The 57,671-nt window shown below is 59.6% G+C and carries 52 protein-coding genes and 1 tRNA gene (1 of these 53 running past the window's edge); 35 read left to right on the forward strand and 18 right to left on the reverse strand.

What is annotated here, in order from left to right; genetic code table 11:
- A partial coding sequence (locus HBO10_RS31105; protein ID WP_222937088.1) for a hypothetical protein occupies nt 1–337 on the forward strand: 337 nt, incomplete at its 5' end.
- A gap of 30 nt (nt 338–367) precedes the next feature.
- Here the strand turns inward: HBO10_RS31105 and tyrS are convergent.
- Complete coding sequence (tyrS, locus tag HBO10_RS05755) at nt 368–1,573, reverse strand: tyrosine--tRNA ligase (protein WP_054896812.1); 1,206 nt, start codon at nt 1,571–1,573, stop codon at nt 368–370.
- 209 nt (nt 1,574–1,782) lie between these two features.
- On the opposite strand from tyrS, the gene HBO10_RS05760 reads away from it, so the two are divergent.
- Nucleotides 1,783–3,195 carry a peptidoglycan DD-metalloendopeptidase family protein gene (locus HBO10_RS05760; protein WP_034128803.1) on the forward strand — a complete coding sequence of 471 codons (1,413 nt, stop codon included), beginning with the start codon at nt 1,783–1,785 and terminating at the stop codon, nt 3,193–3,195.
- A gap of 3 nt (nt 3,196–3,198) precedes the next feature.
- Nucleotides 3,199–4,290: an anhydro-N-acetylmuramic acid kinase gene (locus HBO10_RS05765; RefSeq protein WP_034128804.1), complete on the forward strand. Its 1,092-nt coding sequence runs from the start codon at nt 3,199–3,201 to the stop codon at nt 4,288–4,290.
- Nucleotides 4,291–4,354: 64 nt separating this feature from the next.
- Here HBO10_RS05765 and erpA read toward each other — a convergent pair whose 3' ends face one another.
- Together erpA and argC are read right to left on the reverse strand one after the other, a co-directional pair.
- The gene (gene erpA, locus HBO10_RS05770; RefSeq protein ID WP_003176443.1) at nt 4,355–4,705 is read right to left on the reverse strand and encodes an iron-sulfur cluster insertion protein ErpA; all 351 of its coding nucleotides are present in this window, start codon (nt 4,703–4,705) and stop codon (nt 4,355–4,357) included.
- A 165-nt stretch (nt 4,706–4,870) separates the two neighbouring features.
- Nucleotides 4,871–5,905 (reverse strand): N-acetyl-gamma-glutamyl-phosphate reductase, encoded by a 1,035-nt coding sequence (gene argC / locus HBO10_RS05775; RefSeq protein WP_034128805.1) that lies wholly within the window; start codon nt 5,903–5,905, stop codon nt 4,871–4,873.
- 134 nt (nt 5,906–6,039) lie between these two features.
- Between argC and hemJ the strand changes: the two genes are divergently transcribed.
- The 6 genes from hemJ (at nt 6,040) to coq7 (ending at nt 10,447) form a co-directional block, all read left to right on the forward strand.
- Nucleotides 6,040–6,468 carry a protoporphyrinogen oxidase HemJ gene (hemJ, locus tag HBO10_RS05780; RefSeq protein WP_003194674.1) on the forward strand — a complete coding sequence of 143 codons (429 nt, stop codon included), beginning with the start codon at nt 6,040–6,042 and terminating at the stop codon, nt 6,466–6,468.
- A 24-nt stretch (nt 6,469–6,492) separates the two neighbouring features.
- Entirely contained in the window at nt 6,493–7,455 is a 963-nt protein-coding gene (locus tag HBO10_RS05785) for a nitronate monooxygenase family protein (RefSeq protein ID WP_169921953.1), read from the forward strand.
- Nucleotides 7,456–7,523: 68 nt separating this feature from the next.
- A complete protein-coding gene (locus HBO10_RS05790; RefSeq protein ID WP_034128807.1) occupies nt 7,524–8,480 on the forward strand; it encodes a DUF805 domain-containing protein in 957 nt (318 codons plus the stop codon).
- A 61-nt stretch (nt 8,481–8,541) separates the two neighbouring features.
- A complete protein-coding gene (locus tag HBO10_RS05795; protein WP_003194680.1) occupies nt 8,542–9,330 on the forward strand; it encodes an SDR family oxidoreductase in 789 nt (262 codons plus the stop codon).
- A 45-nt stretch (nt 9,331–9,375) separates the two neighbouring features.
- The gene (locus tag HBO10_RS05800; protein WP_003194682.1) at nt 9,376–9,714 is read left to right on the forward strand and encodes a histidine triad nucleotide-binding protein; all 339 of its coding nucleotides are present in this window, start codon (nt 9,376–9,378) and stop codon (nt 9,712–9,714) included.
- 85 nt (nt 9,715–9,799) lie between these two features.
- Nucleotides 9,800–10,447, forward strand: coding sequence for a 2-polyprenyl-3-methyl-6-methoxy-1,4-benzoquinone monooxygenase (gene coq7, locus HBO10_RS05805; protein WP_034128808.1), 648 nt, complete (start codon nt 9,800–9,802; stop codon nt 10,445–10,447).
- A 46-nt stretch (nt 10,448–10,493) separates the two neighbouring features.
- On the opposite strand, the gene HBO10_RS05810 is transcribed toward coq7, so the two are convergent.
- Nucleotides 10,494–10,916: an OsmC family protein gene (locus tag HBO10_RS05810; RefSeq protein ID WP_003194686.1), complete on the reverse strand. Its 423-nt coding sequence runs from the start codon at nt 10,914–10,916 to the stop codon at nt 10,494–10,496.
- A 247-nt stretch (nt 10,917–11,163) separates the two neighbouring features.
- Here HBO10_RS05810 and crp point away from each other — a divergent pair, with 247 nt between their 5' ends.
- A complete protein-coding gene (gene crp, locus HBO10_RS05815; RefSeq protein WP_034128809.1) occupies nt 11,164–11,808 on the forward strand; it encodes a cAMP-activated global transcriptional regulator CRP in 645 nt (214 codons plus the stop codon).
- Here the strand turns inward: crp and HBO10_RS05820 are convergent.
- The 4 genes from HBO10_RS05820 to HBO10_RS05835 form a co-directional block, all read right to left on the reverse strand.
- Nucleotides 11,805–12,500, reverse strand: coding sequence for a lipoate--protein ligase family protein (locus HBO10_RS05820; RefSeq protein WP_034128810.1), 696 nt, complete (start codon nt 12,498–12,500; stop codon nt 11,805–11,807). The two genes, crp and HBO10_RS05820, sit on opposite strands and share 4 nt — an antisense overlap.
- A 142-nt stretch (nt 12,501–12,642) precedes the next feature.
- On the reverse strand, nt 12,643–13,479 hold the full coding sequence (gene trpC / locus HBO10_RS05825) for an indole-3-glycerol phosphate synthase TrpC (RefSeq protein WP_034128811.1): 837 nt from the start codon (nt 13,477–13,479) through the stop codon (nt 12,643–12,645).
- Complete coding sequence (trpD, locus tag HBO10_RS05830; protein WP_003194694.1) at nt 13,476–14,525, reverse strand: anthranilate phosphoribosyltransferase; 1,050 nt, start codon at nt 14,523–14,525, stop codon at nt 13,476–13,478. Before trpD ends, trpC begins: the two co-directional genes overlap by 4 nt.
- 9 nt (nt 14,526–14,534) lie before the next feature.
- Complete coding sequence (locus tag HBO10_RS05835; RefSeq protein WP_034128812.1) at nt 14,535–15,128, reverse strand: aminodeoxychorismate/anthranilate synthase component II; 594 nt, start codon at nt 15,126–15,128, stop codon at nt 14,535–14,537.
- Nucleotides 15,129–15,539: 411 nt separating this feature from the next.
- On the opposite strand from HBO10_RS05835, the gene estP reads away from it, so the two are divergent.
- A complete protein-coding gene (gene estP, locus HBO10_RS05840; protein WP_034128813.1) occupies nt 15,540–17,462 on the forward strand; it encodes an esterase EstP in 1,923 nt (640 codons plus the stop codon).
- A 122-nt stretch (nt 17,463–17,584) separates the two neighbouring features.
- Here the strand turns inward: estP and trpE are convergent, their stop codons facing one another.
- From trpE to HBO10_RS05860, 4 genes are all read right to left on the reverse strand, one after another.
- Nucleotides 17,585–19,066 carry an anthranilate synthase component I gene (gene trpE / locus HBO10_RS05845; protein ID WP_034128814.1) on the reverse strand — a complete coding sequence of 494 codons (1,482 nt, stop codon included), beginning with the start codon at nt 19,064–19,066 and terminating at the stop codon, nt 17,585–17,587.
- A 69-nt stretch (nt 19,067–19,135) separates the two neighbouring features.
- Nucleotides 19,136–19,954: a phosphoglycolate phosphatase gene (locus HBO10_RS05850; protein ID WP_034128815.1), complete on the reverse strand. Its 819-nt coding sequence runs from the start codon at nt 19,952–19,954 to the stop codon at nt 19,136–19,138.
- Nucleotides 19,951–20,625, reverse strand: a complete 675-nt coding sequence (gene rpe / locus HBO10_RS05855) for a ribulose-phosphate 3-epimerase (protein WP_003194703.1) — start codon at nt 20,623–20,625, stop codon at nt 19,951–19,953. The genes HBO10_RS05850 and rpe overlap by 4 nt, the downstream gene beginning before the upstream one ends.
- Nucleotides 20,626–20,709: 84 nt before the next feature.
- Nucleotides 20,710–21,858 (reverse strand): iron-containing alcohol dehydrogenase, encoded by a 1,149-nt coding sequence (locus tag HBO10_RS05860; protein WP_003194705.1) that lies wholly within the window; start codon nt 21,856–21,858, stop codon nt 20,710–20,712.
- Nucleotides 21,859–22,071: 213 nt separating this feature from the next.
- Between HBO10_RS05860 and HBO10_RS05865 the strand changes: the two genes are divergently transcribed.
- Nucleotides 22,072–23,046, forward strand: coding sequence for an alpha/beta hydrolase family protein (locus HBO10_RS05865; protein ID WP_034128816.1), 975 nt, complete (start codon nt 22,072–22,074; stop codon nt 23,044–23,046).
- 75 nt (nt 23,047–23,121) lie between these two features.
- Here the strand turns inward: HBO10_RS05865 and HBO10_RS05870 are convergent, their stop codons facing one another.
- The 3 genes from HBO10_RS05870 to HBO10_RS05880 are packed head-to-tail and all read right to left on the reverse strand — an operon-like array spanning nt 23,122 to nt 25,587.
- The gene (locus HBO10_RS05870) at nt 23,122–23,889 is read right to left on the reverse strand and encodes a TerB family tellurite resistance protein (protein WP_034128817.1); all 768 of its coding nucleotides are present in this window, start codon (nt 23,887–23,889) and stop codon (nt 23,122–23,124) included.
- 1 nt (nt 23,890) lies between these two features.
- A complete protein-coding gene (gene murU / locus HBO10_RS05875; RefSeq protein ID WP_034128818.1) occupies nt 23,891–24,565 on the reverse strand; it encodes an N-acetylmuramate alpha-1-phosphate uridylyltransferase MurU in 675 nt (224 codons plus the stop codon).
- The gene (locus HBO10_RS05880; protein ID WP_034128819.1) at nt 24,562–25,587 is read right to left on the reverse strand and encodes a phosphotransferase; all 1,026 of its coding nucleotides are present in this window, start codon (nt 25,585–25,587) and stop codon (nt 24,562–24,564) included. The genes murU and HBO10_RS05880 overlap by 4 nt, the downstream gene beginning before the upstream one ends.
- Before the next feature lie 130 nt (nt 25,588–25,717).
- Between HBO10_RS05880 and HBO10_RS05885 the strand changes: the two genes are divergently transcribed.
- The 11 genes from HBO10_RS05885 (at nt 25,718) to HBO10_RS05935 (ending at nt 39,853) form a co-directional block, all read left to right on the forward strand.
- Nucleotides 25,718–28,492, forward strand: coding sequence for an LPS-assembly protein LptD (locus tag HBO10_RS05885; RefSeq protein ID WP_034128820.1), 2,775 nt, complete (start codon nt 25,718–25,720; stop codon nt 28,490–28,492).
- Nucleotides 28,473–29,807 carry a peptidylprolyl isomerase gene (locus HBO10_RS05890; protein ID WP_136624693.1) on the forward strand — a complete coding sequence of 445 codons (1,335 nt, stop codon included), beginning with the start codon at nt 28,473–28,475 and terminating at the stop codon, nt 29,805–29,807. Before HBO10_RS05885 ends, HBO10_RS05890 begins: the two co-directional genes overlap by 20 nt.
- Complete coding sequence (gene pdxA / locus HBO10_RS05895) at nt 29,804–30,793, forward strand: 4-hydroxythreonine-4-phosphate dehydrogenase PdxA (protein WP_034128822.1); 990 nt, start codon at nt 29,804–29,806, stop codon at nt 30,791–30,793. The genes HBO10_RS05890 and pdxA overlap by 4 nt, the downstream gene beginning before the upstream one ends.
- Nucleotides 30,790–31,602: a 16S rRNA (adenine(1518)-N(6)/adenine(1519)-N(6))-dimethyltransferase RsmA gene (rsmA, locus tag HBO10_RS05900; protein ID WP_034128823.1), complete on the forward strand. Its 813-nt coding sequence runs from the start codon at nt 30,790–30,792 to the stop codon at nt 31,600–31,602. The genes pdxA and rsmA overlap by 4 nt, the downstream gene beginning before the upstream one ends.
- Before the next feature lie 232 nt (nt 31,603–31,834).
- On the forward strand, nt 31,835–32,215 hold the full coding sequence (gene apaG, locus HBO10_RS05905) for a Co2+/Mg2+ efflux protein ApaG (RefSeq protein WP_003194726.1): 381 nt from the start codon (nt 31,835–31,837) through the stop codon (nt 32,213–32,215).
- Entirely contained in the window at nt 32,215–33,066 is an 852-nt protein-coding gene (locus HBO10_RS05910; protein WP_034128824.1) for a symmetrical bis(5'-nucleosyl)-tetraphosphatase, read from the forward strand. The genes apaG and HBO10_RS05910 overlap by 1 nt, the downstream gene beginning before the upstream one ends.
- 9 nt (nt 33,067–33,075) lie before the next feature.
- Complete coding sequence (glpE, locus tag HBO10_RS05915; protein ID WP_034128825.1) at nt 33,076–33,405, forward strand: thiosulfate sulfurtransferase GlpE; 330 nt, start codon at nt 33,076–33,078, stop codon at nt 33,403–33,405.
- Between the two features lie 285 nt (nt 33,406–33,690).
- Nucleotides 33,691–35,613, forward strand: coding sequence for a PrkA family serine protein kinase (locus HBO10_RS05920; protein WP_003194732.1), 1,923 nt, complete (start codon nt 33,691–33,693; stop codon nt 35,611–35,613).
- A gap of 113 nt (nt 35,614–35,726) precedes the next feature.
- Nucleotides 35,727–36,998 carry a YeaH/YhbH family protein gene (locus HBO10_RS05925; RefSeq protein WP_034116083.1) on the forward strand — a complete coding sequence of 424 codons (1,272 nt, stop codon included), beginning with the start codon at nt 35,727–35,729 and terminating at the stop codon, nt 36,996–36,998.
- Nucleotides 36,995–38,560, forward strand: a complete 1,566-nt coding sequence (locus HBO10_RS05930) for a SpoVR family protein (RefSeq protein ID WP_034128827.1) — start codon at nt 36,995–36,997, stop codon at nt 38,558–38,560. The genes HBO10_RS05925 and HBO10_RS05930 overlap by 4 nt, the downstream gene beginning before the upstream one ends.
- A gap of 63 nt (nt 38,561–38,623) precedes the next feature.
- Nucleotides 38,624–39,853, forward strand: coding sequence for a multifunctional CCA addition/repair protein (locus HBO10_RS05935; protein WP_034128828.1), 1,230 nt, complete (start codon nt 38,624–38,626; stop codon nt 39,851–39,853).
- Nucleotides 39,854–39,982: 129 nt separating this feature from the next.
- Here the strand turns inward: HBO10_RS05935 and folK are convergent, their stop codons facing one another.
- Nucleotides 39,983–40,501 (reverse strand): 2-amino-4-hydroxy-6-hydroxymethyldihydropteridine diphosphokinase, encoded by a 519-nt coding sequence (folK, locus tag HBO10_RS05940; RefSeq protein ID WP_034128829.1) that lies wholly within the window; start codon nt 40,499–40,501, stop codon nt 39,983–39,985.
- Nucleotides 40,492–40,845, reverse strand: a complete 354-nt coding sequence (folB, locus tag HBO10_RS05945) for a dihydroneopterin aldolase (protein ID WP_032895029.1) — start codon at nt 40,843–40,845, stop codon at nt 40,492–40,494. The genes folK and folB overlap by 10 nt, the downstream gene beginning before the upstream one ends.
- 74 nt (nt 40,846–40,919) lie before the next feature.
- Between folB and plsY the strand changes: the two genes are divergently transcribed.
- Complete coding sequence (plsY, locus tag HBO10_RS05950) at nt 40,920–41,489, forward strand: glycerol-3-phosphate 1-O-acyltransferase PlsY (protein WP_034128830.1); 570 nt, start codon at nt 40,920–40,922, stop codon at nt 41,487–41,489.
- Between the two features lie 31 nt (nt 41,490–41,520).
- On the opposite strand, the gene tsaD is transcribed toward plsY, so the two are convergent.
- Nucleotides 41,521–42,546, reverse strand: a complete 1,026-nt coding sequence (tsaD, locus tag HBO10_RS05955; protein ID WP_034128831.1) for a tRNA (adenosine(37)-N6)-threonylcarbamoyltransferase complex transferase subunit TsaD — start codon at nt 42,544–42,546, stop codon at nt 41,521–41,523.
- Nucleotides 42,547–42,749: 203 nt separating this feature from the next.
- Between tsaD and rpsU the strand changes: the two genes are divergently transcribed.
- The 11 genes from rpsU to pqqB form a co-directional block, all read left to right on the forward strand.
- Nucleotides 42,750–42,965 carry a 30S ribosomal protein S21 gene (gene rpsU / locus HBO10_RS05960; RefSeq protein ID WP_002551877.1) on the forward strand — a complete coding sequence of 72 codons (216 nt, stop codon included), beginning with the start codon at nt 42,750–42,752 and terminating at the stop codon, nt 42,963–42,965.
- A gap of 442 nt (nt 42,966–43,407) precedes the next feature.
- Entirely contained in the window at nt 43,408–45,378 is a 1,971-nt protein-coding gene (gene dnaG / locus HBO10_RS05965; protein WP_034128832.1) for a DNA primase, read from the forward strand.
- Between the two features lie 67 nt (nt 45,379–45,445).
- Complete coding sequence (rpoD, locus tag HBO10_RS05970; protein ID WP_034128833.1) at nt 45,446–47,293, forward strand: RNA polymerase sigma factor RpoD; 1,848 nt, start codon at nt 45,446–45,448, stop codon at nt 47,291–47,293.
- Between the two features lie 134 nt (nt 47,294–47,427).
- Complete coding sequence (locus HBO10_RS05975) at nt 47,428–51,171, forward strand: EAL domain-containing protein (protein WP_169921954.1); 3,744 nt, start codon at nt 47,428–47,430, stop codon at nt 51,169–51,171.
- A 15-nt stretch (nt 51,172–51,186) separates the two neighbouring features.
- Nucleotides 51,187–51,263, forward strand: a tRNA-Ile gene (locus HBO10_RS05980).
- Nucleotides 51,264–51,371: 108 nt separating this feature from the next.
- A complete protein-coding gene (locus tag HBO10_RS05985; protein WP_003194755.1) occupies nt 51,372–51,818 on the forward strand; it encodes an Lrp/AsnC family transcriptional regulator in 447 nt (148 codons plus the stop codon).
- Between the two features lie 147 nt (nt 51,819–51,965).
- Nucleotides 51,966–53,669 (forward strand): NAD(P)/FAD-dependent oxidoreductase, encoded by a 1,704-nt coding sequence (locus tag HBO10_RS05990; RefSeq protein WP_034128835.1) that lies wholly within the window; start codon nt 51,966–51,968, stop codon nt 53,667–53,669.
- Nucleotides 53,670–53,679: 10 nt separating this feature from the next.
- Nucleotides 53,680–54,474: a carbon-nitrogen hydrolase family protein gene (locus HBO10_RS05995; protein WP_034128836.1), complete on the forward strand. Its 795-nt coding sequence runs from the start codon at nt 53,680–53,682 to the stop codon at nt 54,472–54,474.
- A gap of 48 nt (nt 54,475–54,522) precedes the next feature.
- Nucleotides 54,523–56,898, forward strand: a complete 2,376-nt coding sequence (gene pqqF, locus HBO10_RS06000; protein ID WP_080757750.1) for a pyrroloquinoline quinone biosynthesis protein PqqF — start codon at nt 54,523–54,525, stop codon at nt 56,896–56,898.
- Between the two features lie 158 nt (nt 56,899–57,056).
- On the forward strand, nt 57,057–57,131 hold the full coding sequence (gene pqqA / locus HBO10_RS06005) for a pyrroloquinoline quinone precursor peptide PqqA (protein ID WP_003194766.1): 75 nt from the start codon (nt 57,057–57,059) through the stop codon (nt 57,129–57,131).
- A 71-nt stretch (nt 57,132–57,202) separates the two neighbouring features.
- Nucleotides 57,203–57,671: the 5' portion of a pyrroloquinoline quinone biosynthesis protein PqqB gene (gene pqqB / locus HBO10_RS06010; protein WP_034128837.1), read on the forward strand. The gene runs 443 nt beyond the window's last position; the window shows 469 of its 912 coding nt (coding positions 1–469); the start codon lies at nt 57,203–57,205; its stop codon lies beyond the right edge, outside the window.

A 57,671-nucleotide genomic window follows, 5' to 3' on the forward strand; every position in this document is an offset into this window, starting at 1 on the left:
GCACCCACACGAATTGCTTGATTCAGTTGTTAAAGAGCGATTGGTTAAGATCTTTCGTCTCAACCGAGGCGCGCATTCTACAGCAGCCTCATTTGCTGTCAAGTGGTTATTTTCAGAAGTTTTCGAAGATTTCTTCAACAACTTCAACCACTTGCGCTTGCGATCTCTCGTAAGCGGGAGGCGAATTCTACAGCGTTACACGCTGCTGTCAACACCTCTTTTTCACTTTCCTTCTGGCTTCGATGAACTGAAGCAACTTGCTGTCGAAAACTGCGTAACTCATTGTTTACCAAGGAGTTTTCCGTTTCGACTGCGCCGGAAGTGGGGCGAATTATAGACAGATATAATTCGCCGTCAACACCTATTTTCAGACTTGTTCGGATTTGAGCGTAATACGCGCAAATGCCTTCTTCCCCGCCTGGCAAACGTGAGTCGCGCCCAGCTCGTATATAAAGGTGCGATCAACCACCTCACCATCTATACGTACACCGCCCGAACCCAAGAGATCACGCGCGACCGCCGAATTCTTCACCAAGCCAGCCTTATTAAGCACAGCCGCAATCGGCATCGCCTCAGCAGCAGTCAATTCAATCTCCGGCAGATCGTCAGGCAGCTCGCCGTCTTTCATGCGATTACCTGCCGCGCGGTGAGCGCTGGCCGCAGCCTCCTCACCATGGAAACGCGCAACGATTTCTTCAGCCAGCTTAATCTTCACATCGCGAGGATTAGCGCCCGCCTCGACATCCGCACGCAGCGCATTGATCTCGTCCATCGAGCGGAAGCTCAACAGCTCGAAGTAGCGCCACATCAGCGCATCCGGAATAGACACCAACTTGCCGTACATCACACCTGGTGCTTCCTGGATACCGACATAGTTCCCCAGAGACTTGGACATCTTCTTGACGCCATCCAAGCCTTCCAACAGCGGCATGGTCAGAATGCACTGAGCCTCCTGACCATAGGCGCGTTGCAATTCACGCCCCATCAGCAGGTTGAACTTCTGATCGGTGCCACCCAACTCAACGTCCGCGCGCAGCGCCACCGAGTCGTACCCTTGAACCAGCGGGTAAAGGAACTCATGGATGGCGATTGGCTGATTGGTCGAGTAGCGCTTGTCGAAGTCATCGCGCTCGAGCATGCGTGCCACGGTGTACTGGGACGTCAGACGAATGAAATCTGCCGGCCCCATTTTGTCCATCCAAGTGGAGTTGAACGCCACCTCAGTCTTGGCTGGATCAAGGATCTTGAATACCTGGGTCTTGTAGGTCTCGGCATTATCGAGCACCTGCTCACGAGTCAGCGGCGGGCGCGTAGCGCTCTTGCCGCTGGGATCACCGATCATCCCAGTGAAGTCACCTATAAGGAAGATGACCTGATGGCCCAACTCCTGAAACTGACGCAGCTTATTAATAAGCACGGTATGACCCAGGTGCAGATCCGGCGCAGTCGGATCAAAGCCAGCCTTGATACGCAGGGGTTGGCCACGCTTGAGCTTTTCGATCAGCTCGGCCTCGACCAACAGTTCTTCCGCACCACGTTTTATCAGCGCTAGCTGCTCTTCAACCGACTTCATAACAGACCCGCAAGGCTCAGATTCAAAAGGGAACCAACCATACAAGATCAGGGACTAATTACAAGTTTTGCCCTGCGCACGGACACCGTTCAGCAAGCCCAGCGTTCGCGAGCTTGCGCCACAGATGATTTGGTTATATTTTATACAGTTATTTCATCTTCATCATGTCATTCATCTTTTCCATTTCATCTTCAAAGTCAAAATTACTTATGACCACTGAACCGTCTAAAGCGCCGCCGCTTTACCCGAAGACCCACCTGCTCGCCGCAAGTGGTATCGCCGCCCTTCTCAGCCTGGCACTGCTGGTATTCCCTTCCAGTGACGTTGAAGCCAAACGAACATCCCTGAGCCTCGATCTGGAAAGCCCAGTTGAACAACTGACACAAGATCAAGACGCTTCCGACGCTCAACAAGCCACAAATGCTCCGGCCGAATCACCTTTCGCACAGATCGAAAGCGCTCCAGAAGACACTCAACAAGCCACCCAGGAAGCACCTGCGGCAGTCGCAGCCAAGAATCCCCAGCACCGCGAAGTCATCGTGGGCAAAGGCGACACACTATCTACCCTGTTCGAAAAGGTTGGATTGCCTGCCGCCGCTGTAAATGAAGTGCTCGCCAGCGATAAGCAAGCCAAGCAATTCACTCAGCTCAAACGTGGCCAAAAGCTCGAGTTTGAGCTGACGCCAGACGGCCAGCTGAACAACCTGCACACCAGTATCAGCGACCTGGAAAGCATCAGCCTGAGCAAAGGCGCCAAAGGCTTCGCATTCAACCGAATCACCACCAAACCCGTCATGCGTTCCGCCTACGTACATGGCGTGATCAACAGCTCCCTGTCGCAATCGGCCGCGCGTGCGGGCCTGTCGCACAGCATGACCATGGACATGGCCAGCGTTTTTGGCTACGACATCGACTTCGCCCAGGACATCCGTCAAGGCGATGAGTTCGACGTGATCTACGAGCAGAAAGTAGCCAACGGAAAAGTCGTGGGCACTGGTAACATCCTGTCTGCACGCTTCACCAACCGTGGCAAAACCTACACCGCCGTGCGCTACACCAACAAACAAGGCAACAGCAGCTACTACACAGCTGATGGCAACAGCATGCGCAAGGCCTTCATCCGTACCCCCGTTGACTTTGCTCGTATTAGCTCGCGTTTCTCCATGGGCCGCAAGCATCCAATTCTGAACAAAATTCGCGCACACAAGGGCGTCGACTATGCCGCGCCGCGTGGCACGCCAATCAAAGCGGCGGGCGACGGCAAGGTCTTGTTGGCAGGGCGCCGGGGTGGTTACGGCAATACGGTGATCATCCAGCACGGCAACACTTACCGCACGCTGTACGGCCACATGCAAGGCTTCGCCAAGGGCGTCAAGACTGGCGGCAACGTGAAACAGGGGCAAGTGATCGGCTACATCGGCACTACCGGCCTCTCCACCGGCCCGCACTTGCACTACGAGTTCCAGGTCAACGGCGTACACGTCGACCCATTGGGCCAGAAGCTGCCGATGGCTGACCCGATTGCCAAGGCCGAACGCGCGCGCTTCATGCAGCAGAGCCAGCCGCTGATGGCACGCATGGATCAAGAGCGCTCCACCATGCTGGCTTCGGCGAAGCGTTAAGGTATGCCGCTCTATATCGGTGTGATGTCCGGGACCAGCCTCGACGGCCTGGATATCGCCCTTATCGAACAAGGCGCGGCGGTCAATCTGATCGCCACCCATTACATCCCGATGCCTGACGCCTTGCGCACAGAACTGCTGAGCCTATGCGCCAGTGGCCCGGACGAAATCGCCCGCTCGGCAATTGCACAGCAACAATGGGTAACGCTCGCTGCGCAAGGCATCCACGCCTTGCTGGATCAACAGAACCTCAAGCCTCAGGACATTCGGGCGATTGGTAGCCATGGCCAGACGATTCGCCATGAACCCGCCCGAGGCTTTACCGTTCAGATCGGCAACCCTGCCCTTCTCACCGAGCTGACAGACATCACCGTCGTCAGCGACTTCCGCAGCCGCGATGTCGCCGCCGGCGGCCAAGGCGCTCCTTTGGTTCCAGCCTTTCATGAAGCATTGTTCGGCGAACAGACGGGCAATCGCGCGGTATTGAATGTCGGCGGGTTCAGCAACCTCAGCCTGATCGAGACGGGCGAGCCTGTCGCCGGTTTCGACTGCGGCCCGGGGAACGTCCTCCTCGATGCCTGGATTAACCTGCAGCGCGGCGAACACTTTGATCGGAACGGGCAATGGGCGGCCAGCGGCAAGGTCCAACCCCAACTGCTCAATACGTTGCTCAGCGATCCGTTCTTCATGACCAAAGGCCCGAAAAGCACGGGCCGCGAAGTGTTCAACCTGGCCTGGCTGCAGCAGCACCTTGGCCGTTTGCCCGCCTTTGAACCCCAAGACGTACAGGCCACCCTGCTGGAGCTGACGGCCCTGACCATCGTCGAGTCCCTGCAAAGCGCCCAGACTGACACAACAACCTTGCTGATCTGCGGGGGCGGCGCCCATAACGGGGCACTGATGAGCCGGCTGACAACGTTGCTGCCTTCCACTCATGTCAGCACTACAGCGGCCTACGGCGTAGATCCTGACTGGGTAGAAGCAATGGCCTTCGCCTGGCTGGCACATTGCTGCCTGGAAGGCATCGCCGCCAATCGCCCCAGCGTCACTGGCGCACGTGGGCTTCGAGTGCTTGGCGCCATCTACCCCGCCTGACCCCAGACAGCAAAACGCCGCTTGGCCCGTAAAAGCCAAGCGGCGTTTTTGTATCTGCTACCGATCAGATCGAGAACGAAGACCCGCAACCACATGTCGTGGTGGCATTAGGGTTCTTGATCACGAAACGCGAGCCTTCCAGACCTTCCTGATAATCCACCTCGGCACCTGCCAGGTATTGGAAGCTCATCGGATCCACGACCAGGCTCACACCCTCGCGCTCAACGATAGTGTCGTCATCGGCCACATCTTCATCGAAGGTAAAACCGTACTGAAACCCTGAACAACCGCCGCCCGTAACGAATACGCGCAGCTTCAAGCGATCATTACCCTCTTCATCGACCAGGCTCTTCACCTTGTGCGCAGCACCGTGGGTGAATTGCAAAGCCGTGGGGGTGAAGGATTCAACGCTCATGCTGATAATCTCCCGGCGTAGCGCCGCCATATGCGTAATGGCCGGTATTATCCGCTTCTCCTAGAAAAGCGGTCAACTATTGTTACGGTATATCAATCCGCCCAGCGACCATTAAAAATGCAAAAGGCCCGATCAACGGGCCTTTTGCGCAACGGTGAGCCCGCGTTAAGGCAACATCCCCGCGTGGGACAGGCCCAACTTCTCGTCCAGGCCGAACAGGATGTTCATGTTCTGCACCGCCTGGCCCGAAGCGCCCTTGACCAGGTTGTCGATCACCGACAACACCACCACCAGGTCGCCATCCTGCGGACGATGCACCGCAATACGGCACACATTGGCACCACGCACGCTGCGCGTTTCCGGATGGCTACCGGCCGGCATCACATCGACGAACGGCTCATTGGCATAACGCTTTTCAAACAGCGACTGCAGGTCTACCGAGCGATCGGTGACGGTCGCATACAGCGTGGAGTGAATCCCGCGGATCATCGGTGTCAGGTGCGGCACGAAGGTCAGCCCCACATCCTGGCCGGCAGCGCGACGCAAACCCTGGCGGATTTCCGGCAAGTGCCTATGACCTTTTACCGCATAGGCTTTCATGCTTTCCGACGTTTCGGAGTAAAGCGAACCTACCGCCGCACCACGGCCCGCACCACTGACGCCCGACTTGCAGTCCGCGATCAGGCGCGACGCATCCGCCAAGCCAGCCTCTAGCAATGGCAGAAAGCCCAATTGCGTCGCCGTCGGATAGCAACCCGGCACTGCAATCAGGCGCGCTTGCTTGATCTGCTCACGATTGACTTCCGGCAGGCCGTAAACCGCCTCTTCCAACAGCTGCGGCGCACCATGGGGCTGGCCGTACCATTTGGCCCACTCATCGGCGTCTTGCAGGCGGAAGTCTGCCGACAAGTCGATAACCTTGGTACCGGCCGCCAGCAGCTCACCGGCCAGAGCATGGGCGACACCGTGAGGCGTGGCGAAGAACACCACGTCGCAGGCACCCAGGGTCTTGGTGTCCGGCACACTGAACGCCAGACCGTCATAGTGGCCTCGCAGGTTCGGGTACATATCGGCCACGGCCAGCCCGGCTTCGGATCGGGAAGTGATGACCACCACCTCAGCTTGCGGATGCTGAGCCAACAGACGCAGCAATTCGACACCGGTGTAACCCGTGCCGCCGACGATACCGACCTTGACCATAAACCTGCCCTCAACGAACCCACTGGAAAGCCGTCGATAATAGGGGCCGTATCGTCCTGCGACAACCGTCAACGTGACGTACGGGCGCATGAGCCACTACTATCTTCGCTACCGTGAACCTGGGAATAACTAAAATGCTCTATCTATGGGTCAAAGCCTTCCATATCGTCAGCATCGTTTGCTGGTTTGCCGGGCTGTTCTACCTGCCGCGCCTGTTCGTCTACCACGCCCAAAGCGAAGACACCGTCAGCAAGGAACGCTTCAGCATCATGGAGCGCAAGTTGTACCGGGGCATCATGGGCCCGGCGATGGTTGCCACACTGGTCTTCGGCATCTGGATGCTGGCCCTCAACCCCGGCATTTTCCAGTCGGGCGCCTGGATCCACGCCAAGCTGACCCTGGTCGTCCTGCTGATTGGCTACCATCACATGTGCGGCGCACAGGTAAAGCGCTTCGCCCGTGGCGAAAACACCCGCAGCCATGTCTTTTATCGCTGGTTCAATGAAGTCCCGGTTCTGATATTGCTGGCTATCGTAATTTTGGTCGTGGTCAAACCGTTCTAACGTCAATTACTCGGGGAACCTCCAATGTCGCTGCCCGCTCTGCTGGAACAACGTCTGCGCCTGCCCGTGGTGGCCGCGCCGATGTTTCTGATCTCTAATCCGCAACTGGTCCTGGCCTGCTGTCGCAACGGGGTAGTTGGGAGTTTCCCGGCGCTCAACCAACGCGAAAGCAGTGGCTTCAAGGCCTGGCTGGAAGAAATCGAAGCGGGTCTGGCTCAGTTGGACAACCCTGCGCCCTATGCCGTGAACCTGATCGTGCACAACAGCAACCCGCGCCTGGAGGCAGACCTGGCGATCTGCGTCGAGCACAAGGTGCCCATCGTCATCACCAGTCTCGGTGCGGTAAAGGAGTTGGTGGACGCGGTTCATAGCTACGGCGGCCTGGTATTTCATGACGTCACTACCCGAGGCCATGCCGAGAAAGCCGCCGAGGCGGGTGTTGATGGCCTCATTGCCGTCGCCGCTGGTGCGGGTGGCCACGCAGGTACCTGGAGCCCCTTTTCGCTGATTGCCGAAATTCGCCAGTTCTTCGACAAAACCCTGCTGCTGGCGGGCTGCCTTAACCATGGGCACGAAATTCTTGCCGCCCAGATGCTGGGGGCAGACCTGGCATATTTCGGTACGCGCTTTATCGGCACCACCGAAAGTCAGGCACCGGATGCCTATAAGGAGATGCTGCTCACATCCCGCGCTGCCGACATCGTGCACACTCCTGCAGTCTCCGGCGTACCTGCAAGCTTTATGCGCCAGAGCCTGGAAAATGCCGGTTTTGACCTTGCTGCGCTTCAAGGCAAGGGTGAAGTCAATTTCGGTTCCAAGCTCAAGCCATTGAGCGATGAGGCCAAAGCGTGGAAAACTGTATGGTCTGCTGGCCAAGGCGTCGGTGAGATCAATGATGTACCCACTGTGAATGAGCTCATAGCGCGCCTGGATGCCGAATACCGCAAAGCACGCGAGCACGCCGCGCAACTGCGCTGGCCACGCTGACCCACTGCCGGGCCTGCCAACTGGACAGGCCTGCATACTCTCCCTGATTAAGTGACAAGGATGCCCGCATGAGCGACAGCCGTTTCAAGATTGTGTTTGACGGAGCCTTGCGCCCAGGTGTCGAAAGCACCACCGCCAAGCTGAACCTCGCCGAGTTATTCAAAAGCGATGTTGAAGCAATCGAAAAACTCTTCACCGGCCGCCCCGTCGCGCTCAAGCGCGACCTGTCCCAGCCCGACGCGCAAACTTACCTGACGGCACTGCACAATGCCGGGATCGACGCTCGCATCGAGGCCGAACAACCCGTGGCGTTCAACCTTGCAGAAACCCACGAGACGGACTCGTCAACCTCTGACCGCGCCGCTGCGTCACCTTATGCACCGCCACGCGCCGCAGTTGGCGACGACCTGCCGGAGTTCGCCACCCTAAAGGTATTCACCATCCACGGGCGCATCGGGCGCCTGCGCTACCTGGCTTGGACGCTGGCACTGACCGTCGCGATGCTGGTGGCAGCGGGCATCATCAGTACGGTGGGCTTCGCGGTGGCGACAGCCTCGCCAACCATCGCCGTCATTATTGGCTCGCTGCTGGGTTTCGCGCTGTTTGTGGCATTGGTAGTGGTGAGCGTGCAAATCGGCGTGCAGCGCCTGCATGACCTGGGCTGGTCTGGCTGGCTGTACCTGCTCAACCTGGTTCCGCTGGTAAACAGCGTATTCCCACTGCTATTGCTGGTATTGCCAGGCAATACGGGCGCCAACCAGTACGGCGCGCCACCACCACGCAACTCCACTGCGGTGAAAATCCTGGCCTCGCTGTGGCTGGCGTTCATTCCCTTGATGCTCATCATCGTCGTCACCCTGGGCATGAATGGCTACCTGGACCAGCTTGAAGCCAACATGGACAGCAGCTACGAAAGCAGCTCCATTACCTCCGATGCAGACGCCGATCAAAGCGCTATCGTTGACGAAGCCGAAGCGCAAAGTGCTGACGATGCAGCCGAACCTGTAGACTCTCCAGAACAGTGAAGAAACGCCCGCCGCCTGTGACGCACTGTCATAGGCCGGTGGCGTTGCGATGGAGAAAGGCATGACCCGTTACGCTCTGATCACCGGCGCCTCCAGTGGCATCGGCCTGGCATTGGCCGAAGCCTTGGCACGGCGCGGCCGTAGCTTGATTCTGGTGGCCCGCCAGCGTGATCAGTTGGAAAGCATTGCATTGGAGTTGACTCAACGCTTCGGCGTCGAGGTGCTGTTTCGTGCCTGTGATTTGGGCGAGCCGCTGCGCTTGTCCGGCTTTTTGCTGGAGCTCGAAGAGGGTGAGCGACAGATCGACCTGCTGGTCAACTGCGCCGGCATCGGCACCAGCGGGCCGTTCCTGGCCCAGGACTGGATGACCGAGCAGGACCTCATCGAAGTCAACATCCTGGCCTTGACCCGCATGTGCCACGCACTGGGCAATGCCATGGCCCTGCATGGCGGCGGGCAAATCCTCAATGTGGCTTCGGTCGCTGCCTTCCAGCCTGGGCCGTGGATGAGCAGCTACTACGCCAGCAAAGCCTACGTATTGCACTTCTCCGAAGGGTTGCGCGAAGAATTGAAGACCTGCGGCATCAAGGTTTCAGTGCTGTGCCCCGGCCCCACGCGCACCGCATTCTTCGGCACCGCGCAGATGGATACGGCGAAACTCGACCGCAGCCAGCAGCTGATGAGCCCGGAAGAAGTCGCGCTGTACACCGTGCGGGCGCTGGAAAAGAACAAGGCCATCATCATTCCCGGGCGCCGCAATCGTTGGCTGACGTTCAGCCCACGCCTGAGCCCCCGCTGGCTCACCCGCAAAATTGCCGGCGCCATCAACAAAGCCTATTGCCCACGCTGATGGCCTACGTACACTCACCTCACTTTTCACGATGGAGATACAGCTGTGGATACTCTGTTCACCAAGATCATCAACAGGGAAATACCGGCGAAGATCATCTATGAAGATGACCAAGTCCTGGCTTTCCACGATATCGCCCCGCAGGCGCCAGTGCATTTCCTGGTTATCCCGAAAAAGCCCATTCGTACCCTCAACGACCTGACCGAGGACGACAAGGCGCTGGCCGGCCATATCCTGTTCACCGCCCAACGCCTGGCCGTGGAACAAGGCTGCGAAAAAGGCTTTCGTGTGGTGATGAATTGCAATGAAGACGGCGGGCAAACCGTTTACCACATCCATATGCACGTGCTGGGTCAGCGCCAGATGAACTGGCCACCGGGCTGAGTGCACAAGGGCAAATTGACTCAGCACAAACGCTGGACGCTCTCTTGCGGTAAACTGGCCGCCGAGATTCTTCCCGGAGGTCAGCATGACTACCCAACGTCACTACTCGCCGATTGACCGTCTGTTGCTGCAAGCCGACATGGCCATGCGCACCCTGCTGCCGTTCAGCGGCCAGCCCTACCGTCCCTCGCCCGCCATCGTGCAGCCGGATGTACAGCTGAGCGACACCGATACCCGTCACGTCGCTGGCCTGATGCGCATTAACCATACCGGTGAAGTCTGTGCCCAGGCGTTGTACCAGGGCCAGGCGCTGACCGCCAAGTTGCCACAGGTACGCACGGCGATGGAGCATGCGGCCGAGGAAGAAATCGACCATCTGGCCTGGTGCGAACAACGCATCCGCCAGCTGGGCAGCCATCCCAGCGTGCTCAACCCACTTTTTTATGGCTTGTCGTTTGGTATCGGCGCGGCTGCCGGGCTGATCAGCGACAAAGTCAGCCTGGGGTTTGTGGCCGCGACAGAACATCAGGTGTGCAAGCACCTGGACGAACACCTGGAGCAACTGCCGGCCGAAGACGAAAAGTCACGGGCCATTCTTGAGCAGATGCGCATCGATGAAGAACATCACGCAGAGAGCGCGCTGGACGCGGGCGGCTTCCGCTTTCCAGCCCCGGTACGGTTCGGCATGAGCCTGCTGGCCAAGGTCATGACCAAAAGCACCTATCGAATCTGAACCGAAAAAAGGGCGCTCGAAGCGCCCTTTCTTTTGCCTGCTGTAATCAACCCAGCTCGATGATTTCGTAGTCGTGGGTAATGACCACGCCCGCGGCCCCCAGCATGATCGATGCTGAGCAGTACTTCTCGGCCGACAGCTCGATGGCACGCTTGACCTGGGCTTCTTTCAGCGCCCGGCCCTTGACCACGAAATGCATATGAATCTTGGTGAAAACCTTGGGGTCTTCAGTGGCGCGCTCGGCCTCCAGGAAGGCTTCGCAGCTTTCCACGGCTTGCCGGGACTTCTTCAAGATGCTGACCACGTCGAAATTGCTGCAACCGCCCACACCCAGCAGCAACATTTCCATGGGGCGTACACCCAGATTCCGACCGCCGGCTTCCGGCGGGCCATCCATGACCACCACATGGCCGCTGCCCGACTCACCGAGGAACATGGCTTCGCCCGCCCATTGGATGCGTGCCTTCATCGCCCAGACTCCACTGCTAAAAAAGGGTCGCCAGCTTAGCACAGGGCCTTGAAACAGCAGCGCCCTGCATAAAATCGATAAATGACAGCGTTTGCCCGCTAAATTGGCTAATCGCGACAGAAGGTGTCTGGTAAGCTGGCGCCAAATGAATGGCGCATTGCCATGTCTTGTACGGCGTGCATCAATGAGATGCCGCTGGATAAAAACAACGCCAACGACACCGCGCAGTCTTTTTCGGGATACAACCATGGTTGCTCTTACTCCCACATCCAAGATCAAGAACCTCGACAAGCTGCTGCAGCACTGCCAGCGCCGGCGTCATCCGGCCAAGCACAACATCATCTGCGCCGGCGAGCGTTCAGAAACCCTGTTCTTCATCATCAAAGGCTCGGTCACCATCCTGATCGAGGATGAGGATGGCCGTGAGATGATCATTGCCTACCTCAACGCCGGAGACTTCTTCGGTGAGTTGGGTTTGTTTGAACAAGCAGGCAAAGAGCAGGAACGTAGTGCTTGGGTACGGGCCAAAGTTGAGTGCGAAGTGGCCGAAATCAGCTATGCGAAATTTCGCGAATTGGCCCAGCATGATCCGGACATCTTGTACGCCCTGAGCGGTCAGATCGCCCAGCGCCTGCGCGACACCACGCGTAAGGTCGGCGACCTGGCGTTCTTTGATGTCACTGGCCGCGTCGCTCGCTGCCTGCTGGAATTATGCAAACAACCCGATGCCATGACCCATCCCGACGGCATGCAGATCAAAGTCACGCGCCAGGAGATCGGACGTATTGTCGGGTGTTCGCGGGAAATGGTCGGCCGAGTGCTCAAGGATTTGGAAGAACGCAACCTGGTGCACGTCAAAGGCAAGACGATGGTGGTGTTCGGTACTCGCTAGAGCGGCAGGAAGCCAGCCAGCATCTGCCGGTACAACGTGTCGAGCCGACGGATCGCGTCCGGCGCGGGAAACGCTTCGTGCAGTGCGATATGGCTATCGGCGCGAACCCGCTGCTCCAAGCCGCAGGCTTGATTGAAGCGGTTGACCGCCGCAATCAATTCCTCACGATCATTCTCCAGCAACATCGCCCCATGCACCAACCCGACCGGGCGGCCACCGCTTTGCCGCCAACGCTGGGCAGTGCCCACCATTTTGCGGCCATTGAGGTTGACGTTGTAACGACCGTCGCAAAACGCACCGTCAATTTCGCCGACGGACGCATCGCCACCCAACTCGATCAACAGATCACAGATCGGTTGGCACAAGCGCTGATAGCCGGTTTCGATGCGCCCCTGGTCGCCTTCGCTACGGGGCGGGGCATAGACCAGGGCGATGTTGACCGTGGCGCCGGACTGCGGCACCGGCTCACCGCCGGTTTCACGCAGCAATACCGGCCAACCCGCATCGGCCGAAACCTGGCTCGCCGCCGCGAATGCCGGCAGCCGGCTCAAACGGCGCGGCATGACCAGCGCTTGGTCACTGGGCTGCCAGAACAGCAATCCGAATACCTGCTCACCCGCGCAAACCGCTGCCAATAGGTCTTGCTCGGCGGCAAGGCCAGCTTCGACAGTCATGATCACGGGCTGGAGCATCGAACACCTACCTACCTGAATAAACACAAAACCAATGTGGGTGCTGGCTTGCCTGCGATAGCGGTGTGTCAGCTACACAGAGGTTGGCTGACCCGCCGCTATCCAGGCAAGCCAGCGCCTACAGTTCCGAGCGTATTTCAAATCAGTCTAGTGTCGAACCGCTGATCGTCGTACCGCGCTCCGGGAAGAACAAACGCTGCAGTTCCGCCCCCGGGTTCTCGGCGCGCATAAAGGTCTCGCCCACCAGGAACGAGTACACACCACTGATTTCCATCAATTCCACATCGGCGCGATTGACGATGCCACTCTCGGTAATCACCAAGCGATCGCGCGGAATACGCGGCAGCAGGTCGAGGGTAGTTTCCAGGCTGACGTCGAAGGTATGCAGGTTACGGTTGTTGACGCCTACCAGCGGAGTATCGAGGGTCTTCAATGCGCGCTCCAGCTCGTCGCCGTCATGCACTTCGACCAGCACGTCCAGGCCGACGCTTTTGGCCACGGCCGCCAGCTCGGCCATCTTCACGTCATCCAATGCCGAGACAATCAGCAACACGCAGTCGGCACCCAAGGCACGAGCTTCGACGATTTGGTACGGGTCGACCATGAAATCCTTGCGGATCACCGGCAGCTTGCACGCAGCGCGCGCCTGTTGCAGGAACGGGTCGGAACCCTGGAAGTAGTCAATATCCGTCAGCACAGACAAGCAGGTTGCCCCACCCTTCTCGTAACTGACGGCGATCTCAGCGGGTACGAAGTGTTCGCGAATCACGCCTTTGCTCGGCGAGGCTTTCTTGACCTCGGCGATCACGGCCGGCTGCTTCAGCTTGGCCTGAGCGATCAAGGCATTGGCAAAGCCGCGTGGTGCCTCGGCGCTCTTCGCCTGCGCTTCCAACTCGGCCAGGCTCACGCGGGCGCGGCGCTCGGCCACTTCTTCAGCCTTGCGGGCCAGGATCTTTTCCAGAACAGTTGGCACACTCATCCTTCATTCTCCATCTTGAATACGGCGGTGAATGCTCCAAGCTCTTCGAGCTTCTCACGAGCCAGGCCGGTGTGCAGCGCATCGTGGGCCAAGGCGACACCTTCCTTGAGACTATAGGCATGGTCGGCGGCGTAAAGGGCTGCGCCAGCATTGAGCACAATCATTTCCGCAGCTTTCTGACCGTTTTCGGTCTTGCGACGCCCCAAGGCGTCACGAATCAGCTCCAGTGAAGCTGCCGGACTTTCCACCGCCAGACCGTGCAAGCTCTGGCTTTTCATACCCAGGTCTTCGGGCTCGACCCAATACTCGGTGACCTCGTCGTTCTTGAGCTCCGCCACAAAGGTCGGCGCCGCCAGGCTGAATTCGTCGAGGCCATCCTTGGAATGCACCACCAGCACATGCTTGCTGCCCAGGCGTTGCAAGACTTCGGCCAGCGGCCGGCACAGCGCCTGGCTGAACACGCCTACCACCTGGTGCTTCACACCGGCCGGATTCGTAAGCGGGCCGAGCATGTTGAACAGGGTACGCAAGCCAAGGTCCTTACGCGGGCCGGCAGCGTGTTTCATTGCGCCATGATGGGACTGGGCAAACATGAAGCCGATACCAACGCTGTCAATGCAGCGCGCTACTTGCACCGGCGTGAGGTTCAGGTAAATACCGGCCGCTTCCAGCAAGTCGGCACTGCCGCTCTTGCCAGACACTGCACGGTTACCGTGCTTGGCGACGGTGCAACCAGCGGCGGCCACCACAAAAGATGAGGCGGTCGACACGTTGAAAATATTCGCACCGTCACCGCCGGTGCCCACCACATCGACGACGCCGTCGAGAGTCTTGAGCTCGACCTTGTCCGCCAGCTCACGCATCACCGACACCGCACCGACTATTTCGTCGATGCTTTCGCTCTTCATGCGCATCGCCATCATAAAGGCGCCGATCTGGGCATCGGTGCATTGGCCGGTCATGATCTCGCGCATCACATCGCTCATTTCCGCGGTGCTAAGGTCCAGATGGCCGACGATACGGCTCAGGGCAGTCTTGATATCCATGAAAAGTCCTTAGCGCGTGCCGCCGCTCTGCTTGAGAAAGTTGGCGAACAGCTCGTAGCCCTGCTCGGTCAGGATTGATTCAGGGTGAAATTGCACCCCTTCGATGTTCAGCGTCTTGTGACGCAAGCCCATGATCTCGTCGACCGAGCCGTCTTCCAATTGGGTCCAGGCGGTCAGTTCCAGGCATTCGGGCAAGGTTTCACGCTTGACCACAAGTGAGTGGTAACGGGTCACGGTCACCGGCAGGTTCAGGCCCTGGAACACACCCAGGTCACGATGGAACACCGGGCTGGTCTTGCCGTGCATGACCTCCCGCGCGCGCACCACATCACCACCAAACGCCTGGCCGATGGACTGGTGGCCCAGGCAGACGCCCAGGATCGGCAGCTTGCCGGCGAAATACTGGATAGCTTCCAGAGAGATGCCCGCTTCGGTCGGCGTGCACGGGCCAGGTGAGACGACGATGCGCTCGGGGTTCAACGCGGCGATTTCGGCAACAGTGAGTTCATCGTTGCGCACCACGTTGACCTCGGCACCCAGCTCGCCCAGGTACTGCACAACGTTGTAGGTAAAGGAGTCGTAGTTATCAATCATCAGCAACATGTGGGTTCAAACCTCTTGAATTCACTGATTTCAAATGACCGCCTTCCAAGCGTGTGACCCGCTGCCAGACGCACGTTCCGGTTGCCAGGGTGAGTTGGCAAGGGGCGTCAGGCAACGGGTGAAGAAGGCAAATCGGTACAGGTCCGGCCAGGCCGGCAGAGAAAAATGTCAGGCGCGCCAACGCCAACGGGCGTGTGCCTTGACTACTCGCATCAAGAGTTTGCTGATGATCAACACGGGGAGGGTCTCATTCATACGTTCAGGCACAGTAACGTAGGCTCGCCAGCGGTGCAATATGGAGCCGCAAATACGGGGGCCAACGTAGGCAGATTCCACATATCCCTACAGAAAATGCTAGAAATTTTGCTAGTGTTTCACTTCCTACATAAAAACAACCGAATGGAATCTTGCATGCTCAGACCAGCGTTTTTCGCTCCCCTTGCCGGCTGCCTCCTGTCATTGGCCTGCGCCCAGGCGTTCGCAGCCCCGTCACCTTATTCAACCATGGTGGTTTTCGGCGATAGCCTGGCTGATGCAGGCCAGTTTCCCGACGGTTCGGCCGGTGCCACGTTGCGCTTTACCAACCGAACCGGGGCGAACTTTCAGGGTGAATACGGCCTGGTCTCTTCAACCCTATTGGGTGCCAAATTGGGGGTAGCCCCCAACGACCTGAATGCCTCCACCTCACCCGTTCGCGCAGCCCAAGGTTTGCCAGACGGGAACAACTGGGCAGTGGGTGGTTACCGTACCGACAATATCCTCGACTCTATTACCTCAGTCTCCGATGCTGCGATTCCCCCCGGCAATGCCGGCGGTGGCACCGTGTTGCGCAGCCGGCAGGGCTATTTGCCGGCCAATGGTGGGAGAGCTGACCCGAACGCGCTCTACTTCCTTTCCGGTGGCGGCAACGACTTCCTCCAAGGCCGGGTACTCAGCCCCGCTCAAGCGGTCGCCGCAGGTGGGCGTCTGGCGGACAGCGCCCAGGCTCTGCAACAGGCCGGCGCACGCTACATCATGGTCTGGATGCTACCCGACCTGGGGCTGACGCCGGCCATCAACGGCACCCCACAGCAAGCAGCGACCTCGGCCCTGAGCAATATTTTCAACCAGTCCCTGGTACAGCGCCTGTCACAAGTGGATGCGCAGGTTATCCCGCTGAACATCCCGCTGTTGTTGAACGAGGCTTTCGCCGATCCGGCCCGCTTCGGCCTCGCCACCGGCCAGAACCTGACCGGCACCTGCTTCAGCGGCAACAGTTGCACCGCCAACCCAACCTACGGCATCGGCGGTACCAATCCGGACCCGACCAAGCTGATCTACAACGACTCGGTCCACCCTACTGTGGCCGGGCAACGCTTGATTGCCGACTACGCCTATTCGCTACTCGCCGCGCCGTGGGAACTGACCTTGCTGCCGGAAATGGCCCAAGGCACATTGCGCGCCCACCAGGACGAGCTGCGTAACCAATGGCAAGCAGACAACGGCAGTTGGCAAGCCGTCGGCCAATGGCGCGCCATAGTGGCCGGCGGCGGCCAACGCCTGGATTTCGATGATCAGAGCAGCTCGGCCAGTGGCGACGGCAGCGGCTACAACCTGAATATCGGTGGCAGCTACCGGCTCGATGAAAACTGGCGCGTGGGCGTTGCCGCTGGCCTGTATCGGCAGACCCTCGAAGCCGGTGCCAATGATTCGGACTACAAGCTCAACAGCTATATGGGCACGGCTTTCGCTCAGTATCAGCAAAATCACTGGTGGGCCGATGCCGCATTGACCGGCGGCAAGCTGGACTTCGACAGCCTCAAGCGCAAGTTCGCCCTGGGTGTCAGTGAAGGCTCGGAGAAAGGTGATACCGATGGCTGGCTCTGGGCACTGAGCGGCCGCGTGGGGTATGACATCGCCACACCGGGCAGCGACTGGCACCTGTCGCCGTTCATCAGCGCCGATTACGCGCGGGTTGAAGTCAATGGTTACTCGGAGAAAAACAGCCGCTCCACCGCCCTGACCTTTGATGATCAACAACGCGACTCCAAGCGCCTGGGCGTCGGCCTGCAAGGCAGCTACCGCATCGCGCCGCAAACCCAGGTTTTTGGCGAAGTTGCACACGAGCATGAGTTTGAAAATGACACCCAGAAGGTGAACATTTCGCTCAACAGCGTCCAGGGAATCGACTTCAAGCTGGACGGCTATACGCCTCGCAGTAACTCTGACCGCTTGAGCCTGGGTGTCAGCCACAAGCTGACTCAGGACCTGGCACTGCGCGCGGCGTATAACCTGAGGAAGGATGACAATTTGACCCAGCAAGGCATCAATGTCGGGGTCAGTCTGGATTTCTAAATACTGCGCAAAACAAATGTGGGAGCTGGCTTGCCTGCGATGGCGGTGGATCAGTCACTGAATATCTCAAGTGACACACCGCCATCGCGGGCAAGCCCGCTCCCACATTTTTTATTCCAGCTTCAGTCTTGTGGAGTTTGCTCTGCCAATGCCACGGCACGGAACATCGCACGACGCTTGTTCAGGGTTTCTTCCCATTCAAGGGCCGGCACCGAGTCCGCCACAATCCCGCCGCCAGCCTGCACATGCAGTTCGCCATCCTTGATCACGGCCGTGCGGATCGCAATGGCGGTGTCCATATTGCCGTTCCAGGCAAAATACCCGACGGCGCCGCCGTAGACACCACGCTTGACCGGCTCCAGTTCGTCGATGATTTCCATCGCACGGATCTTCGGCGCCCCCGACAATGTGCCCGCCGGCAAAATCGCCCGCAGTGCGTCCATCGCCGTCAGCCCGGCCTTCAGCTCGCCGGTGACGTTGGACACGATATGCATCACATTGGAATACCGCTCAATGACCATCTTCTCGGTCAGTTTCACCGAGCCGATTTCCGAGACACGCCCGGTGTCGTTGCGCCCCAGGTCGATCAGCATCAGGTGTTCGGCGATTTCCTTGTCGTCGCTGAGCAGGTCTTCTTCCAGCGCCACGTCGGCTTCTTCGGTCGCGCCACGGGGGCGCGTGCCGGCAATCGGGCGCACGGTGATCAGGTTGTCTTCAACCCGCACCAGCACTTCCGGCGAACTGCCCACGACGTGGAAGTCGCCAAAATTGAAGAAGTACATATACGGCGTCGGGTTGAAGCAACGCAGTGCGCGGTACAGGTCAATCGGCGCCGCCTTGAAGTCGATGGACATGCGTTGCGATGGCACCACTTGCATGCAGTCACCGGCGAGGATGTATTCCTTGATGGTATCGACGGCACGCTCGTAGTCATCCTGGGTAAAGCTTGAGCGGAACACCGGGTCGGCCGCGGGTGGGCGGCTGAGGTCCAGGCCGCGACGCGGGGTGATCGGCTGGCGGAGTTTCTCAAGCAGCGCTTCCAGGTTGGCCTGGCCTTGCTCGAAGGCATCAGCCTGGGCAGGGTCGGCAAGGACAATCGCATGCATCTTGCCGGCGAGGTTGTCGAACACCACCACCGCGTCGGACACCATCAGCAAAATGTCCGGCACGCCCAGCGGGTCCGGGTTCGGGCATTTGCCCAAGCGCTTCTCCACATAGCGCACGCAGTCATAGCCGAAGTACCCCACCAGGCCGCCATTGAAGCGCGGCAGGCCAGCGATGGTCGGCACGTTGTAGCGCGCCTTGAAGGTTTCGACAAAAGCCAGCGGATCTTCTACGTCATGGCTTTCGATCTCCACGCCATCATGGGTGATGCTCACATGATGGTCGTGTACCCGCAGCACCGTGCGGCATGGCAAGCCAATGATCGAGTAACGCCCCCACTTCTCACCGCCCTGTACCGACTCGAGCAGGTAGGAGTTGGGCTCGTCGGCCAGCTTCAAGTAGATCGACAGCGGCGTATCGAAGTCGGCCAGGGTTTCGCAAGCCATGGGGATACGGTTATAGCCGGCAGCGGCCAAACGCAGGAATTCTTCGCGGGTCATGAGGTGCCTCGTGGTGTGAGGGTCAAACAGTCAGGTAGGCAAACGTGCCGCAAACGCGGCCAGGATCAGTCAGGCGCGCCAACGCCAGCGGGCCAGGGCCTTGATGACTTTCATCCAGAGTTTGCGAGTGACCACCACGATGGAATTTCCAGAAGGGGACGAATCAATGTCGGGCAACGTTATCTCAGCGCCAGCGCCCAGGCAACCGGGGATTAGCAGTCGCAGGTCATCAATGACCAACGCTGGCGACTCCTCCGCAATCGGCCGGCCATGGTTGTAACCATAACTCAAGGCCACACACTGCACGCCCGCCGCCTTGGCCGCCAGCACATCACTGCGTGAATCGCCGACAAACAGCGACTGAGATGCCGGAATATTGGCCATTTTCATTACGAAAAACAGCGCCGCAGGGTCGGGTTTTTTCTGCGGCAAGGTATCGCCGCCGATGATCCAGCGGAAGTAGCGACCGATTTTCATCTGGTCCAACAACGGCGCAACGAAGCGCTCCGGCTTGTTGGTGATCAGGGCCATTTCCACGCCCTGCTTGCTCAACCACTTGAGGGTGTCGCGCACACCGGGGTAAACCACGGTCAGTTCGTGGCTGCTTTCATAAGCGGCATTGAACAGTTCCAAGGCATGCTCTGCCTCTACCTCATCCACACCCGTGGCATCGATGTCGTTGGCCAGGGCCCGGCGCACCAACATCGGCGCGCCATTGCCGACCCATTCGCGCACCGACTCGACCCCTGCCGGCTTGCGCCCCAGCTTGAGCAGCATCTGGTCCACCGCGGCCGCCAGGTCAGGCACCGAGTCGATCAAGGTACCGTCCAGATCGAACATCACCAGCCGTGGCAATTTGCCGGGGAACAACTGCTCAAAACCGCTCATGGACGCGCCAGCGCCAGTTCGGCACGCATCTTGTCGATGACAGCCTGGTAGTCCGGGGCGTTGAAGATCGCCGAGCCAGCCACGAAGGTATCGGCACCCGCTGCGGCGATCTCACGAATATTGTTGACGTTGACCCCGCCGTCGATCTCCAGGCGAATGTCACGCCCCGACGCATCGATCAGCGCACGGGCCTCACGCAGCTTGTTCAAGGTGCCAGGGATGAACTTCTGCCCGCCGAAGCCTGGGTTGACGCTCATCAGCAAGACCATGTCGACCTTGTCCATCACGTACTCAAGCACGCTCAACGGAGTAGCCGGGTTGAATACCAAACCCGCCTTGCAGCCGCCTTCGCGGATCAGTTGCAAAGTGCGGTCAACGTGCAACGTAGCTTCTGGGTGGAAGGTGATGTAAGTCGCACCCGCCTCGATGAAGTCACCGACGATACGGTCCACCGGGCTGACCATCAGGTGCGCATCAATCGGCGCAGTGATGCCGTACTTGCGCAACGCGGCGCACACCATCGGGCCGATGGTCAGGTTGGGTACGTAGTGGTTGTCCATGACATCGAAGTGCACGAAGTCGGCACCGGCGGCCAACACCTTGTCCACTTCCTCACCCAGGCGGGCGAAGTCGGCAGAGAGAATCGATGGAGCAATGACGAAGGGCTGCATGACGCACCTTTTTTGAGCTAAATCACGATGGCGCGCATTGTATACCTCATGCTTTGCTGCGCGCACCGTGACCTATCTCAACGGTTAGTAAGCTGCCCGGTAGATTTTTTCGATATCGGCGGCGCTGAGCTTGCGCGGGTTGTTGCGCATCAAGCGCTCAATGCCTGCGGCTTCGCTGGCCATGGCCGGGATGGCGTCCTCGGGCACGCCGAAACTGCGCAGGCCCGACGGGATTTCCACTGCTGCACACAGCCGCGTCATCGCCGCTACAGCCTGGTCGGCAGCGTCATTCACACTCAGCCCGGCGATATTGACGCCCATGGCCTGGGCGATGTCCTGCATGCGCTCGACGCAGGCCAATTTGTTCCAGTGCATCACATACGGCAACAACAGCGCGTTGCTTACGCCATGGGCAATGTTGAAGCGCCCACCCAACGGGTACGCCAGCGCATGCACGGCACCGACGCCAGCGTTGCCAAAGGCCATGCCGGCCATCAGGCTGGCGGTGGCCATGTCGTCACGGGCTTGCAGGTTGGCCGGGTTGGCGTAAGCCTTGGGTAACGCGCTGGCAATCAATTTGATCGCACCGATGGCCAGGGCGTCGGTAATCGGCGAGGCATTCAGCGACAGGTAGGACTCGATGGCGTGCACCAAGGCGTCCACGCCACTGGCGGCCGTGACACCGCGTGGGCAGGTCAAGGTCATTTGCGGGCTGATCAGCGCAACGTCCGGCAGCAAGTAATCGCTGACGATGCCTTTTTTCAGCTGCGCCGCCTTGTCGGACAGTATCGCTACATTGGTCACCTCCGAGCCGGTGCCGGCGGTGGTGGGGATGGCGATCAACGGCGGGCCTTTGCGCGGCACCTGATCGACGCCAAACAAGTCCGCCAGCGCGCCGTGATAACCGGCATAGGCCGCCACGCTCTTGGCGATGTCAATGGCACTGCCGCCGCCCACACCGATCAGGCCGTCATGCCCGCCTTCGCGGTACGCACGCATGCAGTCTTCGACGATGGCAATTTCCGGATCGGGCAGCACACGGTCGAAGATTTCGTAGGCTCGATCACCCAGATGCTCCAGGGCCAGCGCCACGGTGCCGGACTGGACCAGCGCGGCGTCGGTGACGATCAACGGATTATCCACATCCAGGCGAGTGAGTTCGGCAGCCAGTTGTTCGATGGCACCTGCGCCGGTCAGCAGTTTGTGGGCGATCTTGAATGAGGAAGTACTCATGTGCGCGGCCTCTTATGAATGATGGGCTGGCACAAGAATAGCCGCACCTGGCGTGTTGTCTGCCATTCACTGGTTGAATGGTCGCACCGCGCCCATCAAGGCAGCCAACAAACCGCCGATAATCTGTTGGTAATGAGAACCGCGCCTCATACCCCTGACAAATACCGAGCAACCCATTAGGCTGCTGGAATCACTTCTGGCCGGGAATCAACGATGCTTTTTCTTCACCGTTCGGCACTGCCAGCACTGTGCCTGTCACTCCTGTTTACCAGTGTCTTGCCTGTTCAGGCCGAGGAGGCGCCCTCGCCTGCCGTCGAAAAACCGGCTGAACGCCAGCCACTGTCCGAGCGTAGCCAACAAGAAGCCAGTGCGCTCGAACGGCAGGTGCCGCTGCAAGAGCAACAGCAATTGCAGGCGGGTAGCGAGTCGTTCCTGGCGCTGTGGAAACCCGCCAACAGCGCCGAAGCCGAGGGTGTGGTGATCCTCATACCAGGTGCTGGGGAGAACGCGGACTGGCCGCAAGCAATCGCGCCTCTGCGGCGTAAGTTGCCGGACGCCGCCTGGGGCACCCTCAGCCTGTCATTGCCTGACGTCAGTGTGGACACCCTGCCGCCACGGCTCATCGAACCGCCGACAGCGGCGGTCGATACCAGCAGCAAGGAAGGCAGCACCGCAGCCAAGCCGGTCGAACAAGCCGCCAGTGCCGAGGCCGAGGGCACTGACCCGGCGGTGGTGCCGGGGGCGGATGAACAGGACAAGACCGACGCCAAGCGCATCTTCGACCGCATCGACGCCGCCGTCGCCTTCGCCCAGACACAAAGCGCCCGCAGCGTGGTGTTGCTCGGCCATGGCACCGGCGCCTGGTGGGCGGCCCGCTACCTGAGTGAGAAACAACCCTCCCAAGTGCAGAGGTTGGTGATGGTGGCCGGCAAGACGCCTGCAGCTCGCCAACCGGACCTGCAACAACTGGCGCCGGCCTTGAAGGTACCCACGGCGGACGTGTTCTATCAAGAAGGCGCCCTGGAACGCAAAAACGCCCAGGAACGACTCCAGGCGGCCAAGCGCTCGAAGAATGACACCTATAAACAGGTATCGCTCACCGCGCTGCCCGGCAATAGCGCGGCAGAGCAGGAGCAGCTGTACCGCAGGGTTCGCGGCTGGTTGAGCCCACAGGGCGGCGCCGACTGACACTCCACTAACGGGGCGACATCGCTCCTACAATCAGGGCTTGCCACTGCCACATAGAGTTGAGTGGCGATAGCCTCAGCGAAAATCGCGCCGCTCACGAATCAACGCATAGGCGTTATGCAATTCACGGGTTCGTTCAGTCGCCTCCCGTACTTGCGCGGGGCTGGCACCCGTGCCGGCGATCTTGTCCGGATGGTGACGGCTGAGCAGGCGGCGGTAGGCGCGCTTGATCACCGAAGGCTCAGTGGTTGCCGTCACCCCTAGGATACGCAACGCCTCCTGATAGGCCCCCCCACGATTGGCCACTGGCTTGCGCTCCGGCGCGTAGTCGGTCGCCAATGCCTGAAGCTGCTGTGGCGTCCAGCCCAACCACTTGCCCCACTGGTCGATCAGGTCGCGCTCGGCAGCATCCGCTCGACCGTCCGCCCACGCCATGCGCCAACAGGCGCGCAGTACGCCTTCCGCCGCATGGGGCTGCGTCTTGAGCACCCGCAGGTAACGGCGAACCCGGTCGCTGCCGGACTTGCCACGGTTGAAGGCGCTGATCGCGCGGCGCTGGGCCGGCTCACTCATGTCCAGTGCGCGCATCTCCTGGCGCGCTTGCTGGATATGTCCGTCGACAACCCGGCCATTACTCTTGGCCAGGCGTCCCAGCAGCACAAACAACAGTTCGTCGTTGCGCAAGGCCGGGCGCCCACCCAGGCGTTCACGTAACTGCGCCCAGCTGCGCAATTGCAAGCGACGATCCAAGGCCTGCCCCAGCAATGCCCCCAACAAAGCCCCCGGAATACTGGCAATGGCAAAGCCAGCCCCGGCGCCGATCAGCGTCCCTGGCCACAACATCCTACTGCCCCGCTGTCAGCAAGGTTTCGACCTGCGCCAGTCGCTCCAGCGTCCCCACATCCACCCAGCGTCCCGCCATGTGCTCCCCCGTTACCAAACCTTTGGCCATGGCCTCGCGCAAAAGCGGGGCCAGCTTGAAGGCACCGGCGCTGCAACCCGCGAACAACTTGGGGTCGAGCACTGAAATGCCACTGAAGGTCAGGTTATCGGCACCGGGCGCGGCATCATGAAGCACACCGTGATCCAGGTAGAAATCCCCGCCCGACGGGTGGTGCGCAGGGTTGTCGACCATCACCAAGTGCGCCAGGCCCCGGATCGGCTGCTTGAGCTGGGTGAAATCGTAGTCAGTCCAGATATCGCCATTGACCACCAGAAACGGTTCGTCGCCCAGCAGCGGCAATGCCTGGAATATGCCGCCCCCCGTTTCCAGCGGTTCACCCTCCGGGGAGTAGCGGATGCGCAGACCGAACTGGGCACCGTCGCCCAGGTAGCTTTCGATCTGCTCGCCGAGCCAGGCGTGGTTGATCACGATCTCGGTAAAACCGGCCTTCGCCAAGGCTTCAAGGTGATACTCGATCAGCCGCTTGCCGCCGGCTTGCACCAGCGGCTTGGGCGTATGCAGGGTGAGCGGGCGCATGCGCTCGCCCTTGCCTGCCGCAAGGATCATCGCCTTCATACGCTGGCCTCGGCAGGTTCGCGCAGGCTGGCGAGCAATTCGCCCAGGTCACTCAACTCAGGTCTGTCGGCCAGCACCGCTTCTATATAAGCGAAGAAACGCGGCACGTCGGCCAGGTAGCGTGGCTTGCCGTCACGGTGGCAGATACGCGAAAAAATGCCGATAACCTTGAGGTGACGCTGCACGCCCATCAGGTCGCTGGCACGCAGGAACTCTTCAAAGTCGTCCTGTACGGGAATTCCCAGCTGCCCGGCGCGCTGCCAATAGCCGCGCTGCCATTCACGAACGCGGGCCTGGGGCCAACTGAGGAAGGCGTCCTTGAACAGGCAGGTAATGTCATAGGTCACCGGGCCGTAGACCGCGTCCTGAAAATCCAGCACGCCTGGGCTTGGCTCACTGACCATTAGGTTGCGCGGCATGTAGTCGCGGTGCACCAGCACCTTGGGCTGGGCCAGCGCGCTGTCGATCAACTGCTGGCTGGCACGTTGCCAGAGGGCTTGTTGCTCAGGGTCGAGGTCGATGCCCAAGTGACGGCGCACGTACCATTCCGGGAACAGTTCCAGCTCGCGACGCAATAAGGCCACGTCATAGCTGGGCAACGGCGCATCCATCGGCAATTGCTGGAAAGCCAGCAGCGCTTCGATGGCATCGGCAAATAATTGATCAGCATTTTCACCGTCAATCACGTCTAGATAGGTTTTTCTGCCCAGGTCATTGAGCAAAAGAAAGCCACGGGGCAAATCTTCTGCATAAATTTTTGGCACATTTATTCCCGATTTCGCGAGCAAATGCGCAATATCGACGAAAGGTTTGCAGTTTTCCTGGGGGGGTGGCGCGTCCATGACGACGAACGTATGGGCACCGCCCTCCCATCGGAAATAACGCCTGAAACTCGCGTCGCTGCTGGCCGCGGTCAATGTGGCCGGGGGCACGGGGCCCCAGTCCTGAGCGTTGAAGAGGATCGGCAACTGCTCATCCAGCCAGACTTCCAGCTGTTGTAAACGTAGATCTTGCTCGGGCATTACAAGGGTCTCCGACGGCGCTAGCCGTCAAGCGGGGCATGCTTTATTATCACGCATCTTTTTCAGACCATCGAGAGGCGTGCGGCCCAAACCGCGGGCAGATGGCACGCAGGAAGCCCGGACTAATAAGATGGCATTGAAATCCCCCGCGTTTCGTAGAAAATTTCCGTTGCTGGTAACCGGCAGTCTGCTGGCCTTGCAACCTTTCGCCACCTCATTCGTGGTCGCCGCGGAACAGTATGACTGCTCAGTCTCTGCTTCGGGTGCCTGGGATTGCGCGCCGAAGACCGCCGCCGCCCCATTGCCACCGCGCCCGGTGCATGACGGTGCTGCCGTCAGCTCGGCCAACAGCACGCCGCAAGGCAAAGCTGGCGGCAGCGTCGACGCCGAACCCAAGACCATGCTGGTCACCGAAGCCAAGGGCCGTGGCCTGCGTTCGCGCAGTGCCGACTACAGCCACCTTGACTGGGTACCTCGCGACAAGCTGACCGCAGCACAGTTGGCCGAAACCGGCCCTTACTGCGGCGGCGCCTACATCGAGCCGACTCGTCCTGGCATGAACGACAAGACGAACAAGAGCGATGCGCCGACCTTCATCGGCGCCAAGGCTTCTCGTTACGAGCAGGAGCAGCAGGTTGCTACCCTGGCCGGTGACGTGGTCATGCGCCAGGGCAGCATGCAACTGGAGTCGGACGAAGCCAGCCTGTACCAGGCGGAGAACCGTGGCGAACTGAATGGCAAGGTGCGCCTGCGCGATAACGGCGCCCTGATCGTGGGTGACCATGCCCAGGTCCAGCTCGACACCGGTGCCGCCCAGATCGACAATGCCGAATACGTGATGCACAAGTCACGCATCCGCGGTAACGCGCTGTACGCCAAGCGTGCAGAAAACGCGATCATCCGTCTCAAGGACGGTACGTACACCACCTGCGAGCCGGACAGCAACGCCTGGCAGCTCAAGGGCAACAACATCACGTTGAACCCGGCCACCGGTTTCGGTACGGCGACCAACGCGACGTTGCGGGTCAAGAACATCCCGATCCTGTACACCCCGTACATCTACTTCCCGATCGATGACCGTCGTCAATCCGGCTTCCTGCCGCCGAGCTTCAGCACCGGCAGTGAGACTGGCTTTACATTGGTAACGCCGTACTACTTCAACCTGGCACCGAACTACGATGCCACGTTGTACCCGCAGTACATGACCAAGCGCGGCTTGTTGATGGAGGGCGAATTCCGCTATCTGACCAAGTCGAGTGAAGGGCAGTTTGGTGGGGCGTATCTCAACGACGATAACGATGAGCGCAAGAACCAGACCGATTACGAAAAGACCCGCTATATGCTCAATTGGCAGCATAAAGGTGGGTTGGATTCACGTCTGACGTCACAGGTGGATTACACCCGGATCAGCGATCCTTACTACTTCCAGGATTTGAAGTCGTATGAGGAAGGGGTTGAGAGCCAGGACTTCCTGAATCAGCAAGGTTCCCTGACGTACCGGGGCGACTCATATCAGGCTCGCCTGAATCTCCAGGCATACCAGTTAGCGACGATTTCTCAGATCACACCGTATGATCGGTTGCCGCAGCTCACTCTCAACGGTCAATTGCCATTCCATCCGGGTGGCTTGAACTTTAGTTATGAGACTGAAGCCGTCCGCTTTGATCGTGACTTGGAAAATGGCACCTTTACCGACGAGAACGGTGCAGTGACACCTCGTTTGGATACCAATGTCAGAGGGCTCACCCGCGCAAACGGCACTCGTTTAAACCTTGCGCCAGCGGTTGAATACCCGATGAACTGGACTTACGGTTTTATTACGCCGAAGCTCAAGTACGTCTATACAAAGTATGACTTGGACCTTGATACGATCGGTAAAAACTCACTGGCTGCCGGAGATAAATTCAAAAGCTCCCAAGACCGTGCGGTACCTATCGCCAGCGTAGACAGCGGCCTGTACTTCGACCGCAAAACCAATTGGTTCGGCAAAGACTTTAACCAGACCCTCGAACCGCGGGCGTACTACCTCTACGTACCGAACAAAGACCAGAGTGATATTCCGGTCTTCGATACCAGCGAATACTCGTTCAGCTACTCCTCGCTGTTCCGCGACAACCGCTTCAGCGGCTCCGACCGGATCGGTGACGAGAACAAACTATCCCTGGGCGTAACCAGCCGTTGGATCGAAGAAAACGGCTTTGAACGCCAACGTGTTTCCGTCGGCCAAGCGCTGTACTTCAAGGATCGCGAGGTTCAACTGCCGGGTGTACTGGCCGCTGATCGTGACGACGCTCGCACAGACGTCTCGCCTATCGCTCTGGAATATGAGTTCCGCTTCAACCGCGACTGGCGCGCCACGGCTGACTACAACTGGGACACTGAGAGCCATGCCCCACGTTCCGGCAGCGCAATGTTCCACTACCAGCCGGAAGACAACCCGAACAAGGTCGTCAACCTCGGTTATCGCTATCGCAACGACCAAGTGGTCTACAACCAGTTGACCGGTAAATGGCAGTTCGGTGGCGACTACGGCCAACCAGGCGATCCGAACTTCGTGAAGGATTACTACAAAATCCAGCAACACGACTTCTCGATGATGTGGCCGATCATTCCGCAGTGGAATTTGATCACCCGCTGGCAGTATGACTATGCCCGCAACCGTACCCTGGAAGCCTTCGGTGGTTTCGAGTACGACAACTGCTGCTGGAAACTGCGCGTCATCAACCGTTACTGGGTTTCCAACGACGAATATACCCAGATCGCCCCCCTTAACGAAAAGGGTGACCACGGGCTCTTCTTCCAGATCGTCCTCAAAGGACTCGGCGGCCTGACCGGCGCCAAGGTAGAGAGCTTCCTCGACAAAGGCATTGAAGGTTATCGTGAACGTGAAGACAAAGCTTTCTGAGTGTTTGCGCCCGCTAGTGCTGGGCGCGCTGTTCCTGGGTACTGTTTCGGCACACGCCGCAGTTCAACAGCTGGATAAAGTAGCGGCCATCGTCGACAACGACGTGATCATGCAGAGCCAGCTGGACCAGCGGGTCAAGGAAGTTCAGCAAACCATCGCCAAACGTGGCGGTGGGGTGCCACCGACCAGCGTCCTGGAATCTCAGGTACTGGAACGCCTGATCGTCGAAAACCTGCAACTGCAGATTGGCGAACGTTCCGGCATCCGTATTTCGGACGAAGAACTGAACCAGGCTGTTGGCACCATTGCTCAACGCAACAACATGAGCATTGATCAGTTCCGCGCCGCCCTGGCCCACGATGGCCTGTCCTATGAGGACGCCCGTGACCAGATCAAGCGCGAAATGATCATTAGCCGTGTGCGCCAGCGCCGTGTGGCCGAACGGGTTCAGGTGTCCGAGCAGGAAGTGAAGAACTTCCTGGCTTCGGACCTGGGCAAGATGCAGCTTTCCGAAGAGTTGCACCTGGCTAATATCCTGATTCCTACCCCGGACGGGGCCAACTCTGAGCAGCTCAATGCCGCTGCAGCTAAAACCCAGGCGATCTACGAGCGCCTGAAAGCGGGTGCAGATTTTGCCCAGATGGCCATTGCTCAGTCCGGCAGCGATAACGCCCTCGAAGGCGGTGACATGGGCTGGCGTAAAGCCGCTCAATTGCCACCTCCGTTTGATCGCGAATTGAGCGCCATGGAAGTCGGTGGCATTACCCAGCCAGCCCGCACCCCGGGTGGTTTCATCATCCTCAAGCTACTGGAACGTCGCGGCGGCGAAACCTCGTTGAAAGACGAAGTTCATGTTCGTCACATCCTGGTCAAACCGAGCGAAATCCGCACCGAAGCACAAACCAAGGAACTGGCCCAGAAGATCTATGACCGCATTGAAAGCGGTGAAGACTTCGCCACCCTGGCTAAAAGCTTCTCGGAAGACCCGGGCTCTGCCCTTAACGGCGGCGACCTGAACTGGATCGACCCGAGGGCACTGGTGCCCGAGTTCCAGCAGGTCATGGCCGACACGCCACAAGGCGTATTGTCCAAGCCGTTCAAGACCCAATACGGTTGGCATGTCCTGGAAGTCCTTGGCCGTCGCGCCACGGACAACACCACCCAGGCCCGCGAGCAACAAGCCCTGACCGTGTTGCGTAACCGCAAATACGACGAAGAGCTGCAAACCTGGCTGCGTCAGATCCGTGACGAAGCGTATGTAGAGAACAAGCTGCCAGGCGCCGAGCAAACAGGCACCGACCAGGCAACCCAGTGAAACCCCAGCGTTTCGCGGTGACACCCGGCGAGCCGGCCGGCATTGGTCCAGACCTGTGCCTGCTGCTCGCCTCGCAACCCCAGCCACACCCCCTGATTGCCATTACCAGCCGCGACCTGCTCCTTGAGCGGGCCGCGCAGCTGGGTGTGGCCGTCAACCTGCTGGACGTGGCGCCAGGCAACTGGCCCGACCTGCCGGCCCCCGCTGGCAGCCTGTATGTGTGGGACACCCCGCTGCAGGCCAAGGTGGTGGCCGGGCAGTTGAACACGGCCAACGCGGCATTCGTGCTGCAGACGTTGACCCGTGCGGGCCAGGGCTGCATCGACGGCGACTTTGCCGGCATGATCACCGCACCGGTGCACAAAGGCGTGATCAACGAATCCGGCATCGCCTTTTCCGGCCATACCGAATTCCTCGCGGAACTGACCCATACCGCTCAAGTGGTGATGATGCTCGCCACCCGCGGCCTGCGTGTGGCGCTGGTGACCACCCACTTGCCGCTGCGTGAAATCGCCGATGCGATCACTGCCGAGCGCGTGGAGCGTGTCACGCGCATCCTGCACAGCGACCTGCAACACAAATTCGGCATTGCCCAACCGCGCATCCTGGTCTGCGGGCTCAACCCCCACGCCGGTGAAGGCGGCCACTTGGGCCATGAAGAAATCGACATCATTGAACCAACACTAGAGCGCCTGCGCCAAGAAGGCATGGACCTACGCGGCCCATTGCCTGCAGACACTCTGTTCACCCCCAAATATCTGGAGCACTGCGATGCAGTGCTGGCGATGTACCACGACCAGGGGCTGCCCGTGCTGAAATACAAAGGCTTCGGCGCCGCAGTCAACGTGACACTGGGCCTGCCGATCATCCGCACCTCCGTCGACCATGGCACGGCCCTGGACCTCGCAGGCAGCGGCAAGATCGATACCGGCAGCCTGCACGTGGCCCTGGAAACCGCCTATCAGATGGCCGAGACCCGTATATGACTGAGCATTACCAACACCGGGCGCGCAAGCGTTTCGGGCAGAACTTCCTGCACGACGCTGGCGTGATCGATCGCATCCTGCGCTCAATCCACGCCAAGCCAGAAGACCGCCTGCTGGAAATCGGCCCGGGCCAGGGCGCGCTGACCCAGGGCCTGCTGGCCAGCGGCGGGCAACTGGACGTCGTGGAACTGGACAAGGACCTGATCCCGATCCTCAACCAGCAGTTCGCCGGCAAAGCCAACTTCAACCTGCACCAGGGCGACGCGCTGAAGTTCGACTTCAACAGCCTTGGTGCTGCGCCCAACAGCCTGCGGGTGGTGGGTAACCTGCCGTACAACATTTCCACGCCGCTGATTTTCCACCTGCTGAACAACGCCGGAATCATCCGCGACATGCACTTCATGCTGCAAAAGGAAGTGGTGGAGCGCCTGGCCGCAGGCCCTGGCGGTGGTGATTGGGGTCGTTTGTCGATCATGGTCCAGTATCACTGCCGCGTGGAGCACCTGTTCAACGTCGGTCCGGGCGCGTTCAACCCGCCGCCGAAGGTCGATTCGGCCATCGTACGCCTGGTACCGCATGCCGTGCTGCCGCACCCGGCCAAGGACCACAAACTGCTGGAACGAGTGGTGCGGGAAGCGTTCAACCAGCGCCGCAAGACCTTGCGTAACACCCTCAAGGCCCTGCTGAGCAATGCCGAGATCGAAGCTGCCGGCGTTGATGGAAGCCTGCGCCCCGAGCAACTGGACCTGGCCGCGTTCGTACGCCTGGCTGACCAGCTTGCCATCCAGCCTGCATCCGTAGTGGAATAGGCCGTAAGAACTCGATGCAATCCAATGTGGGAGCGGGCTTGCTCGCGAATGCGCTGTATCAGTCACCAAATGTGTAACTGATGCACCGCCTTCGCGAGCAAGCCCGCTCTCACATTTGCTCCGCGTTATACCGATAACGCTTGCTGGCTGCCCGACACATGTCTGGCCTAGCGCCCTCCTCTTGGCCTAGACTGACCCGCATCTGCTGTCCTTCGCTTTTAAGGCCTCTTGCATGTCCGATCCTCGCTATCAGATAGACGTCAGCGTCGTCACCCGCTTCCTGGCGGACCAATCGCAACCCGAACATAACCGCTTCGCCTTTGCCTACACCATTACGGTGAAGAACAACGGGCTGGTGCCGGCCAAGCTGCTGTCGCGCCACTGGGTCATCACCGATGGCGACGGCCAGGTCGAGGAAGTGCGCGGGGCAGGCGTTGTCGGCCAGCAACCGTTGATCGACAGCGGCGCCAGCCACACTTATAGCAGCGGCACGGTGATGACCTCCAAGGTCGGCACCATGCAAGGCTCGTATCAAATGAAGGCCACTGACGGCCAACTGTTCGATGCAATCATCAAGCCCTTCCGCCTGGCCGTGCCAGGAGCCCTGCACTGATGGCGACGTACGCTGTCGGCGACCTGCAAGGCTGCCTGGACCCTCTCAAGCGCCTGCTGGATCGCGTAGCCTTCGACCCCGCAAATGATCGCTTGTGGTTGGTGGGCGACCTTGTCAACCGCGGCCCCCAGTCCCTGGAAACCCTGCGCTACCTCTATAGCCTGCGTGATTCTTTGGTATGCGTGCTGGGCAACCATGACCTGCACTTGCTTGCGGCCGGCAACAACATCGAGCGCCTCAAAAAAGGTGACACCCTGCGGGAAATCCTCGAAGCCCCGGACCGCGCTCAACTGCTCGACTGGCTGCGCCGGCAAAAACTCATGCACTACGACGAGGACCGCAACATGGCCTTGGTGCATGCCGGTATCCCGCCGCAGTGGACGCTGAAAAAAGCCCTCAAGTGCGCCGCCGAAGTTGAAAGTGCATTGGCCGATGACAACCTGTACACCGCTTACCTCGACGGCATGTATGGCAACGACCCGGTGAAGTGGGACAACGAGCTCACCGGCGTCGCCCGCCTGCGAGTGATCACCAACTATTTCACACGCATGCGCTTCTGCACGGCCGAAGGCAAACTGGACCTCAAGAGCAAGGAAGGTGCCGACAGCGCCCTCCCCGGCTATAAGCCCTGGTTCGCCTACAAGGAACGCAAGACCCGTGACACGAAGATCATCTTTGGTCATTGGGCCGCGCTGGAAGGCAAGTGCGATGAGCCCGGCGTGTTCGCCCTCGACACCGGTTGCGTGTGGGGCGGCGCCATGACCCTGATGAACATCGACACGGGCGAGCGCCACGACTGCCAGTGCGAATCCCCCCTTTCCATTACCCAGCCGGCCGCCACCAAGCCATAGGAGCCCGCCATGACCGAATTCAAACGTATCCCCCCCGAACAAGCCCAGGCCCTGCGCGAGCAAGGTGCTGTAGTCGTCGACATCCGCGACCAGCCTACTTACGCCGCCGCCCACATCAGCGGCGCGCAGCATCTGGACAACGTCAACATCGCCGACTTCATACGCGCCGCCGACCTCGATGCGCCGTTGATCGTCGCCTGCTACCACGGCAATTCCAGCCAGAGCGCAGCCGCGTACTTGATCAGCCAGGGTTTCTCTGACGTCTATAGCCTGGACGGCGGGTTTGAGCTGTGGCGTACGACCTATCCTGCGGAAATTTCTTCAGGCGATTCGCAATAATTTTTTTCACACCCCGCTACCCCGCGTGACGCTTGGGCTTGCGCCGTTTCTGACGAACGGCGCAGCCAAACTAATTGCGCATCGCGCCTTGACCTCCCGGATTCCGAACTATCCTTAAGCGCAGGCCATCCGAATCAGGGGAGAGCCGGTACACCGGCGTACGGGTCATCGGTAACGTTTCAGGGTGTTCTGGGGGGAAAACAGCCATTGGCGTGCGCCAATGACTGCCAGCATCGACTGATTGATCCGGCGTCGGCTCCACGTATCGAGCGAGGTGACGACGTCATGAGTATCTTTAGCCACTTCCAACAACGCTTCGCGTCCACACAGCAGGAAGAACTCACGCTTCAGGAGTATCTCGAGCTGTGCAAGCAGGACCGCAGCACCTACGCCTCTGCCGCCGAACGCCTGCTACTGGCGATTGGCGAGCCAGAACTGGTGGAAACCGCCAATAATTCGCGCCTGTCGCGGATATTTTCCAACAAGGTGATCCGCCGCTATCCGGCCTTTGAAGACTTCCATGGAATGGAAGAATGCATCGACCAGATCGTTTCCTACTTCCGACATGCCGCCCAAGGCCTGGAAGAGAAGAAGCAGATCCTCTATCTGCTGGGCCCGGTCGGCGGCGGCAAGTCGTCCCTGGCGGAAAAACTCAAGCAATTGATCGAAAAGGTGCCCTTCTATGCGATCAAGGGCTCGCCCGTCTTCGAGTCCCCCTTGGGCCTGTTCAACGCCACGGAAGATGGCGCGATCCTCGAGGAAGACTTCGGTATCCCGCGGCGCTACCTCAACACCATCATGTCGCCCTGGGCCACCAAGCGCCTGGCCGAGTTCGGCGGTGATATCAGCCAGTTCCGCGTGGTGAAACTCTACCCGTCGATCCTCAACCAGATCGGCGTGGCCAAGACCGAACCGGGCGATGAAAACAACCAGGACATTTCTGCGCTGGTGGGCAAAGTCGATATCCGCAAGCTGGAAGAATTCCCGCAGAACGACGCCGATGCCTACAGCTATTCGGGCGCACTGTGCCGGGCCAACCAGGGCCTGATGGAATTCGTGGAGATGTTCAAGGCCCCGATCAAGGTGCTGCACCCACTGCTCACCGCTACCCAGGAAGGTAACTACAACAGTACCGAAGGCCTTGGGGCGATTCCGTTTACCGGGATCCTGCTGGCTCACTCCAACGAATCGGAATGGCATACCTTCCGCAACAACAAGAACAACGAAGCCTTCATCGACCGGATCTATATCGTCAAGGTGCCGTACTGCCTGCGGGTCAGCGACGAAATCAAGATCTACGACAAACTGCTATTCAACAGCTCCCTGGCCAAGGCCCATTGCGCTCCGGACACTCTGAAGATGCTTGCCCAGTTCACCGTGCTGTCGCGCCTCAAGGAGCCGGAGAACTCGAACATCTACTCAAAAATGCGGGTGTATGACGGCGAGAACCTCAAGGACACCGATCCCAAGGCCAAGTCGATCCAGGAATACCGTGACACGGCGGGTGTAGACGAAGGCATGAACGGTCTGTCGACGCGCTTTGCGTTCAAGATCCTGTCCAAGGTTTTCAACTTCGACCCCCACGAGATTGCCGCCAACCCGGTGCACTTGCTCTACGTGCTGGAACAGCAGATTGAACAAGAGCAGTTCCAGGCCGAAACCCGTGAGCGCTACCTGCGCTTCCTCAAGGAATACCTGGCGCCGCGCTACATCGAGTTCATCGGCAAGGAAATCCAGACCGCCTATCTGGAGTCCTACAGCGAATACGGCCAGAACATCTTCGACCGCTACGTGCTGTACGCAGATTTCTGGATCCAGGATCAGGAATACCGCGACCCGGAAACCGGCGAAATCCTCAATCGCGTGGCCCTCAACGAAGAGCTGGAAAAAATCGAGAAACCCGCCGGCATCAGCAATCCGAAGGATTTCCGCAACGAAATCGTCAACTTCGTACTGCGCGCCCGTGCCAACAACAACGGCAAGAACCCCACTTGGCTCAGCTACGAGAAGCTGCGGGTGGTCATTGAGAAGAAAATGTTTTCCAACACCGAGGACCTGCTGCCCGTCATCAGCTTCAACGCCAAGGCCAGCAAGGAGGATCAGCAAAAACACAACGACTTCGTCACACGCATGGTCGAGCGAGGCTACACCGACAAACAGGTACGACTGCTCTCCGAGTGGTACCTGCGGGTTCGCAAATCGCAGTAAGGCAGCGGCAAGCGCGCACTGCCAGGCATCCGGCCTGGCAGTTGACCGCTTGTCTCTAAGCTTCCAGCCCGCGGCTTGAAGCTTGTAACGTGAAGCTGCCCGGAGGGCTCCCCATGAGCTATGTGATCGACCGACGCCTCAATGGCAAGAACAAGAGCACGGTAAACCGTCAGCGTTTCCTGCGGCGTTACCGTGACCACATCAAAAAGGCGGTAGAAGAGGCCGTCAGCCGCCGCTCCATCACCGATATGGAGCATGGCGAACAAATCAGCATTCCCGGACGGGACATCGACGAACCGGTGCTTCACCATGGCCGCGGCGGCAAACAGACCGTGGTGCATCCCGGCAACAAGGAATTCACCACCGGCGAACATATCCAGCGCCCACAAGGCGGTGGCGGCGGCAAAGGTCCGGGCAAAGCCGGCAACTCTGGCGAAGGCATGGATGAATTCGTATTCCAGATCACTCAGGAAGAATTCCTCGAATTCATGTTCGAAGACCTCGAACTGCCCAACCTGGTCAAACGCAACCTGACCGGCACCGATACCTTCAAGACCGTACGCGCAGGGATCAGCAACGAGGGCAACCCGTCGCGCATCAACATCATCCGCACCCTGCGCTCAGCCCATGCACGGCGTATCGCCCTGTCCGGCAGCAGCCGCGCCAAACTCAAGCAGGCCAAGGAAGAGTTGGCCCGCTTGAAGCGCGAAGAACCGGACAACTTCGGCGATATCCAGGAAATAGAGGCGGAAATCGAAAAACTCAGCGCGCGCATCCATCGCGTGCCGTTCCTCGATACCTTTGACTTGAAATACAACCTGCTGGTCAAGCAACCCAACCCCAGCTCCAAGGCTGTGATGTTCTGCCTGATGGACGTTTCCGGCTCCATGACCCAGGCCACCAAGGACATCGCCAAGCGCTTCTTTATCCTGCTGTACCTGTTCCTGAAACGGAACTACGACAAGATTGACGTAGTGTTCATCCGCCATCACACCAGTGCCCGGGAAGTGGACGAAGAGGAGTTTTTCTACTCGCGGGAAACTGGCGGCACCATTGTTTCCAGCGCACTGAAGCTGATGCAGGAGATCATGGCCGAGCGCTACCCCGCCAACGATTGGAACATCTACGCCGCCCAAGCTTCCGACGGCGATAACTGGAACGACGACTCGCCAATCTGCCGGGACATTTTGATCAACCAGATCATGCCGTTCGTGCAGTACTACACTTACGTCGAAATCACCCCCCGTGAGCACCAGGCCCTGTGGTTCGAATACGAGCGCATCGGCGAAGCCTTTGCCGACACGTTCGCCCAGCAGCAACTGGTCTCGGCCGGCGATATCTACCCGGTCTTCCGTGAACTCTTCCAGCGCAGGTTAGTGACATGACCGCCAAAAAAGAGAACAAGCGCCAACCCATTTCCACTGGCTCCGAGTGGACCTTCGAACTGATCCAGGCCTATGACCGGGAAATCAGCCGTATCGCGGCGGGTTATGCCCTGGACACCTACCCCAACCAGATAGAAGTCATCACCGCTGAACAGATGATGGATGCCTATGCCTCGGTGGGCATGCCCTTGGGCTATCACCATTGGTCCTACGGGAAACACTTCCTCAGTACCGAGAAGTCCTACACACGCGGCCAGATGGGCCTGGCCTACGAGATCGTGATCAACTCCGACCCGTGCATCGCGTACCTGATGGAAGAAAACACCATCTGCATGCAGGCGCTGGTAGTAGCCCATGCCTGCTATGGGCATAACAGTTTCTTCAAGGGCAACTACCTGTTTCGAACCTGGACCGATGCCAGTTCGATCATTGATTACCTGGTGTTCGCCAAGCAATACATCATGCAGTGCGAGGAGCGCTACGGTATCGATGCGGTAGAAGACCTGTTGGACTCCTGCCATGCGCTGATGAATTACGGCGTTGACCGCTATAAACGCCCCTATCCGATTTCCGCAGAAGAGGAGCGCCTGCGCCAGAAGGAACGCGAGGAGCACCTGCAGAAACAGATCAACGACCTGTGGCGCACCATCCCCAAGCGCGCCGACAAGAACAGCGACAAGGACAATGCGCGCTTCCCCGCCGAACCTCAGGAAAACATCCTGTATTTCCTGGAAAAACACGCACCGCTGCTGGAGCCCTGGCAGCGTGAAATCGTGCGGATCGTACGCAAGATCGCGCAATATTTTTATCCACAGCGCCAAACCCAGGTGATGAACGAGGGCTGGGCGACCTTCTGGCATTACACCCTGATGAACGACCTGTACGACGAGGGCCTGGTCACTGACGGCTTTATGATGGAGTTCCTCACGTCCCATACCAGCGTGGTCTTCCAGCCAGGCTTCGACAGCCCGTATTACAACGGCATCAACCCCTATGCACTGGGTTTTGCCATGTACCGCGATATCCGCCGTATGTGCGAGCACCCCACCGAGGAAGACCGCCGCTGGTTCCCGGAAATCGCCGGCAGCGACTGGCTCTCGACCATCAAGTTCGCCATGAGCAGCTTCAAGGATGAGAGTTTCATCCTGCAGTACCTGTCGCCCCAGGTGATCCGCGACCTCAAGCTGTTCAGTATCCTGGACGACGACCTCAAGGACGACCTGGTAGTACCTGCCATCCACGACGAACCCGGCTACCGCATCATTCGCGAAACCCTGGCCGCGCAATACAACCTCGGTAACCGCGAACCTAACGTGCAGATCTACAGCATCGATGTGCGTGGCGACCGTTCGCTGACCTTGCGTCACCAGCAGCACGACCGCAAACCCTTGGGCGAATCCACTGAGGAAGTGCTCAAGCATCTGCATCGGCTCTGGGGCTTTGATATTCATCTGGAAACCCTTCAGGGCGACCAAGTGATGAAAACCCATCATGTGCCACCGCGCAGCGATCATAACGACAACGACTACGGCCGCCTCGACATGGCCGTCGTTCATCTCTGAAACAGCAAAGCCTCCATTGGCCAAGCTCAGGCGTTATCCTGTGCCGCTAATGGAGGCTTTTTCATGAAAATCTACAAAGTCGGCGGCGCCGTGCGTGATCGCCTACTGGGCATCAAGGTCACCGATATAGACCGCGTCGTCGTTGGCGCGACGGCCGAAGAGATGCTCGCCAAGGGTTATAAACCGGTGGGCGCCGATTTCCCGGTATTTCTCGACCCGAAGAACGGTGACGAATACGCCCTTGCTCGCACCGAACGCAAGAATGGGCGGGGTTACGGCGGCTTTATATTCCATGCGAGCCCCGACGTTACGCTGGAAGAAGACCTGATTCGGCGTGACCTGACCATCAACGCCATGGCGGAGGACGACGAGGGTAACCTGACCGATCCTTATCAGGGCCAACGCGACCTTGAAGCGCGTATTTTACGGCATGTTTCCCCCGCGTTCGCCGAAGATCCACTCCGTGTATTGCGCGTTGCGCGTTTCGCCGCACGCTATGCGCCTCTTGGCTTCACAGTCGCCCCTGAGACCCTGGAGTTAATGCGCCAACTCAGTGAGTCCGGCGAGTTGGAGGCCCTTACCCCCGAGCGCAGTTGGAAGGAAATCTCACGGGCGCTGATGGAAGATCAACCCCAGGTATTTATCCAAGTACTGCGTGACTGCGACGCGCTGAAAACCTTGATGCCGGAGGTGGATGCGCTGTTCGGCGTGCCGCAGCCCGCAGCTCACCACCCGGAAATTGACACCGGCGTGCACACCTTGAGCGTGCTGGAACAAGCTGCCCTGCACAAGCAACCGCTGAGCGTGCGCTGGGCCTGCCTGCTGCACGACCTGGGCAAGGGCCTGACACCTGTGGATAAGTTGCCGCAGCACATTGCCCACGAATATCGCGGCTTGAAGCTGATCAAAGCGGTGAACGAGCGTTTCAAGGTGCCGAGGGATTGCCAGGAGTTGGCCTTGCTGGTGGGGCAATATCATACTCACGGGCATCGAGCGCTTGAACTCAAGGCCTCGACATTGCTGGAGTTGCTGCAAAGCTTCGACGTGTACCGTCGGCCGCAACGCTTTGAGGAGTTCGTGGCGGCCTGCGAAATGGACGCTCGTGGCCGCAAGGGTTTTGAACAGCGCAGTTATCCACAGGCCGATTATTTGCGCGGAGCGGCAAAGGCTGCACGCGAAGTGCCGGTCGCGCCGCTGCTAGAAAAGGGTTTCAAAGGTCCCGAACTGGGCGATGCGCTCAAGCGCGAACGGTTAAGCGCATTGAAAGCCTACAAGGAAAACCCCTTTCCTTAGGCGATGGCCGTTGTGGCGAGGGAGCTTGCTCCCGCGGGACCGGTCTGGCGCTCCAGTGCGAAGCGCTCCCAAGATAGCGGGGCTGCTGCGCAGCGGGAGCAAGCTCCCTCGCCACAACAAGCTCGGCGCCTACAAAAGAGCTTGTGGCGTGAGTGGTTGACCCTGCCACTCGAACGCCACAGGTGCCAATACCTGATCAATCTGCGCGTCTCGCCATAACTCGGCCATTGTCTTGCCCGCCTCAGGGTGCATACGGTCCGGCGCCATCATCGACAGCGGCCACAACACAAAGGCGTTTTTCAGGATTTCGGCTCGCGGCAAGATCAAGCCATCGAAATTGCCCACCAGATCGCCATACAACAACACATCGATATCCAGCGGCAGGCCTTTGCGGTCGGGCGCGTAGCGGCCATTGTCAGCCTCGATGGATTTCAAGCGACGATCCAACTCCATCAACGGCAGGTCGGTATAAGCAGACACCACCAGATTGAAAAACGGCCCACTTTTGATCCCCACCGGCTGGCTTTCGAACACCGCCGAACAGCGCATATCCGTCAAGAAACCCGCCAACGCATCCAAGCCGGCACATAGACGAGCCTCGCGGTCGATATTGCTGCCAAGCCCGAGGTAAACCTGAGTCAACGACATCCGCGCTCGATCTCCACGCCCACGCCCTTGGCAGCCGGTACCGCGCCGGGCTTGGTCAACTTGAGGTGCAGCCAGGGAATCTGGAACTCACTCATCAGCACTTCGGCCAGACGCTCGGCAAAGGTTTCCACCAGTTGGTACTGGGACTGCTCGGCAAAGGCCTGGATACGCGCAGACACCCTGGCGTAATCCAGTGCCAGGGTCAGGTCGTCACCTGCCGCAGCTGGGCGATTATCCCAGGCGAAGCTCAGGTCCAGGCGCAGGCATTGCCGGATTCCGCGCTCCCAGTCGTAAGCCCCGATCACGGTGTCGACTTCCAGGCCTTCGATAAACACTCTGTCCAAGCACTTTTCTCCGCAGCACGACAAGGGCGCGATGCCCCGTTAGAATCAGGGCGTCCTCGCCCGGAATAGTTAGCATGTTTTGGTCACTGGCGATTTTCGCCTACCTGCTCGGCTCGCTGTCCTTCGCCATTTTGCTCAGCCGCTTGACGGGAAACCCCGATCCGCGAATGAGTGGCTCAGGCAATGCCGGCGCAACCAATATGTTGCGCCTTGCCGGCAAGAAACTCGCCGTCCTGACCTTGCTGGGCGACGTTTGCAAGGGCCTGCTGCCCGTGCTGATCGCCAGCCTCGTCGGCCTTGGCTTGCAGCAGCAAGCCTGGGTGGGCCTATGTGCCGTCCTGGGCCACCTGTTCCCGTTGTACTTCCGTTTTCGCGGCGGCAAGGGCGTAGCCACGGCGGCCGGCATGCTGCTGGGTATTTACCCCCCTGCGGCGTTACTGGCCATGCTCGCCTGGCTGCTGACGTTCTACCTGACCCGCACCAGCTCGCTGGCCGCGCTGATTGCTACGCCACTGACCCTGCCGTTGCTGGCCTGGCAGGAACCGCAAGCGCTGTTACCGATGAGCGTGCTGACACTGCTGATCGTCTGGCGCCACCGCGGCAATCTACGCGACCTGTTTGCCGGGCGCGAACGGCATTTTTAAATATCCCGCCTGGACTCGGCGCCCTTGAACCTTACAACGGCGGCAATTGCTCCATCGGCCAGCGCGCCTGCACGCTGATCGCCAGGCTTTCGTGCTGCCCGGCCTGCAAGCGCTGGCAACCGGCATAGGCGATCATTGCGCCGTTGTCAGTGCAGAACTCAGGGCGTGCGTAGAACACATTGCCATTCATGTCGCCGAGCATTTTTTCCAGGGAACTGCGCAACGCCTTGTTGGCGCTGACGCCGCCTGCGATCACCAGCCGCTTCATGCCCGCCTGTTTCAGGGCGCGCTTGCACTTGATGGTCAAAGTCTCCACCACAGCCTGCTGGAACGCCAGCGCGATGTCGCAACGGGCTTGCTGGCCGTCGTCCCCGGCGCTGACGCTCTGCTGCCAGGTGTTCAAGGCAGAGGTTTTCAAGCCGCTGAAACTGAACATCAAGCCAGGACGATCACACATCGGCCGCGGGAAGGTGTAGCGACCGGCAACGCCGTTCTCGGCAAGGCGGGCGATTTCCGGACCACCCGGATAATTAAGTCCCATCATCTTCGCGGTTTTGTCGAACGCTTCACCGGCGGCATCGTCCAGCGACTCGCCCAACAGTGTGTATTGGCCGATCCCGTCCACCTGAACCAGCTGCGTATGCCCCCCCGAAACCAACAAAGCGACGAACGGGAACTCCGGCGGTGTTTTTTCCAGCATGGGCGCCAACAAATGGCCTTCCATATGGTGCACACCAAGGGCAGGAATGCCCCAGGCAAACGCCAACGCCTGGGCGCAAGAGGCCCCAACCAGCAGGGCTCCGACCAATCCGGGGCCGGCGGTGTAAGCAATGGCATCGACCTCGGTTGCCACACAGCCGGCTTCATCCAGCACCTGGCGGATCAGCGGCAGCATGCGCTTGACGTGATCGCGGCTGGCAAGCTCCGGCACCACGCCGCCATAGGCGCGATGCAGGTCGATCTGACTGAACAGTGCATCGGCCAAAAGCCCGCGTTCACTGTCGTATAGTGCGACTCCGGTTTCGTCGCAGGAGGTTTCAAGTCCCAGTACTAGCATGGGTTTGCGCCTTGTAGAGGCTGAATTCGAAGGCGCGCATAATAGTCGCCACTCCCCCTCCCGACTAGCGGTTTTCGATCAGAGGCTTTGCATTCCGGGCAATGAGGGGTTAACATCCGCAACCCTTAAAAACCGACGACCTCAGCCGCGAATTTTTTGCGACGAGAACGTTGATTCCCGGTAATGAAAGAAGGTAGCTCTGGATGCCAGCCGTCAAAGTAAAAGAGAACGAACCCTTCGACGTAGCTCTGCGTCGTTTCAAGCGCTCCTGCGAAAAAGCCGGTGTTCTGGCTGAAGTTCGTAGCCGCGAATTTTATGAGAAGCCAACTTCTGAGCGTAAGCGCAAAGCAGCAGCCGCTGTTAAGCGTCACGCTAAGAAAGTTCAGCGCGAACAGCGCCGCGCCGTTCGTCTGTACTAATACACAGACGTTCGTAGCAAGCTTCTGCCAAGCCCGGCCCTCAGCCGGGCTGTTGGCATTTGCGGATATCGCTTGATGCTTCACCGTCGACGCCGCACATGCGACCGAGACACTGCTTCACACGTCAGGGCTGGCTCTTTTGCCAGCGGTGCACGTCTCTTCTGACGAGCCTAACAAGGCTACTGACGAGCACACCTATTCTTCAAACAGACGATCAACTGTATCGGCTGTGCCCAACGATGCGTTTCCGAGGCCGCCATTGGCCTAGACCGGACGCCCGGGCAACATTTCCATGCCGAAGACTGATCAGAAACTATCCTCAGTAAATATTCGGCAGATACACTCCCTGATGACCCATGCAGACGATGATGATCGAGCACTCCTTACGTGCGCTTGAACACGTTACGGGCCCTCATTTACACGCAGTGATGACGAGAACGCCATGGCCGGGCTGATTCCCCAGAGCTTTATTGACGACCTTCTGAACCGCACCGACATCGTCGATGTTGTCAGCTCACGCGTACAGCTGAAAAAAGCTGGCAAAAACTACACCGCCTGCTGCCCTTTCCATAAAGAAAAAACCCCATCCTTCAGCGTCAGCCCCGACAAGCAGTTCTATTACTGCTTCGGTTGCGGGGCGGGCGGGAATGCCCTGGGCTTCCTGATGGACCACGACAACCTGGACTTCCCCCAGGCTGTCGAGGACCTGGCGAAAGCCGCCGGCATGGAAGTGCCCCGCGAAGAAAGTGGCCGGCCGCACAAACCGCGGCAACCCACCGATTCGCCGCTGTATCCGCTGCTCACCGCTGCTGCCGACTTTTACCGCCAGGCACTCAAGAGCCATCCGCAGCGCAAGGCCGCTGTCGATTACCTTAAAGGGCGCGGCCTCACCGGCGAAATCGCTCGGGACTTCGGCCTCGGCTTCGCTCCGCCGGGCTGGGACAATCTGTATAAACACCTGAGCAGCGACACCCTCCAGCAAAAGGCCATGATCGATGCCGGCCTGCTGGTGGAAAACGCCGAGACCGGCAAGCGCTATGACCGCTTCCGCGACCGGGTGATGTTCCCGATCCGCGACAGCCGTGGCCGCATCATCGCCTTCGGCGGCCGTGTACTCGGGGACGACAAGCCCAAGTACCTGAACTCTCCGGAGACCCCGGTGTTCCACAAGGGCCAGGAACTCTACGGTCTGTTCGAGGCGCGCAAGAACAACCGCAACCTCGACGAGATCATCGTGGTTGAAGGCTATATGGACGTGATCGCCCTGGCCCAACAAGGCTTGCGCAACGCGGTCGCGACCCTCGGCACCGCCACCAGCGAAGAACATTTGAAGCGCCTGTTCCGCGTCGTGCCCAGCGTGCTGTTTTGCTTCGACGGCGACCAGGCGGGCCGCAACGCCGCCTGGCGCGCGCTCGAAGCCACGCTGTCGAGCCTGCAGGATGGGCGCCGCGCACGCTTCCTGTTCCTGCCCGAAGGCGAAGACCCGGACACCCTGGTGCGCTCGGAAGGTACCGACGCGTTCCGCGCACGTATCAATCAACATGCGCAGCCGCTGGCGGATTATTTTTTCCAGCAACTGACCGAAGAAGCCGACCCGCGCTCCCTCGAAGGCAAGGCCCATATGGCCACCCTCGCGGCGCCGCTGATCGACAAAGTCCCGGGCGCTAATTTGCGCACGCTGATGCGCCAGCGCCTGCTGGAGATCACTGGTTTAAGCGGTGAAGCCGTAAGCCAGCTGGTGCACAGCGCCCCGCAGGATGCACCGCCAGCCTACGACCCCGGCATGGATTACGACGCCATGCCGGACTATGCCGACTTCCACCAACCTCAGGAGGCCTTCGTCCCCCAACAGGAATGGACGCCGAAGAAGCCCGGCGCCGGCGGCAAGAAGTGGGACAAAAAGCCCTGGAGCAAAAACGGCAAACGCGGTGATCGCGATGAAGCCTACGCTCCACGCACACCCGTAGCGGTGGAAGCCCCCACATTGATTGCACTGCGCACACTGATTCACCACCCGCAATTGGCCGGTAAGGTTGAAAGCGCCGACCATTTTGCCAACGAGAGCAACACCTACGCCCAGGTGCTTATTGCACTGATCGAAGCCGTGCAGAAAAACCCTAAGCTAAACTCAATCCAGTTGATGGCTCGCTGGCATGGCACGGAACAGGGCCGTTTATTACGGGCACTGGCGGAAAAGGAGTGGCTAATTGACGGCGACAACCTTGAACAACAGTTTTTAGACACCATTAATAGGTTATCCGCGGGTCAACACACTCAGACCCTCGACGAACTTATCAAGAGAGCAAGGCAGCCGGGATTATCGGCTGAAGAGCAAATTCAGATAGCAAAACAGATGCGCGACCTCTTAAAACAGAATGTTTACGCATCAAACCCGACCTCAGCTGGCGTGTGAGGTCATAGCTCGGGTATAATCCTCGGCTTGTTTTTTGCCCGCCAAGACCTTCAGTGGATAGGGTGTTATGTCCGGAAAAGCGCAACAGCAGTCTCGTATCAAAGAGTTGATACTTCTTGGTCGTGAGCAGGGTTACCTGACTTACGCGGAGGTCAACGACCACCTGCCTGAGGATATTTCAGATCCTGAGCAGGTGGAAGACATCATCCGCATGATTAACGACATGGGGATCAACGTATTCGAAGTCGCGCCAGATAAGGATTCCCTTATGCTGGCCGACGCTGATACCGACGAGGCCGCCGCTGAGGAAGCTGCTGCCGCGCTGGCTGCAGTAGAGACCGATATCGGCCGCACGACAGACCCCGTGCGCATGTATATGCGCGAAATGGGTACCGTCGAGCTGCTGACACGCGAAGGCGAGATCGAAATCGCCAAGCGTATCGAAGAGGGTATCCGTGAAGTGATGGGCGCCATTGCGCACTTCCCTGGCACGGTTGACCACATTCTCTCCGAGTACACTCGCGTCACCACCGAAGGTGGCCGCCTGTCTGACGTCCTGAGCGGTTATATCGACCCGGACGACGGCATTGCGCCGCCTGCCGCCGAAGTACCGCCGCCTGTTGATGCGAAAGCCGCAAAAGCGGACGACGACTCCGACGACGACGAAGCTGAAAGCAGCGACGACGAAGAAGAAGCCGAAAGCGGTCCAGACCCGGTCATCGCGGCCCAGCGCTTCGGTGCGGTTTCCGATCAAATGGAAATCACCCGCAAGGCCCTGAAGAAGCACGGTCGCGGCAACAAGCAGGCGATTGCCGAGCTGGTGGCCCTGGCTGAGCTGTTCATGCCGATCAAGCTGGTGCCCAAGCAATTCGAAGGCCTGGTTGAGCGTGTTCGCAGCGCCCTTGAGCGTCTGCGTGCCCAAGAGCGTGCGATCATGCAGCTCTGTGTGCGTGATGCGCGCATGCCGCGTACCGATTTCCTGCGCCAGTTCCCGGGCAACGAAGTTGACGAAAGCTGGAGCGACGCACTGGCCAAGGGCAAGGCGAAATACGCCGAAGCCATCGGTCGCCTGCAGCCCGATATCATCCGTTGCCAGCAGAAGCTGACCGCGCTTGAGACCGAAACCGGCCTGACGATTGCAGAAATCAAAGACATCAACCGTCGCATGTCGATCGGTGAGGCCAAGGCCCGCCGCGCGAAAAAAGAGATGGTTGAAGCGAACTTGCGTCTGGTGATCTCCATCGCCAAGAAGTACACCAACCGTGGCCTGCAATTCCTTGATCTGATCCAGGAAGGCAACATCGGCTTGATGAAGGCGGTGGACAAGTTCGAATACCGTCGCGGCTACAAGTTCTCGACTTATGCCACCTGGTGGATCCGTCAGGCGATCACTCGCTCGATCGCCGACCAGGCCCGCACCATCCGTATTCCGGTGCACATGATCGAGACCATCAACAAGCTCAACCGCATTTCCCGGCAGATGTTGCAGGAAATGGGTCGCGAACCGACCCCGGAAGAGCTGGGCGAACGCATGGAAATGCCTGAGGATAAAATCCGCAAGGTACTGAAGATCGCCAAAGAGCCGATCTCCATGGAAACGCCGATTGGTGATGACGAAGACTCCCATCTGGGTGACTTCATCGAAGACTCGACCATGCAGTCGCCAATCGATGTCGCCACTGTTGAGAGCTTGAAAGAAGCGACTCGCGACGTACTGTCCGGCCTCACTGCCCGTGAAGCCAAGGTACTGCGCATGCGTTTCGGCATCGACATGAATACCGACCACACCCTTGAGGAAGTCGGTAAGCAGTTTGACGTGACCCGTGAGCGGATCCGTCAGATCGAAGCCAAGGCGCTGCGCAAGTTGCGCCACCCGACGCGAAGCGAGCATCTGCGCTCCTTCCTCGACGAGTGATACCAGACCCCCCGGCCCAGGCCGGGGGTTTTGCTTTCTACCGATTGCTTTGACAGATTAACCGCCCCGCACCACCCCACCCTCGCAATGCCCGTCTACACTCGAGACATTCCCCGTGCCATAACGAGACCGTTATGCCCAGATTGCCGACCGTGATACTGCTGTCGCTGCTGACCTGGACCGCAACGGCTGGCGCGTTGACTCTTACGGATGATGAGCGTAGCTGGTTGGCGGACCATCAGGAGCTGCGCCTAGGCGTGGATGCGTCTTGGCCACCTTTTGAATATCGCGATGAAAATGGCCGATATCAGGGCTTGGCAGCCGATTACGTACGCCTGCTCCAGGACCGCCTGGGTGTGCGAATCAAACTGATCGAACCAGTTAACTGGACCGCAGTGCTTGAACAAGCCCGCAATAATCAGCTCGACCTGCTGCCGGGCATTATGTCCACCCCCGAACGCCAAAACTTCCTGGCCTTCACACGCCCCTATCTCGACTTTCCCATCGTCATCCTGGCCCATGAAGGCGGCGCGAAACCACGCAGCCTCAAGGATTTGTACGGGCTGAAAATTGCCGTGGTGGAGAACTACGCCCCCCATGAATTGCTCCGCACCCACCATCCGGACCTGAATCTGGTCGCCCTGCCCAACGTCAGTTCGACGCTGCAAGCCCTGGCCACCGATGAAGTGGATGCCGTGGTCGGCGACCTCGCCTCCAGCGTCTGGAGCCTGCGCCAACTCAAGCTCGACGGCCTGTACGTCAGCGGCGAAACGCCTTACCGCTACCAACTGGCGATGGGTGTCCCGCGGGATGAAAAAATCCTGGTGGGCATCCTGGACAAAGTCCTCGCCGATCTCAGTTCAGCCGAAACTGATGCGATCCAGCAACACTGGGTCGGCAGCTTCACCGATCACCGCACCTTCTGGGCTGACCTGCTCACGTACGGCCTGCCAGCGGTGCTGCTGTTGAGTACAGTGCTGGCGATCGTCATTCGGATCAATCGCCGGCTCAGCTCGGAAATTTCCCGTCGGGTCGCCCTTGAGCAAGAACTGCGAAGCAGCGAGTACCACTATCGCGGCTTGGTGGAGAGCTTGTCCGCCATCGTCTGGGAAGCAAGCATCAGCGACTTCACCTACAGCTATGTGTCGCCCCATGCCGAAGACCTGCTTGGCTATCCCCGCGCCCACTGGCTGATTCCAGGCTTCTGGCGCAACATCATCCATCCCGCTGACCTGACCCGCGCCGAGGCCTATTGCTATCGGGAAACTCGTGCCAACCGTGATCACAGTATTGATTACCGGGTCATCACCGCTGATGGCCGCTGCCTGTGGGTACGTGACATTGTCAGCCTGATCGAACACGGCCACGAGCCGGTGCTGCGCGGCCTGATGATCGACATCAGCGAAGCCAAGCGCACCGAAGAAGCCCTGCAACTGTCCGAGCAGAAATTTGCCTCGGTGTTTCAGCAGTGCCCGGACATCCTGGTGATTGCTCGGTTGTCTGATGGTTGTTTGCTGGAGGTCAACAAGGCATTCGAGGACCAGATTGGCCTGAGCTTTGATGAGGTCGTGGGCAAAACCGCCTCAGATCTGAATATATGGGGCATTCAGGGCGTCGGTCCGGATTTGCTGCAGCGGGTACAGACCACCAGTATCCGTAACCTGGAAATGTCCTTTCTGCGCAGCAATGGTCAGGCATTTACCGGGCTGATCTCAGCTGAGCCGTTCCAACTCGATACCACTGAAGCCTTGGTGGTGGTAGTGCGGGACATCACTCAGCTCAAGGAAACCCAACAGCGGCTGCAAACCTCCGAAGAAAAGTTTGCCAAAGCCTTCCATGCCTCCCCAGATGGCTTACTGCTGAGCCGCCAGAGCGACGGCCTGCTGATCGAAGTAAACGAGGGTTTCAGCCACCTGACCGGATTCACCAGCGCCTCCTCACTCGACCAATCTGCCTTGGACCTGGGCATCTGGGTCGACCTCAACGAACGCAAGCACATGCTGGAATTGATGCAGCGCGACGGTTTTGTCCGCGATTTCATCTGCCATATCCGTCGTGCCGACGGCCAGATTCGCCTGTGCGAAGTGTCCAGCCGCCCACTGCCGATTGGCGACGAAGACTGCATGCTGACCATCGCCCGGGACATCACCGAACGCCAGTTGATGCAGGAAAAACTGCAGCAGGCCGCCACGGTGTTCGAAAGCACCGCCGAAGGCGTCTTGATCACCGACACACGACAGAACATCAGCGCCGTCAACCGCGCCTTCACGGAGATAACCGGCTACAGCGAGGTTGAAGCCCTTGGCCATACCCCGCGCTTGCTCGCCTCCGGCCTGCACGACAGCGCGTTCTATGCGGCAATGTGGCACCAGTTGACGACCCATGGCCACTGGCAAGGAGAGATCTCCAACCGCCGCAAGAACGGCGAGGTGTATCCGAGCTGGCTGACCATCAGCGCTGTGCGTAACCGCGAGCAATTGGTCACGCACTTCGTTGCTGTGTTTGCCGACATCTCCAGCCTCAAGCTGGCCCAGGCCCGCCTGGATTATCAGGCCCACCACGACCCATTGACTGGCCTGCCCAACCGCACCTTGTTTGAAAACCGGTTGCAGGCCGCACTCAACGGCCAGCAGGAAAGTGGTAAACAGGGTGCGGTGCTGTTTCTCGACCTCGACCGCTTCAAGCACATCAACGACAGCCTCGGCCACCCGGTCGGCGACCTGCTGCTCAAAGACATCGCCGTACGCCTCAAGGAGCAGTTGCGGGACGTGGACACCGTTGCTCGCCTGGGCGGCGACGAATTCATCATCCTGCTGCCCGGCTTGCAACAGGCCAGCGACGCCCAGCACTTGGCGAACAAACTGCTCGACTGTTTTACCCCGCCATTCCAGGCCGGCGAGCATGAGTTCTTCATCAGCGCGAGTATCGGCACCAGTCTGTATCCGCAAGACGGTACCGACGTCGCCACCCTGGTCAAAAATGCCGACGCCGCGATGTATCGCTCCAAAGCCAAGGGGCGCAACCGGGTCGAGCGCTACACCCGCGACCTGACCGCCCAGGCCAATGAACGCGTAGCGCTGGAGCACGAACTGCGCCGCGCCATCGAACGTGAAGAATTGAGCCTGTATTACCAACCCAAACGCAGCCTGGTCACCCAACAACTGATCGGTGCCGAAGCCTTGATCCGCTGGCACCACCCGACCTTGGGCGAGGTCCCGCCCGAACACTTTATTGCCCTGGCCGAAGAGAACGGCATGATCCTGCAAATCGGAGACTGGGTACTGGAACAGGCGTGCCGGCAGCTGCACGCCTGGCAAGCGGCTTTCAAGGATTTCGGCCCCCTGTCGGTCAACCTTGCAGGCGCGCAACTGCGTCACCCCAACCTGCTATCACGCATCGAACAACTGCTGCGCGATTACCACCTCGAACCGGGCTGCCTGCAGCTGGAGATCACCGAAAACTTCATCATGAGCCAAGCCGAAGAAGCACTGGCGGTGTTGCACCAACTCAAGCGCCTGGGCGTACAGCTGGCAATCGATGATTTCGGCACCGGCTACTCGTCCCTCAGCTACCTCAAACGCCTGCCCCTGGACTTCCTCAAGATCGATCAATCCTTCGTCCGCGGCTTGCCCGACGACCCTCACGATGCAGCCATCGTGCGCGCCATCATCGCCCTTGGCCACAGCATGCAATTCACCATCATCGCCGAAGGCGTGGAAACCCCGGCACAACAAGCATTCCTCGCAAGCGAGGGGTGTGAACAGATGCAGGGCTACATCGTCAGCCTGCCCCTGCCGCCGGAGCTTTTTGCCGCCAGCTTCCTTCGTACACAGCACAAGGATTTTTCGGATGGCACAGTGAACAAACCATCGCTATAATCCGCGACCTACTGAGGGCCTATAGCTCAGTTGGTTAGAGCAGGGGACTCATAATCCCTTGGTCGTAGGTTCGAGTCCTACTGGGCCCACCATACTCAAAGCCGCGCACTGCGCGGCTTTTGCGTATCTGGCATCACGGTTCTTTCAGCCAGGCCAAGCCTGTACCATGCTTGCCCATTGCCCCCGCACTGGAGCCCCCCTTGCCCGCCCTAGACGAAATCGACCGCCAACTGATCGCCGCCCTGCAGCTCAACGCCCGTGAAAGCGTGGCCATGCTCGCCCGGCAGTTGGGCATCGCGCGTACCACCGTCACGTCGCGTCTGGCACGCCTGGAGAAAACCCAGGTCATCACCGGTTACGGCGTGCGCCTGGGCCAGCGCGTTGCGGATGGTGGGTTGCAGGCTTACGTGGGCATTACCGTGCAACCCCGTTCGGGCAAAGAGGTGTTGCGCAGGCTAAGCGCCATGGCGCAGGTGCAGCAGTTGTGCGCGGTGAGTGGGGAGTTCGATTACGTGGCTTGGCTGCGCACCGATTCGCCGGAGCAACTGGACCAATTGCTGGACCAGATCGGCAGTGTCGACGGTGTGGAGAAAACCACCACCTCGATCATCCTCAGTAACAAATTGGATCGCGGACAACCAATCTGACCACTTAACTCGTCACATTGACTAAAACTAGCGCAATCCGACGACATATTGCGCCTTATTAACGCGCGCAACGTTCCCTAAACTGACTGCCATCTTTTCCTATACTCAACGGGCCCTCCTCCCGCCGAGCCGTCAGTAAGGTCAGCCATGAGCATTCCGTCCAGCACTCTCAGCAAGCCCAATCGCCACCCGGGCGATGGCAAGAAACCCATCACCATCTTCGGCCCGGATTTCCCGTTTGCCTTTGATGACTGGATCGAACACCCCGCCGGGCTGGGCAGTATTCCTGCGGCTAACCATGGCGCCGAAGTGGCGATCGTCGGTGCCGGGATCGCGGGCCTGGTGGCGGCCTACGAGCTGATGAAACTCGGGCTCAAGCCCGTGGTGTATGAAGCCTCGAAGATGGGTGGCCGCTTGCGCTCGCAGGCCTTTGAAGGCGCCGAAGGCATCATCGCCGAGCTGGGCGGCATGCGGTTCCCGGTGTCGTCCACGGCGTTCTACCATTACGTGGACAAACTGGGACTGGAAACCAAGCCCTTTCCTAACCCGCTGACGCCGGCGTCCGGCAGCACTGTGATCGATCTGGAAGGCCAGACTCACTACGCGCAAAAACTCTCCGATTTACCGGCACTGTTCCAGGAAGTCGCCGATGCCTGGGCCGACGCCTTGGAGGCCGGTTCGCAGTTCGGCGATATCCAGCAGGCGATCCGCGACCGCGACGTGCCACGGCTCAAGGAACTGTGGAACAAGCTCGTGCCGCTGTGGGATGACCGTACCTTCTACGACTTTGTCGCCACCTCCAAAGCCTTCGCCAAATTGTCCTTCCACCACCGCGAGGTGTTTGGCCAGGTCGGTTTCGGTACCGGCGGCTGGGACTCTGACTTCCCCAACTCCATGCTGGAAATCTTCCGCGTGGTGATGACCAACTGCGATGATCATCAACACTTGATCGTCGGTGGCGTGGCACAAGTGCCCATGGGCATCTGGCGCCATGTGCCGGAACGCTGCGCCCACTGGCCGGCCGGCACCAGCCTGAGCTCGTTGCATAGAGGCGCACCACGGGCAGGCGTGAAGCGCATTGCCCACGCCGCCGATGGCCGCTTTGCTGTTACCGACAACTATGGCGACACCCGCGAATACGCGGCGGTGCTGACCACCTGCCAAAGCTGGTTGCTGACCACCCAGATCGAATGCGACGAAACCCTGTTCTCACAAAAAATGTGGATGGCCCTGGATCGCACTCGCTACATGCAGTCCTCGAAAACCTTCGTGATGGTTGATCGCCCATTCTGGAAAGACAAAGACCCGCAAACCGGGCGCGACCTGATGAGCATGACCCTCACCGACCGCCTTACCCGTGGCACCTACCTGTTCGATAACGGTGACGACAAGCCGGGGGTGATCTGCCTGTCCTACTCGTGGATGAGCGACGCACTGAAGATGCTGCCCCAGCCTATCGACAAGCGGGTGAAACTGGCCCTCGATGCACTGAAGAAAATCTACCCCAAGGTCGACATCAAGGCGCGCATCATCGGCGACCCGATCACCGTGTCCTGGGAGGCCGACCCGCATTTCCTCGGGGCCTTCAAAGGTGCCTTGCCCGGTCACTATCGTTACAACCAACGGATGTATGCGCACTTCATGCAGAAGGATATGCCCGCCGAACAACGCGGGATATTCATCGCGGGTGATGATGTATCGTGGACGCCTGCCTGGGTCGAAGGCGCGGTACAAACCTCGCTCAACGCGGTATGGGGCATCATGAACCACTTCGGTGGCAGCACCCACCCGGAGAACCCAGGCCCAGGCGATGTGTTCGATGAAATAGGGCCAATCGCCCTGGCAGAATAAGGAGTTGAGCATGCGTGTCGCCCTGTACCAATGCCCGCCGCTGCCGCTGGATGTGGCCGCCAACCTGCAGCGCCTGCATCAACTGGCCCATGAGGCACACGGCGCCGATGTGCTGGTGCTGCCAGAGATGTTCCTCACCGGCTATAACATTGGCGCCGAAGCCGTTGGCGCACTGGCCGAGGCACAGGATGGGCCATCGGCGCAGGCGATTGCCGAACTGGCGCAAAGTGCCGGGCTGGCGATCCTGTATGGCTACCCGGAACGGGCCGAAGACGGCCAGGTCTACAACGCCGTGCAGTTGATCGACGCCCAGGGCACGCGCCTGTGCAACTACCGCAAGACCCACTTGTTTGGCGATCTTGACCATTCGATGTTCAGCGCCGGCCCCGATGATTTTCCGGTGGTGGAATTGAACGGTTGGAAGGTGGGCATGCTGATTTGCTACGACCTGGAGTTTCCGGAAAACACCCGGCGCCTGGCCCTCGCCGGTGCCGAACTGATTTTGGTGCCCACCGCCAATATGGTGCCGTTCGACTTTGTTGCCGACGTCACCGTGCGGGCGCGAGCCTTTGAAAACCAGTGTTTTGTGGCCTATGCCAACTACTGCGGGCACGAAGGCGAGATTCACTACTGCGGGCAAAGCAGCATTGCCGCGCCGGACGGCCAGCGAATTGCCCAGGCCGGCCTGGATGAAGCCTTGATCGTCGGCACCCTGGATCGCCAATCTATTGTCGACGCCCGCGCCGCCAACCACTACCTGCAAGACCGTCGCGCCGAACTCTACGGCGCACTGCACAAGCCCTGACCCATTGGGTTTGCTAGCATAGGCACTTCCCACGCCTCGGAAGTGCCCATGCCTGCGCCGGTTCACCCTCATCCCCTTCACCTGACCCTCGCCAATGGCCTGCGGGTTTGCCTGCGCCATGCGCCACGCTTGAAACGCTGCGCCGCCGTTTTACACGTGGCTGCCGGCAGCCATGACGTGCCATTGGCCTGGCCTGGGCTGGCGCATTTTCTTGAGCACTTGTTGTTTCTCGGTACCGAGCGTTTTCCAGCCGGCGAAGGGCTGATGGCCTACGTGCAGCGCCACGGTGGGCAGGTCAACGCCAGCACCCGTGAGCGCACCACCGAGTTCTTCTTTGAACTGCCGGTGCCGGTTTTTGCAGACGGGCTGGCGCGTTTGGCGGACATGCTGGCTCACCCGCGCCTGGCCCTCGACGATCAACAACGTGAACGCGAAGTGCTGGAGGCGGAGTTCATCGCCTGGTCCCAGGATGCCAAGGCCCAACAGCAAGTGACGCTGCTGCAAGGCTTGGCGGCGGATCATCCCCTGCGCGGTTTTCATGCCGGCAACCGCGACAGCCTGCCGGTGGAAAGCGACGACTTTCAGCATGCCTTGCGAGGGTTCCACGCACGCTTTTATCAAAGCGGGCAGATGACCTTGAGCCTCGCCGGTCCACAATCGCTGGCCGACCTGCAGGCCTTGGCCCAGCAGTTCAGTGACCAACTGACGCCCGGCCCATTGCACCCCCAGGCCGCTCCACCGGCCTTGATGCATGGCCCGGCACACCGTTATCAGCACGTCGCCGGCCAACACCTGCATCAGGTCATTACCTGTAACGCGCCACGGGAAGCGCTGGCGTTTCTCTGCACCTGGCTCAACGCCTCGGCCGCCGGTGGGTTGCTCGCCGAGCTGCAAGCACGACGACTGGCCACCGCGCTGCAGGCGTCCGTGCTGTACCAATTCGCGGATCAAGCCGTGCTGGATATCCACTTCACTCTCGGCAGCGCGCGCGAACCGGCCACGTCGATCGAAGAGTTGCTGCACGACTGGCTGAGTTTCTTCGCACACAGCGACTGGACAGCATTACGCGAAGAGTTCGCCTTACTCAATGCTCGCCAGCAACAGGTCCAAGGCGCCCTGGCGTTGGCGCGCAACGATGCCCAAGACCTGTCGGAACAAGGCGCCGCAGTCCTCAAGGCCATGCTCGACTCACTGCACCTGCCCGCCTCCCGGCACCCTTGGCAACTGCCGCCCAATAACCCTTTGCTTCGTGCGCCCGCCAAGGAAGAACGCGCGGGCCTGATTCGTGGCCAAACCAGCGCCCACCGTGGCTTGCGCACCTTTGCCCAGGATCGCTCACGGGGCCGACGGGAGCTGTCAGCGTTGACCTTCAGCCAGGCGTTGGCGGAGGACACTGGCGAAGGCGCGCTGTACCTGCAGTGGCGGTTTGACTCGGCGGTACCCACCGGGCTGGAAAGCCTGTTGCGGCCGTTGCGCGAACAGGCACGCCAGGCCGGCGTCGAGTTGTCTTGCGAAACGATCGCCACTGACTGGCAAGTGAAGATGCACGGCCTCCACGAGCCCATGCCGGCGGTGCTCGAAGCGTTGGCGCGGTGTCTGAGTGACTCGGATGAACCTTTGCCACCGACCGCTCCCGTGCCGATGATCGCCATCCGCGAACTGCTCAAGGCGTTGCCCGCTTGCTGCGCGGGTGTTCAGCCCCAGCCTCAGGAGACAACAGCATCATGGGCTACCGCGCGCTGGCAGGCGCTGGGCGCTGGCCTACCCCCCGCCAGTGAAGCCGCGATCAAAGCCGCAGCGGCCCGGCTGCCTGGGCAACCGGCAAGCGTGCCTTATACACCTCACGTCCTTGACGGACAAAAGCGCTGGCACGCAGTCAGCACCGAATCCAGCGAAGCAGCGCTACTGTTATTCTGCCCGACGCCGACTCAATCCCTAGCCGATGAAGCCAACTGGCGGTTGCTCGGGCACGTGCTCCAGGGGCCGTTCTACCAGCGCTTGAGAGTCGAACTGCAAATCGGCTACGCCGTGTTCAGCGGCATCCGACAGATCAACGGCCAAACAGGCCTGTTGTTTGGGGTGCAGTCGCCCACCATCTCCCTAGACGGCATCGTCCAACAGTTGCAGGCCTTCCTGGGGCAACTGCCGTCGTTGATCGAGCGCAGTCCCGACTTGGGTAACCAGGCCCTCGCACAGCAGTTCGCGGCCCAGACGCTGCCTATCAACGAAGCTGCCGACTTGCTCTGGCATGCGCACCTGGCAGGCCATTCGTCGGGTTATCTGGATCAGATTCAACAGTTGATCCAAGCGTGCACGCGCGAGGATGTGCAGCGCGCCGCGCAACGACTCAATGACGCCGCAGGCGGCTGGCAATGCGTGGCCAACGGGCCGCGCATCAGCGACGACTGGCAAGCAGCGCCGTGATCGTTGCCAACCCTGCAACAGGCTTTCTCCACCGAGACAGCGCTAACTTGAATAAAATTGCGTAACATTGCGCAGCAATATCTGAACATCTCCAATGGGAGGTGGACTATATGTATTACTTGGTAGTGAACGTCCCATCCCTTGATAGGAGTAAGAATATGACCTGGTCCAAACCTGCTTACACTGATCTGCGTATTGGTTTCGAAGTCACCATGTACTTCGCCAGCCGTTAATTGGCTGAGTGACACAACGCCTCGGTTCGCCCGGGGCGTTTTTGTTTTGAGCTGTGCTTGATGGAGCGATCATGTTTGTCCAGATTCTAGGTTCCGCCGCCGGCGGTGGCTTCCCGCAGTGGAACTGCAACTGCGTGAACTGCGCAGGTTTTCGCGATGGCAGCCTGCGGGCCCAGGCGCGTACCCAGTCATCCATCGCGATCTCCGACAATGGCGTGAATTGGGTGCTCTGCAATGCCTCGCCGGATATCCGCGCACAACTCCAGGGCTTTGCGCCCATGCAACCGGGCCGCGCCCTGCGCGATACCGGCATCAGCGCAATCATCCTGATGGACAGCCAGATCGACCATACCACTGGCCTGCTGAGCCTGCGCGAAGGCTGCCCGCACCAGGTGTGGTGCACCGACATGGTCCACGAAGACCTGAGCACCGGTTTCCCGTTGTTCACCATGCTGACCCACTGGAACGGTGGCCTGGCCTGGAACCGCATCGAGTTGGACGCCAGCTTCACCATCCCGGCCTGCCCCAACCTGCGCTTCA

Origin of the sequence: Pseudomonas sp. WS 5503, assembly GCF_012985385.1 — a bacterium.
Classification (GTDB): Bacteria; Pseudomonadota; Gammaproteobacteria; order Pseudomonadales; family Pseudomonadaceae; genus Aquipseudomonas; species Aquipseudomonas paracarnis.

Bases quoted from the DNA above. Each gene is read 5' to 3' on its own strand.
- tyrS (WP_054896812.1), bottom strand. From the start codon at position 1,573: ATGAAGTCGGTTGAAGAGCAGCTAGCGCTGATAAAACGTGGTGCGGAA.
- HBO10_RS05760 (WP_034128803.1), top strand. From the start codon at position 1,783: ATGACCACTGAACCGTCTAAAGCGCCGCCGCTTTACCCGAAGACCCAC.
- HBO10_RS05765 (WP_034128804.1), top strand. From the start codon at position 3,199: ATGCCGCTCTATATCGGTGTGATGTCCGGGACCAGCCTCGACGGCCTG.
- erpA (WP_003176443.1), bottom strand. From the start codon at position 4,705: ATGAGCGTTGAATCCTTCACCCCCACGGCTTTGCAATTCACCCACGGT.
- argC (WP_034128805.1), bottom strand. From the start codon at position 5,905: ATGGTCAAGGTCGGTATCGTCGGCGGCACGGGTTACACCGGTGTCGAA.
- hemJ (WP_003194674.1), top strand. From the start codon at position 6,040: ATGCTCTATCTATGGGTCAAAGCCTTCCATATCGTCAGCATCGTTTGC.
- HBO10_RS05785 (WP_169921953.1), top strand. From the start codon at position 6,493: ATGTCGCTGCCCGCTCTGCTGGAACAACGTCTGCGCCTGCCCGTGGTG.
- HBO10_RS05790 (WP_034128807.1), top strand. From the start codon at position 7,524: ATGAGCGACAGCCGTTTCAAGATTGTGTTTGACGGAGCCTTGCGCCCA.
- HBO10_RS05795 (WP_003194680.1), top strand. From the start codon at position 8,542: ATGACCCGTTACGCTCTGATCACCGGCGCCTCCAGTGGCATCGGCCTG.
- coq7 (WP_034128808.1), top strand. From the start codon at position 9,800: ATGACTACCCAACGTCACTACTCGCCGATTGACCGTCTGTTGCTGCAA.
- HBO10_RS05810 (WP_003194686.1), bottom strand. From the start codon at position 10,916: ATGAAGGCACGCATCCAATGGGCGGGCGAAGCCATGTTCCTCGGTGAG.
- crp (WP_034128809.1), top strand. From the start codon at position 11,164: ATGGTTGCTCTTACTCCCACATCCAAGATCAAGAACCTCGACAAGCTG.
- HBO10_RS05820 (WP_034128810.1), bottom strand. From the start codon at position 12,500: ATGCTCCAGCCCGTGATCATGACTGTCGAAGCTGGCCTTGCCGCCGAG.
- trpC (WP_034128811.1), bottom strand. From the start codon at position 13,479: ATGAGTGTGCCAACTGTTCTGGAAAAGATCCTGGCCCGCAAGGCTGAA.
- trpD (WP_003194694.1), bottom strand. From the start codon at position 14,525: ATGGATATCAAGACTGCCCTGAGCCGTATCGTCGGCCATCTGGACCTT.
- HBO10_RS05835 (WP_034128812.1), bottom strand. From the start codon at position 15,128: ATGTTGCTGATGATTGATAACTACGACTCCTTTACCTACAACGTTGTG.
- estP (WP_034128813.1), top strand. From the start codon at position 15,540: ATGCTCAGACCAGCGTTTTTCGCTCCCCTTGCCGGCTGCCTCCTGTCA.
- trpE (WP_034128814.1), bottom strand. From the start codon at position 19,066: ATGACCCGCGAAGAATTCCTGCGTTTGGCCGCTGCCGGCTATAACCGT.
- HBO10_RS05850 (WP_034128815.1), bottom strand. From the start codon at position 19,954: ATGAGCGGTTTTGAGCAGTTGTTCCCCGGCAAATTGCCACGGCTGGTG.
- rpe (WP_003194703.1), bottom strand. From the start codon at position 20,625: ATGCAGCCCTTCGTCATTGCTCCATCGATTCTCTCTGCCGACTTCGCC.
- HBO10_RS05860 (WP_003194705.1), bottom strand. From the start codon at position 21,858: ATGAGTACTTCCTCATTCAAGATCGCCCACAAACTGCTGACCGGCGCA.
- HBO10_RS05865 (WP_034128816.1), top strand. From the start codon at position 22,072: ATGCTTTTTCTTCACCGTTCGGCACTGCCAGCACTGTGCCTGTCACTC.
- HBO10_RS05870 (WP_034128817.1), bottom strand. From the start codon at position 23,889: ATGTTGTGGCCAGGGACGCTGATCGGCGCCGGGGCTGGCTTTGCCATT.
- murU (WP_034128818.1), bottom strand. From the start codon at position 24,565: ATGAAGGCGATGATCCTTGCGGCAGGCAAGGGCGAGCGCATGCGCCCG.
- HBO10_RS05880 (WP_034128819.1), bottom strand. From the start codon at position 25,587: ATGCCCGAGCAAGATCTACGTTTACAACAGCTGGAAGTCTGGCTGGAT.
- HBO10_RS05885 (WP_034128820.1), top strand. From the start codon at position 25,718: ATGGCATTGAAATCCCCCGCGTTTCGTAGAAAATTTCCGTTGCTGGTA.
- rsmA (WP_034128823.1), top strand. From the start codon at position 30,790: ATGACTGAGCATTACCAACACCGGGCGCGCAAGCGTTTCGGGCAGAAC.
- apaG (WP_003194726.1), top strand. From the start codon at position 31,835: ATGTCCGATCCTCGCTATCAGATAGACGTCAGCGTCGTCACCCGCTTC.
- HBO10_RS05910 (WP_034128824.1), top strand. From the start codon at position 32,215: ATGGCGACGTACGCTGTCGGCGACCTGCAAGGCTGCCTGGACCCTCTC.
- glpE (WP_034128825.1), top strand. From the start codon at position 33,076: ATGACCGAATTCAAACGTATCCCCCCCGAACAAGCCCAGGCCCTGCGC.
- HBO10_RS05920 (WP_003194732.1), top strand. From the start codon at position 33,691: ATGAGTATCTTTAGCCACTTCCAACAACGCTTCGCGTCCACACAGCAG.
- HBO10_RS05925 (WP_034116083.1), top strand. From the start codon at position 35,727: ATGAGCTATGTGATCGACCGACGCCTCAATGGCAAGAACAAGAGCACG.
- HBO10_RS05930 (WP_034128827.1), top strand. From the start codon at position 36,995: ATGACCGCCAAAAAAGAGAACAAGCGCCAACCCATTTCCACTGGCTCC.
- HBO10_RS05935 (WP_034128828.1), top strand. From the start codon at position 38,624: ATGAAAATCTACAAAGTCGGCGGCGCCGTGCGTGATCGCCTACTGGGC.
- folK (WP_034128829.1), bottom strand. From the start codon at position 40,501: ATGTCGTTGACTCAGGTTTACCTCGGGCTTGGCAGCAATATCGACCGC.
- plsY (WP_034128830.1), top strand. From the start codon at position 40,920: ATGTTTTGGTCACTGGCGATTTTCGCCTACCTGCTCGGCTCGCTGTCC.
- tsaD (WP_034128831.1), bottom strand. From the start codon at position 42,546: ATGCTAGTACTGGGACTTGAAACCTCCTGCGACGAAACCGGAGTCGCA.
- rpsU (WP_002551877.1), top strand. From the start codon at position 42,750: ATGCCAGCCGTCAAAGTAAAAGAGAACGAACCCTTCGACGTAGCTCTG.
- dnaG (WP_034128832.1), top strand. From the start codon at position 43,408: ATGGCCGGGCTGATTCCCCAGAGCTTTATTGACGACCTTCTGAACCGC.
- rpoD (WP_034128833.1), top strand. From the start codon at position 45,446: ATGTCCGGAAAAGCGCAACAGCAGTCTCGTATCAAAGAGTTGATACTT.
- HBO10_RS05975 (WP_169921954.1), top strand. From the start codon at position 47,428: ATGCCCAGATTGCCGACCGTGATACTGCTGTCGCTGCTGACCTGGACC.
- HBO10_RS05990 (WP_034128835.1), top strand. From the start codon at position 51,966: ATGAGCATTCCGTCCAGCACTCTCAGCAAGCCCAATCGCCACCCGGGC.
- HBO10_RS05995 (WP_034128836.1), top strand. From the start codon at position 53,680: ATGCGTGTCGCCCTGTACCAATGCCCGCCGCTGCCGCTGGATGTGGCC.
- pqqF (WP_080757750.1), top strand. From the start codon at position 54,523: ATGCCTGCGCCGGTTCACCCTCATCCCCTTCACCTGACCCTCGCCAAT.